General features: G+C 72.9%; 36 protein-coding genes. 15 read left to right on the top strand and 21 right to left on the bottom strand.

Annotated elements, in window-relative coordinates:
* Positions 1-43: 43 nt before the first annotated feature.
* Positions 44-2,494 (bottom strand): DNA helicase PcrA, encoded by a 2,451-nt coding sequence (gene pcrA / locus ACFQ79_RS25480; RefSeq protein ID WP_383587312.1) that lies wholly within the window; start codon positions 2,492-2,494, stop codon positions 44-46.
* Between the two features lie 146 nt (positions 2,495-2,640).
* Positions 2,641-2,994: a hypothetical protein gene (locus tag ACFQ79_RS25475; protein ID WP_383587309.1), complete on the bottom strand. Its 354-nt coding sequence runs from the start codon at positions 2,992-2,994 to the stop codon at positions 2,641-2,643.
* Between the two features lie 342 nt (positions 2,995-3,336).
* Here ACFQ79_RS25475 and ACFQ79_RS25470 point away from each other — a divergent pair, with 342 nt between their 5' ends.
* Complete coding sequence (locus ACFQ79_RS25470) at positions 3,337-4,455, top strand: NlpC/P60 family protein (RefSeq protein WP_383587306.1); 1,119 nt, start codon at positions 3,337-3,339, stop codon at positions 4,453-4,455.
* On the opposite strand, the gene ACFQ79_RS25465 is transcribed toward ACFQ79_RS25470, so the two are convergent.
* Positions 4,456-5,169, bottom strand: coding sequence for a response regulator transcription factor (locus ACFQ79_RS25465; protein WP_209496414.1), 714 nt, complete (start codon positions 5,167-5,169; stop codon positions 4,456-4,458). It abuts the gene before it with no gap.
* Positions 5,166-6,428, bottom strand: coding sequence for a PspC domain-containing protein (locus ACFQ79_RS25460; RefSeq protein WP_383587303.1), 1,263 nt, complete (start codon positions 6,426-6,428; stop codon positions 5,166-5,168). Before ACFQ79_RS25460 ends, ACFQ79_RS25465 begins: the two co-directional genes overlap by 4 nt.
* 156 nt (positions 6,429-6,584) lie before the next feature.
* On the opposite strand from ACFQ79_RS25460, the gene ACFQ79_RS25455 reads away from it, so the two are divergent.
* Together ACFQ79_RS25455 and ACFQ79_RS25450 are read left to right on the top strand one after the other, a co-directional pair.
* A complete protein-coding gene (locus ACFQ79_RS25455) occupies positions 6,585-7,931 on the top strand; it encodes a PspC domain-containing protein (protein ID WP_383587299.1) in 1,347 nt (448 codons plus the stop codon).
* Positions 7,918-8,178 (top strand): hypothetical protein, encoded by a 261-nt coding sequence (locus tag ACFQ79_RS25450; protein WP_073910442.1) that lies wholly within the window; start codon positions 7,918-7,920, stop codon positions 8,176-8,178. The genes ACFQ79_RS25455 and ACFQ79_RS25450 overlap by 14 nt, the downstream gene beginning before the upstream one ends.
* Here the strand turns inward: ACFQ79_RS25450 and ACFQ79_RS25445 are convergent.
* From ACFQ79_RS25445 to guaA, 4 genes are all read right to left on the bottom strand, one after another.
* Positions 8,088-8,687 carry a DoxX family protein gene (locus ACFQ79_RS25445; protein ID WP_383587296.1) on the bottom strand — a complete coding sequence of 200 codons (600 nt, stop codon included), beginning with the start codon at positions 8,685-8,687 and terminating at the stop codon, positions 8,088-8,090. The genes ACFQ79_RS25450 and ACFQ79_RS25445 overlap by 91 nt on opposite strands.
* 93 nt (positions 8,688-8,780) lie before the next feature.
* Positions 8,781-10,013, bottom strand: coding sequence for a hypothetical protein (locus tag ACFQ79_RS25440; RefSeq protein ID WP_383587293.1), 1,233 nt, complete (start codon positions 10,011-10,013; stop codon positions 8,781-8,783).
* 177 nt (positions 10,014-10,190) lie between these two features.
* On the bottom strand, positions 10,191-10,979 hold the full coding sequence (locus ACFQ79_RS25435; RefSeq protein ID WP_383587290.1) for a class II aldolase/adducin family protein: 789 nt from the start codon (positions 10,977-10,979) through the stop codon (positions 10,191-10,193).
* 137 nt (positions 10,980-11,116) lie between these two features.
* Complete coding sequence (gene guaA / locus ACFQ79_RS25430; protein WP_383587287.1) at positions 11,117-12,709, bottom strand: glutamine-hydrolyzing GMP synthase; 1,593 nt, start codon at positions 12,707-12,709, stop codon at positions 11,117-11,119.
* Positions 12,710-13,031: 322 nt separating this feature from the next.
* Here guaA and ACFQ79_RS25425 point away from each other — a divergent pair, with 322 nt between their 5' ends.
* Positions 13,032-13,325, top strand: a complete 294-nt coding sequence (locus tag ACFQ79_RS25425) for a chorismate mutase (RefSeq protein ID WP_383587284.1) — start codon at positions 13,032-13,034, stop codon at positions 13,323-13,325.
* A 635-nt stretch (positions 13,326-13,960) separates the two neighbouring features.
* Here ACFQ79_RS25425 and ACFQ79_RS25420 read toward each other — a convergent pair.
* The 6 genes from ACFQ79_RS25420 to ACFQ79_RS25395 form a co-directional block, all read right to left on the bottom strand.
* Positions 13,961-15,772 carry a GMC oxidoreductase gene (locus tag ACFQ79_RS25420; RefSeq protein ID WP_383587281.1) on the bottom strand — a complete coding sequence of 604 codons (1,812 nt, stop codon included), beginning with the start codon at positions 15,770-15,772 and terminating at the stop codon, positions 13,961-13,963.
* A 53-nt stretch (positions 15,773-15,825) separates the two neighbouring features.
* Complete coding sequence (locus ACFQ79_RS25415; RefSeq protein WP_383587279.1) at positions 15,826-17,490, bottom strand: succinic semialdehyde dehydrogenase; 1,665 nt, start codon at positions 17,488-17,490, stop codon at positions 15,826-15,828.
* Positions 17,491-17,643: 153 nt separating this feature from the next.
* The gene (locus ACFQ79_RS25410; protein ID WP_383587276.1) at positions 17,644-19,512 is read right to left on the bottom strand and encodes a protein kinase; all 1,869 of its coding nucleotides are present in this window, start codon (positions 19,510-19,512) and stop codon (positions 17,644-17,646) included.
* 136 nt (positions 19,513-19,648) lie between these two features.
* Entirely contained in the window at positions 19,649-22,906 is a 3,258-nt protein-coding gene (locus ACFQ79_RS25405) for a protein kinase (RefSeq protein ID WP_383587273.1), read from the bottom strand.
* 159 nt (positions 22,907-23,065) lie between these two features.
* Complete coding sequence (locus ACFQ79_RS25400; protein ID WP_383587270.1) at positions 23,066-25,492, bottom strand: serine/threonine-protein kinase; 2,427 nt, start codon at positions 25,490-25,492, stop codon at positions 23,066-23,068.
* 185 nt (positions 25,493-25,677) lie between these two features.
* The gene (locus ACFQ79_RS25395) at positions 25,678-27,384 is read right to left on the bottom strand and encodes a glycerol-3-phosphate dehydrogenase/oxidase (protein WP_383587268.1); all 1,707 of its coding nucleotides are present in this window, start codon (positions 27,382-27,384) and stop codon (positions 25,678-25,680) included.
* A 272-nt stretch (positions 27,385-27,656) separates the two neighbouring features.
* Between ACFQ79_RS25395 and ACFQ79_RS25390 the strand changes: the two genes are divergently transcribed.
* Together ACFQ79_RS25390 and ACFQ79_RS25385 are read left to right on the top strand one after the other, a co-directional pair.
* Positions 27,657-28,898, top strand: a complete 1,242-nt coding sequence (locus ACFQ79_RS25390; protein ID WP_383587265.1) for a nucleotide sugar dehydrogenase — start codon at positions 27,657-27,659, stop codon at positions 28,896-28,898.
* A gap of 114 nt (positions 28,899-29,012) precedes the next feature.
* The gene (locus ACFQ79_RS25385) at positions 29,013-29,501 is read left to right on the top strand and encodes a hypothetical protein (RefSeq protein ID WP_383587262.1); all 489 of its coding nucleotides are present in this window, start codon (positions 29,013-29,015) and stop codon (positions 29,499-29,501) included.
* A 71-nt stretch (positions 29,502-29,572) separates the two neighbouring features.
* Here ACFQ79_RS25385 and ACFQ79_RS25380 read toward each other — a convergent pair whose 3' ends face one another.
* From ACFQ79_RS25380 to ACFQ79_RS25365, 4 genes are all read right to left on the bottom strand, one after another.
* Positions 29,573-30,697, bottom strand: a complete 1,125-nt coding sequence (locus tag ACFQ79_RS25380) for a GuaB3 family IMP dehydrogenase-related protein (RefSeq protein WP_030318553.1) — start codon at positions 30,695-30,697, stop codon at positions 29,573-29,575.
* A gap of 106 nt (positions 30,698-30,803) precedes the next feature.
* Positions 30,804-32,306, bottom strand: a complete 1,503-nt coding sequence (gene guaB, locus ACFQ79_RS25375; protein ID WP_383587259.1) for an IMP dehydrogenase — start codon at positions 32,304-32,306, stop codon at positions 30,804-30,806.
* A 168-nt stretch (positions 32,307-32,474) separates the two neighbouring features.
* Entirely contained in the window at positions 32,475-33,077 is a 603-nt protein-coding gene (locus tag ACFQ79_RS25370; RefSeq protein ID WP_030318557.1) for a sigma-70 family RNA polymerase sigma factor, read from the bottom strand.
* A gap of 243 nt (positions 33,078-33,320) precedes the next feature.
* Positions 33,321-33,932: a response regulator transcription factor gene (locus tag ACFQ79_RS25365; RefSeq protein ID WP_003948568.1), complete on the bottom strand. Its 612-nt coding sequence runs from the start codon at positions 33,930-33,932 to the stop codon at positions 33,321-33,323.
* A gap of 433 nt (positions 33,933-34,365) precedes the next feature.
* Here ACFQ79_RS25365 and ACFQ79_RS25360 point away from each other — a divergent pair, with 433 nt between their 5' ends.
* The gene (locus ACFQ79_RS25360; protein WP_383587256.1) at positions 34,366-34,755 is read left to right on the top strand and encodes a WhiB family transcriptional regulator; all 390 of its coding nucleotides are present in this window, start codon (positions 34,366-34,368) and stop codon (positions 34,753-34,755) included.
* A 109-nt stretch (positions 34,756-34,864) separates the two neighbouring features.
* Here ACFQ79_RS25360 and ACFQ79_RS25355 read toward each other — a convergent pair whose 3' ends face one another.
* A complete protein-coding gene (locus ACFQ79_RS25355) occupies positions 34,865-35,782 on the bottom strand; it encodes a LysR family transcriptional regulator (RefSeq protein ID WP_383587253.1) in 918 nt (305 codons plus the stop codon).
* Between the two features lie 81 nt (positions 35,783-35,863).
* On the opposite strand from ACFQ79_RS25355, the gene ACFQ79_RS25350 reads away from it, so the two are divergent.
* Both ACFQ79_RS25350 and ACFQ79_RS25345 read left to right on the top strand, forming a co-directional pair.
* A complete protein-coding gene (locus tag ACFQ79_RS25350; protein WP_383587249.1) occupies positions 35,864-36,538 on the top strand; it encodes an MOSC domain-containing protein in 675 nt (224 codons plus the stop codon).
* 61 nt (positions 36,539-36,599) lie between these two features.
* Entirely contained in the window at positions 36,600-37,373 is a 774-nt protein-coding gene (locus tag ACFQ79_RS25345; RefSeq protein WP_187623396.1) for an SDR family oxidoreductase, read from the top strand.
* A gap of 131 nt (positions 37,374-37,504) precedes the next feature.
* Here the strand turns inward: ACFQ79_RS25345 and ACFQ79_RS25340 are convergent, their stop codons facing one another.
* Positions 37,505-39,343 carry a DUF2264 domain-containing protein gene (locus ACFQ79_RS25340; protein WP_383587245.1) on the bottom strand — a complete coding sequence of 613 codons (1,839 nt, stop codon included), beginning with the start codon at positions 39,341-39,343 and terminating at the stop codon, positions 37,505-37,507.
* A gap of 208 nt (positions 39,344-39,551) precedes the next feature.
* Here ACFQ79_RS25340 and ACFQ79_RS25335 point away from each other — a divergent pair, with 208 nt between their 5' ends.
* The 5 genes from ACFQ79_RS25335 (at position 39,552) to ACFQ79_RS25315 (ending at position 44,900) form a co-directional block, all read left to right on the top strand.
* The gene (locus tag ACFQ79_RS25335; RefSeq protein WP_383587242.1) at positions 39,552-40,649 is read left to right on the top strand and encodes a substrate-binding domain-containing protein; all 1,098 of its coding nucleotides are present in this window, start codon (positions 39,552-39,554) and stop codon (positions 40,647-40,649) included.
* Between the two features lie 124 nt (positions 40,650-40,773).
* Entirely contained in the window at positions 40,774-42,102 is a 1,329-nt protein-coding gene (locus tag ACFQ79_RS25330) for an ABC transporter substrate-binding protein (RefSeq protein WP_383587239.1), read from the top strand.
* A 4-nt stretch (positions 42,103-42,106) separates the two neighbouring features.
* Positions 42,107-43,006 (top strand): carbohydrate ABC transporter permease, encoded by a 900-nt coding sequence (locus tag ACFQ79_RS25325; RefSeq protein ID WP_383587235.1) that lies wholly within the window; start codon positions 42,107-42,109, stop codon positions 43,004-43,006.
* Positions 43,003-43,860: a carbohydrate ABC transporter permease gene (locus ACFQ79_RS25320; protein WP_383587232.1), complete on the top strand. Its 858-nt coding sequence runs from the start codon at positions 43,003-43,005 to the stop codon at positions 43,858-43,860. The genes ACFQ79_RS25325 and ACFQ79_RS25320 overlap by 4 nt, the downstream gene beginning before the upstream one ends.
* Before the next feature lie 17 nt (positions 43,861-43,877).
* The gene (locus tag ACFQ79_RS25315; RefSeq protein ID WP_383587229.1) at positions 43,878-44,900 is read left to right on the top strand and encodes a hydroxyacid dehydrogenase; all 1,023 of its coding nucleotides are present in this window, start codon (positions 43,878-43,880) and stop codon (positions 44,898-44,900) included.
* On the opposite strand, the gene ACFQ79_RS25310 is transcribed toward ACFQ79_RS25315, so the two are convergent.
* The gene (locus ACFQ79_RS25310; RefSeq protein ID WP_383587226.1) at positions 44,877-48,338 is read right to left on the bottom strand and encodes a hypothetical protein; all 3,462 of its coding nucleotides are present in this window, start codon (positions 48,336-48,338) and stop codon (positions 44,877-44,879) included. The two genes, ACFQ79_RS25315 and ACFQ79_RS25310, sit on opposite strands and share 24 nt — an antisense overlap.
* Positions 48,339-48,384: 46 nt before the next feature.
* On the opposite strand from ACFQ79_RS25310, the gene ACFQ79_RS25305 reads away from it, so the two are divergent.
* Positions 48,385-49,083 (top strand): ester cyclase, encoded by a 699-nt coding sequence (locus ACFQ79_RS25305; RefSeq protein WP_209496388.1) that lies wholly within the window; start codon positions 48,385-48,387, stop codon positions 49,081-49,083.
* Positions 49,084-49,133: the final 50 nt, after the last annotated feature.

Below are 49,133 nucleotides of genomic sequence, written 5' to 3'. Positions count from 1 at the left end.
GGCCTCATCGGCCGGGGCCCGCTCGCGTACGGCGTCTCCGCCGCTACAGCTTCTCGACCGGCGCGTACCGCAGCAGCAGCCGCTTCGGCTTCTCGTCGCCGAAGTCGATCGTCGCCTGGGCGTCCGCGCCCGCTCCCGTCACCGTCATGACCGTGCCGAGGCCGAACTGGTCGTGCGTGACCCGGTCGCCGACCTGGAGGGAGATCACCGGCTTCTCCCCCGCCCGCCGGGTCGCGAAGCCCGATGGGCCGGAGCGCGAACGGGAGGAGGAGAGCGAGGAGGTGATCCCCGAGGTCGGCCCGGCGGGCTTCGCCATCGGACCGGTCCGCTTCCACTCCAGGTACGCGGGCGGGATCTCCTCCAGGAAGCGCGAGGCCGGGTTGTACGAGGGCTGGCCCCAGGCGCTGCGCATCGACGAGCGCGTCAGGTAGAGCCGCTCCCGCGCGCGCGTGATGCCCACGTACGCGAGGCGCCGCTCCTCCTCCAGTTCCTTCGCCTGGCCGAGGGCGCGCATGTGCGGGAAGACGCCGTCCTCCATGCCCGTCAGGAACACGACGGGGAACTCGAGGCCCTTGGCGGTGTGCAGGGTCATCAGGGTGATGACGCCCCGGCCCTCCTCGTCCTCGTCCGGGATCTGGTCGGAGTCGGCGACGAGCGCGACCTTCTCCAGGAACTCGGCGAGGGTCGCGGGCTCCTCGCCGCGCTCCTGCTCGAACTCCAGGGCCACGGCGGCGAGTTCCTGGAGGTTCTCGATCCGGGTCTCGTCCTGCGGGTCGGTCGAGGCCTGGAGTTCGGCGAGGTAGCCCGTGCGCTCCAGGACGGCCTCCAGGACGACGGCGGGGCCGGCGCCGGACTCGACGACGGTGCGCAGCTCGTCCATCAGCGCGTTGAACCGCTTGACGGCGTTCGCCGAGCGGGCCGCCATGCCGTACGCCTCGTCGACGCGCTTGAGGGCCTGCGGGAAGGTGATCTTCTCGCGCAGCGAGAGGGCGTCGATCATCGCCTCGGCGCGCTCGCCGATGCCCCGCTTGGGGACGTTGAGGATGCGGCGCAGCGGGACGTTGTCCTCGGGGTTGGCGAGGACGCGCAGGTAGGCGAGGACGTCCCGGACCTCCTTGCGCTCGTAGAAGCGCACGCCGCCGACGACCTTGTAGGGCAGCCCGACGCGGATGAAGATCTCCTCGAAGACACGCGACTGGGCGTTGGTCCGGTAGAAGACGGCGACGTCTCCGGCCTTGGCCTCGCCCGCGTCGGTGAGCCGGTCGATCTCGTCGGCGACGAACTGGGCCTCGTCGTGCTCGGTGTCGGCGACGTAGCCCGTGATCTGCGAGCCCGCGCCGGCGTTCGTCCAGAGGTTCTTGGGGCGGCGGGACTCGTTGCGCTCGATGACGGCGTTCGCGGCGGAGAGGATCGTCTGCGTGGAGCGGTAGTTCTGCTCCAGGAGGATCGTCGTCGCGTCCGGGTAGTCCTCCTCGAACTGGAGGATGTTGCGGATGGTGGCGCCGCGGAAGGCGTAGATCGACTGGTCGGCGTCGCCCACGACGCACAGCTCGGCGGGGCCGAGGTCCTCGTAGCCGGTGCCGACGAGCTCCCGCACGAGGGTGTACTGGGCGTGGTTGGTGTCCTGGTACTCGTCGACGAGGACGTGCCGGAAGCGGCGGCGGTAGTGCTCGGCGACGTCCGGGAACGCCTGGAGCAGATGGACCGTCGTCATGATGATGTCGTCGAAGTCCAGGGCGTTGGCCTCGCGCAGCCGCGCCTGGTACATCCGGTAGGCCTCGGCGAGCGTCTTCTCGAAGCCGTCGACGGCCTGGTCGGCGAAGGTCTCCTCGTCGATCAGCTCGTTCTTGAGGTTCGAGATCTTGGCGCTGAAGGACTTCGGCGGGAACTTCTTCGGGTCGAGGTCCAGGTCGCGGCAGACCAGGGACATCAGGCGCTTGGAGTCGGCGGCGTCGTAGATCGAGAAGGAGGAGGTGAAGCCGAGCCTCTTCGACTCGCGGCGCAGGATGCGGACGCAGGCGCTGTGGAAGGTCATCACCCACATGGCGTTGGCGCGCGGTCCGACGAGCTGCTCGACGCGCTCCTTCATCTCGCCGGCGGCCTTGTTCGTGAAGGTGATCGCCAGTATCTGGCCGGGGTGCACGTGCCGCGTGCCCAGCAGGTGGGCGATGCGGTGGGTGAGCACCCGGGTCTTGCCGGAGCCGGCTCCGGCGACGATGAGCAGCGGGGTGTCCGTGTGGACGACGGCGGCGCGCTGCTGCTCGTTCAGCCCGTCCAGGAGCGCGGCGGTGTCCACGACGGGGCGGGGGGCGCCGTCGCGGTAGTGGGTGTCCCGGGCGGGCGGGGGCACGTCGAAGTGCTCCCCGAAGAGGTCGTGCGGGACGTCCTCCCCGGCCGGGGAGCCGTGCTCGTGGTCCTCGGGGTGGGGCGGGGGCTCCTCCGAGGAGTGGTTCTGGAGGCCGGCCAGGAAGCTGTCGTCAAAGAGGCTGCTCATCGCCTCACGAGTCTAGGACGCCCCACCGACATCCGGGCCCGCCTTCGGGAGCCGCCTTCCTCTCCGGCCTGCGGTACCGGTCACACCCGCGCGGTCGGCGGCTCTCCGGAGGGCTCCGGTCACGTTCCCGGGTCAGGCCCCCGGGGTCACGTCCAGAGGGTCGCGATGAAGATGTTCGCCATGGTCAGACCGCCGACGGCGGCGAAGAGGCCCTTCTCGACCCGCTCCTCGTCGCGCTTGACGTAGACGAGGGCGAGGATCACGACGAGGATCCCGAGCTTGATGCCGATCTTCAGGTTGTCGACGCTCTGGTCGTCCGCCTGGTTGAGGCCGACCAGCGCGACGCCGGTGACGAGCATGGTCAGGGCGCCGTGCAGCATCGCGGGGCTGAAGCGGGCCGTACCGGCCCCCATCGCCTTCATCTGGGTGAGGAATCCGCCGAGGAGGGCGGCGATACCGATGATGTGCAGGGCGACGAAGACATTGATGAGTACGTCCATGCGCCGGAGCCTAACCGGGCCCTAGCACCGCCTTCCGGCCGGGTCCACCCGGTCCGTCGCTTCGGTCGGACGGCCGCCGGAATGCCCCTCGGCCCGGCACCCCGGGCGAAAGGCTTCGGTCGCCGACCGCCAAGTGTCGCCAATAGCGGTCATCCCGCCGCCCGGGCGTGACCCCAGGTTTAGCGTCCTTCACCAGGTGGCCGGCTCCCCACCACCGCCGGCGATCCGGCGGTTGTCGGTCACCCCCGCCGAGAAAACCCGGCGGCGGTCCGTCTCCCCTGTGCGGCCCGCCGTCGGCCCGGCGGGCCCGTCTCCCCCAGGCAGAGGATGTGACCCGCCCTCGTGGCAGCACACCGAAAACCCAAGCAGTCCCCCCTCGGTGGTCAGGCGGGCCGCACCGCCGCCACCCTCGCCCTCGCCTCCGCCGCGACCGCGACGCTCTTCGAGGGGTCCGGGCACGCCGAACCCCGTCCGACCACCGCCCAGGTCAAGGAGAAGGTCGACCGGCTGTACGAGGAGGCCGAGGTCGCGACCGAGCGGTACAACGGGGCGAAGGAGAAGGCCGACGAGGCCCGCGCCGCGTTCGAGCGGCTGCGCGACGAGGCCGCCCGCAGGACCCAGCGGCTCAACACCGCGCGGGACGGGCTCGGGGCCATGGCCGCCGCCCAGTACCAGTCCGGGGGCCTCGACCCCGCCGTCCAGCTCGCCCTCACCTCGAACCCCGACCAGTACCTGGAGCGGGCCGCGCTCGCCGAGCGGGCCGGGGAGCGTCAGGCGGCCGCCGTCAGCGCCGTACGCCGCGAGCTCGCCGCCGTCCGGCAGCTGCGCGCCGAGTCGACGGGCCACCTGGACGCACTGCGCGCGCACGAGACGGAGCTGCGGCGCCAGAAGGCGGCCGTCCTCGGCAGGCTCCAGGCGGCACGGACCGTGCTCGCCCGGCTGACCGCGGAGGAACGCGCCCGGTACGAGGCCGCCGAAGCGGGCCGCGACGGCTCCGGCACCTCGGCCGGGAACAGCGGCACCGGGGGTACGGGCACGGCGACCGCCGCCCCCGCCACCGCGCGCGCCGACCGCTCCTCGGGCGGCGACCGCGCCCCGGTGACCGCGCCGAACGGCCGGGCCGCCGAGGCCGTCTCCTTCGCCCGCGCCCAGCTCGGCAAGCCGTACGTGTGGGGGGCGACGGGCCCCTCGGCGTACGACTGCTCGGGCCTCACCCAGGCGGCCTGGCGCGCGGCCGGCGTCTCGCTGCCGCGCACCACGTACACCCAGATCAACGCGGGCCGGCGCGTCTCACGGTCCCAGCTCGCCCCCGGTGACCTGATCTTCTTCTACTCCGGGATCAGCCACGTCGGGCTCTACATCGGCGGCGGCCAGATGATCCACGCCCCCCGCCCCGGCGCACCCGTCAGGGTCGCCCCCATCGACGAGATGCCCTTCGCGGGAGCGACCCGGGTCGGCTGATCAGACCAGGCGCCGGGCGGTGGCCCAGCGGGTCAGCTCATGGCGGTTGGACAGCTGGAGCTTGCGCAGCACCGCCGAGACGTGCGACTCGACCGTCTTCACCGAGATGTAGAGCTGCTTGGCGATCTCCTTGTACGCGTAGCCGCGGGCGATCAGCCGCAGCACCTCCCGCTCCCGCTGGGTCAGCCGGTCCATGTCCTCGTCCACCGGCGGCGCGTCCGTCGACGCGAAGGCGTCCAGGACGAATCCGGCGAGCCGGGGCGAGAAGACGGCGTCGCCCTCCTGGACCCGGAAGATCGAGTCGACCAGGTCGGTCCCGGTGATCGTCTTGGTGACATAGCCGCGGGCACCGCCCCGGATCACTCCGATGACGTCCTCGGCCGCGTCCGAGACGGACAGGGCGAGGAAGCGCACCGGGTCCTCCGCCGCGCTCATCAGGCTCGCGCAGCGCCGCAGCACCTCGACCCCGCCGCCGCCCGGAAGGTGCACGTCGAGGAGGACGACCTCGGGGCGGGTCGCCGTGATGACGGTGACCGCCTGGTCGACGTCGGCGGCCTCGCCGACCACCTCGACGCCGGTGACGTCGGTGCGGCCGATCTCGGCCTGCACTCCGGTCCGGAACATCCGGTGGTCGTCGACGAGCACCACCCGCACCCGGCGCTCCGTGCCCGCCCCCGCCTCGGTTCCGGTCGCTTCCCCGGTCTCGTCGCTCATCCGTCCGCCCTCTCCATCTCAAGCTCCACTTCGGTGCCCCCGCCCGGCACGGACCGCAGCCGGGCCGTGCCGCCGTTGCGCTGCATCCGGCCGATGATCGATTCTCGTACGCCCATCCTGTCCTCGGGGACCGCGTCCAGGTCGAATCCCGGCCCCCGATCCCGCACCGAGACGAACACCGTGCGGCCCTCGACCTCCGCGTACACCTGCACGGCCCCGCCCTCGCCACCGTACTTCGCGGCGTTGACCATCGCCTCGCGCGCGGCCTGCATCTGCGCGACCAGGCCTTCGTCGAGCGGGCAGTCGCCGACGACGACCACCTCGATCGGGACCCCGTGCTTGTCCTCGATCTCGGCCGCCGCCTTCTTGACCGCCTCGGCGAGGGTCTCGGGCTCCTCGTCCCGGCCGGTGCCCTCGGGCTTGTAGAGCCAGTTCCGCAGCTCGCGCTCCTGGGCGCGGGCGAGCCGGCGGACCTCGCCCGCGTCCTCGGCGTTGCGCTGGATCAGGGTGAGGGTGTGCAGCACGGAGTCGTGGACGTGGGCCGCGACCTCGGCGCGCTCCTGGGCGCGGATGCGCATGGTCCGCTCCTCCGTGAGGTCCTGCGACATCCGGACCAGCCAGGGGCCGGAGAGCAGGGCTATGCCGGTGAGGACGGCGACGGCGGCGGTGAGGGCCGTACCGAGCTGGGCGACCGAGCCGCGGACCACCACGAACACGGCGAGGCCGGTGCCGACCAGGGCGACGCCGACGAGACCGCGGGCGAGCTGGAGGGCGCGCGTGCGGCGGCCGGGGTCGGTCCAGCTGGCCCGGCGGGCGTTGTCCGCCTGGCGCCAGACCAGGGCGACGCCGCCGCCGACGAGGAGCAGGGGCCAGACGTACCGGCCGGACTCGCCGTCGACGCTGATGTTCCCGATGAGGAGCGCGGCGCCGATCGCGAGCACGATGAGGGCGAAGACCTGCCCCCGGTCGGGCTTGCGCAGCCTGCGGCGCCCGTCGGGGGTGGTCTCGAAGACGGGACGCGGGGCGGTCCGGCCGCCGACGCCGAGCGGGACGACGATCCAGAAGGCCGCGTAGATCAGGAGCCCGAGGCCGTCCAGGAAGCACATGACCACGAACGCCATGCGGACCCAGACCACCGGCAGCCCGAGGTGGCCGGCCAGGCCGCGCGCGACACCGCCGAGCCATCGCCCGTCGGCGCTCCGGTAGAGCCTGCGCACGGGCGGTTCGTCGGTCTCGGTGACACGAGCGGCTGCGGACATGCACCGATCGTCACACGTTCGGCCCGCCCTGGACATCAGGGTCGGCCCTGAGATCGTCCCTGGTACCGCCTCGGGGGCGGCGGGGCGCCGAATATCAGGGTCGGGCCAGGGTCGGCCCCGGTGCCGCTGGGCGTCACGGGCCGTCACCATGGACGCATGACGAGTTCGATGCCTTCGCAGCACGAGGCCACGCCGCCGGCGGAGGCCGTCTCCGCCCCTCCTCTGCGGCGCTCGCGCGGCAGCAAGGTCGTGGGCGGTGTCTGCGGCGGCCTCGGCCGGTACTTCGACCTGGACCCGGTGATCTTCCGGGTGGTGGTCGGTGTGCTCGCGGTGCCGGGCGGTCTCGGGCTGATCTTCTACGGCTTCGCGTGGCTGCTGATCCCGCTCGACGGCGAGGAGGAGAACGACGGGCGCAGGCTGCTGACCGGCCGCGTCTCCGGGGGCACGCTGGCCGCCGTGCTGATGGCGCTGGTGGGCTGCGGGGTCTTCCTGTCGATGCTGCACAGCGGGTCGATGCTGGGCTCGGCCCTCCTGGTGGCGTTCGCGCTGTCGTCGGCGGCGGTCTGGTCGCGGCACCGGCAGGCCGGCGCGGTGGAGGCGGAGGGACGGGCGGACGCGGCGACGGCCTCCCGGCCGGTCGCCGAGGCCCCGCCCGAGACCAAGGCCCCGCCGCTCGTCGAGTTCCCCTCGTGGTGGCGGGACCCGATCGTCAAGGACGGCTCGACGGGCAAGGTGGCCGTCGGCTACCTGTGGGGGCCGCAGGGCATCGTGGACCAGGACGGTCGGGTGGACGGCGAGGTGCCGAAGCCGGGCGGCCGGTGGAACGCCGGCTCCGCCGCTCCCGGACGGCCGAAGCCCTCGATCCGGCGGAGCCCGTTCTCCATCGGGGGTCTCGTCTATCTGCTCGCCATGGTCGCGGCCGTGGTCGGCACCTCTCTCACCTGGGAGAGCGAGCCGCTGGGCACGAGCCTGCAGACCGGTCTGGTCGCCGCGCTCGCGGTGTTCGGCCTCGGTCTGGTCGTCAGCAGCTTCCTGGGCAGGACCGGCTTCGGCACGGTCTTCCTCACCGTGGTCACGGCGGGCCTGCTCGCGCTGACCACGGCGGTGCCCGGCCAGATCACCACGGAGTGGATCCGCGAGACGTGGAAGCCGGCGTCGGTCACCGCCGTACAGCCGCGCTACGAGCTGGGGACGGGGGTCGGCACGCTCGATCTGTCAGCCCTCGCGGTCCCGGCGGGCACGACCGTGTCGTCGTCGATCGAGGTCGGCGCGGGGCAGCTCAAGGTGATCGTCCCGAAGAACGCGGTCGTGAAGCTCCACGCCCAGGTGGGACTCGGCGATCTGCAGCTGCCGGGCGAGCCGGCGAACGACATCGACATCTCGCCGGACCGGGACGTGACCCGGACCCTGAACCCGCCGGCCGGGACCACCCCGGCAGGCACCCTCGACCTCTCCCTCAAGGTCGCCGTCGGACAGGTGGAGGTCACCCGTGCTGCTTCATGAGTTCCGCCCCGGCAGGATGATCGCCGGCCTCACCGCCCTCGCCCTGGCCGGGCTCTACGCGGGCGACGCCACCGGGGCCTGGACGACCCCGTGGTACGTCGTGTTCCCGGTCCTCTTCGGCGGCCTGGGCACGGCCGGCCTGGTGACCTGGATCGTCTACCGCGTCCGGCGCCGCTCGGCGAGGAGCCGGTCGAGCGACAGCACCGACGCCCCGGCCAGCACCAGCGGCAGCCAGGCCATCAGATAGGCGAGGTCGTTGCCCAGGTAGTACGGGTTCACCTGCCAGCTGACGGTCAGCCAGAGGCTCAGCGAGATCAGGGCGCCGCCGAGCGCCGCCACACGGGCGAAGAGACCCACCAGGGTCCCGATGCCGACGGCGAGCTCCCCGAAGGCGATGGCGTACCCGAAGCCGGCGGGATTCTCGAGGGCGAGGTCGACCAGGGCGGGGATGGCCGAGCTGTCGCGGACGCCGGTCATCATCTCGCCGATGGAGCCCGTGCCGGAGTCGGCGAAGAAGGCGGAGTCGGTGAGCTTGTCGAACGCGGCGTAGACGAAGGTGACGCCGAGGAAGACCCGGAGCGGCAGAAGGGCGTAACGGGAGCCGAGCGCCTTCCACCGGTCGAGCGCGCCGGCCACGCCGGTACGGCCCGCGCCGTCCGTCCCGCCCGCGCCCCGGGTGCCGTCCGGGCCGCTGGTAGCGCCCGCGTCACCGGTCCCGTCGGCCGCGCCGTCCGCCCGGTCCGCGTGTCCCGTCATCGTCGGTCACCTCTCCTCGCCCCGTACGACTGTTCGCGGAACGATTCTCCTCGCCCGGCCCGTGAAGGGATACGGGAAGGAGGGCCGGAGGGATCAATCCACGACGTCGATCGTGACCCGGTTGGTCTCGACGCCCGCCGCCGTCACGACCGAGACCTCCACCCGGCCCGGCTCCACGTCCGCCGGGAGGGGGACGGTCAGGGCGGCGTCGGTCGGGTTGGCGAAACCGCCCGGGACCGGGACCAGCGGCACATGGGCGTGGACCGGGCCGATACGGACGACCAGACGGGTCAGCGGGTCGGGAGCGCCCGCCCCGGGCGGGACGAAGCCGCAGCCGCGGATCTCGATGTCGTCACCCGTGCGGATCGGGGCGTCGAGGTCGCCGGCCTCCCGGGACCTGACCACGGAGTGGATCGTGGGGCGGACGCCCTCGGTGCACTTCGCGGCGAGGTGCCAGACGGCCGAGACGCCGACGAGGAGCACCAGGGACCAGGGCACACCGGGGAGCCCGGCCGGGTCGTGGGCGAGGGCGACGGCCGCCAGGACCAGGACGGAACCGGAGACGAGGACGTACTGGACGTCGGCGAGCGCGGCCCGGCCGGCGTCGTCGCACAGCAGGTCGGCGGCGCGCGGCCGGTCGGCGCGCACCTTCTGCAGGCGGCGGGACGCGATCCCCGCCGCGACGACGAGCCGGGCGGTCACCGTGACGGCCGACACCAGGGCGAGGACGGTCAGCAGACCGGCGCCCCGGGCAAGGCCGAAGGCGCTCGCGCCCGGTGCCCGGAAGGCCAGGAAGACCAGGGCGTATCCGAGGAGGAGGAGCCAGGCCGCGGCGACGGCGCGTGAGGTGGAGAGCCGGTTGTCCTCGCCGATCAGCGGGGCGAGCAGTCCGCCGCGGGAGCGGTGGGCGTGGGCGGCGGCGCTGAGGAGGACGGCGAGGACCACGGCGGTGCAGAGACCGGCCGTCCGGGCGCCGGTCCAGCCGCCGCCCACGGCGGTGAGGGCCTGGCCGAGGAGCAGGACGACGACGGCGCCCCAGACTGCGGCGAGCCCCCCGCGCCGGACCCGGTCGAACCAGGCCACTCCGGCCTCCCGGCCGTGCGCGGCCACCGCGCGGGCGGACTGGGCGAGCTCGTCGGAGACCCACTGGCGGGCGGCGACCGGGGAGTGGGCGACGGCCGCGGGGACGCCGTGACCGGCGGCGAGTTCGTCGCGCCGGGCGAGGAAGGCGGCGACGGCACGCCGGTGGCCGGTCTGTCCGCAGTGGGCGCAGCCCGCGCAGGCCGTCGCGTGCTCGCCGTACCGTCTCGCCTCTTGAACCGCCACGGTGCTCACTTCCCGAGCTCACTTCACGACACGTACCGGTGCGTCCCGGAGGGTCAACCAGCCGTTGATTTCAGGGAATTGTGTCGTACCGGCGGCTCCCGCACCTGCCGCGTGCGCCCCGCCGGAGGGTGATTGCCGCGCCATCGCATTGACGTACAGAAGGGTGAAGCGATGGTGTTACGACAGGAGTTCGGGCTCCGTGCGGCTGATCCTGCGCCAGAGCGGCTGGTAGTTGATCCAGGCGACGAGGTCGCTGCCGAGCTGTTCGCGGGTCGCGACGGCCTCGCGGTGGTCGATCAGGACCGGTTTCCCGGCCGCCCGGGCGGCCAGCTGCACCTGGGCGCAGCGCTCCAGGGCGATGAACCACCAGGCGGCCGCGTCGACGGAGGCGCCGACGGTGAGCAGTCCGTGGTTGCGGAGCACGATCGCCTTGAACGAACCGAGCGCGAGGGCGATCCGGCGCCCCTCCTCGGGGTCCACGGTGACGCCGGTGTAGGCGTCGTACAGGGCGTGGTCCTGGTAGAAGGCGCAGGCCTCCTGGGTGATCGGGTCGAGGAGTTCGCCGAGCGAGGCGAGGGCCCGGCCGTGGAGGGAGTGGGTGTGGGCGACGGCCACGGCGTCGGGCCGGGCCCGGTGGACCTGGGCGTGGACGGTGAACGCGGCCTGGTTGACGTGCTGCCCGCCCCGGACGACCTGCCCGTCGCCGTTGACCAGGATGAGGTCGCTCGCGGCGATCTCCTCGAACGGCGCCCCGAAGGGGTTCACCCAGTAGCAGTCGGGGAGTTCGGGGTCGCGGGCGCTGATGTGGCCCGAGACGCCCTCCTCGTAACCCAACCGCCCGAAGACCCGGAGCGCGCCGGCGAGCCGCTGTCTGCGGTGGGTGCGTTCCTCCTCGGCCGTCGCGTGGACGGGCGGCATGGCGAAGTGGAGCCGGTCGACGGGGACGGGGTCGGGTATCACGCTCATGCGCCGGAAGGTAACGCCCGGCTGGTCAAGTCACCAGAGTCCGGACGCCATGGAAAGACGCCTTCGCGAGGGGCCGGACACGACGGAGCCGCCGCCCCGAGTGGCGGGGCGACGGCTTCACACACCTACGGGAGGGACTACTCCCACTCGATGGTGCCCGGGGGCTTGCTCGTGATGTCGAGGACGACGCGGTTCACGTCGGCGACCTCGTTGGTGATGCGGGTCGAGATCTTGGCCAGCACGTCGTACGGCAGGCGCGACCAGTCGGCCGTCATCGCGTCCTCGGAGGAGACGGGACGCAGCACGATCGGGTGACCGTAGGTGCGGCCGTCGCCCTGGACGCCCACGGAGCGGACGTCGGCGAGCAGGACGACCGGGCACTGCCAGATCTCGCGGTCGAGACCGGCCGCGGTGAGCTCCTCGCGGGCGATGGCGTCGGCCTCGCGCAGCAGGTCCAGGCGCTCCTTGGTGACCTCGCCGACGATGCGGATGCCGAGGCCGGGGCCGGGGAAGGGCTGGCGCTGGACGATCTCCTCCGGCAGGCCGAGCTCCTGGCCGACCATGCGGACCTCGTCCTTGAAGAGCTGCCGCAGCGGCTCGACGAGCTCGAACTCGATGTCGTCGGGGAGGCCGCCCACGTTGTGGTGGGACTTGATGTTGGCGGTGCCGGTGCCGCCGCCGGACTCGACGATGTCCGGGTAGAGGGTGCCCTGGACGAGGAAGGCGACCTCGGGGCCCTCTTCCTGGAGGATCTCCAGCTGCGCCTGCTCGAAGACCCGGATGAACTCGCGGCCGATGATCTTCCGCTTGGTCTCGGGGTCGGAGACGCCGGCGAGGGCGGTGAGGAAGCGCTCCTGCGCGTCGACGACCTTGAGGTTGACGCCGGTGGAGGCGACGAAGTCCTTCTCGACCTGCTCGGTCTCGCCCTTGCGCATGAGGCCGTGGTCGACGTACACGCAGGTGAGCTGCGAGCCGATGGCCTTCTGCACGAGCGCGGCGGCCACGGCGGAGTCGACGCCGCCGGAGAGGCCGCAGACGGCGCGCTTGTCGCCGACCTGGGCGCGGATGGCCGCGACCTGCTCCTCGATCACGTTGCCCGTGGTCCAGCTGGGCTCGATGCCGGCGCCGCGGTAGAGGAAGTGCTCCAGGATCTGCTGGCCGTGCGTGGAGTGCAGCACCTCGGGGTGGTACTGGACGCCGTAGAGCTTCTTCTCGTCGTTCTCGAAGGCGGCGACCGGCACGACGTCCGTGGACGCGGTGACGGCGAAGCCCTCGGGGGCGGCGGAGCAGGCGTCGCCGTGCGACATCCACACGGACTGCTCGACCGGGGTGCCCTCGAAGAGGGTGGAGCCGGCCTTGGAGACGTGCAGCTGGGTCCGGCCGTACTCGCGGGCGCCGGTGTTGTCGACGGTGCCACCGAGGGTCGTCGCCATCAGCTGGAAGCCGTAGCACATGCCGAAGACGGGGACACCCGCCTCGAAGATCGCACGGTCGAGGCGCGGGGCGCCCTCGGCGTACACGGAGGACGGGCCGCCGGAGAGGATGATCGCCTTCGGGTTCTTGGCCAGCATCTCGGCCACCGGCATGGTGGACGGGACGATCTCGCTGTAGACCCGGGCCTCACGGACGCGGCGGGCGATGAGCTGGGCGTACTGGGCGCCGAAGTCGACAACGAGGACTACGTCCGGGTTGGTGACGTCGGGCGCGGCAGCGGGGGTCGCTGATGACACTACGGCGGCCTTCCGGCGGTAGGAGGAGGGTCCCCCGAAGGGGGGTGCTATTTGTCGATTCTACCGGCGCGCCGGTGGCGCTTTTCGTCTCACCATCCGAACCCGGGTTGGTCCCGGTCCGGCGCATGGGTCCATACTGTCGCCATGCGCAAGCTCACGACCTTCGTCTTTATCTATGGCAACCGGCCCACCGGCTGCCATGGTCGTGCTGCTTGAGCAACTGACAAGCGACTTCCCAGGCGCCCCGGGCTGACAGCCCGGGGCGTTCTGTCGTTCCCGGGCCGGTTCGCCCCGAGGCATCCGACACCCCAGGAGCCCCGCCATGACGACGAACACCGCCACCCCCGAGAAGACCGGCGCCCGCACCGACGAGGCGGCGACGCTGATCGGCGGTGCCCGTGAGCGCATCGACGCGCTCGACGACCGGATCATCGGTCTCATCCAGGAACGGATGGCCGTCTCGGCCGTCATCCAGGAGGCGCGGATCTCCTCCGGCGGCCGCCGGGTGAACCTGGCCCGCGAGATGGAGGTCCTCGGCCACTACAGGGACGCCCTCGGCAAGCCGGGCACGACGCTGGCGATGACGGTGCTGGAGCTGTGCCGGGGCCGCATCTGATCACGGGCGCCGCACCGGGTGCGTCCCCGGATCTGAGTTCGGACCCGCTCTCACCCGTACGGCGCGTGACCGGCTCCGGCCCGGCTTCGTTGGTCCGGGTGTCCGTGCCAGCCAGGGGCGGGCCCGTAAGAAACCACGCGTGGCTTCGCTGGGGCGTGTGGCGTACCTCCGGTACGTCGTGGGACCTCGCACCAGCGCTTGTGACCGGACAGCAGGGGACAGCAGCCCGGTCACCCAGAAGGAGCGGTCGGCCCCGGGGACGCTCGGGGCCGGCCGCAACCGGCTCTTCCGGTCGCGGCCCCCGCGACCGCCTGCACAGTGCGAACCCCTCGGAACCCTCTCCCACGCGGCGCAACCCCCCGGCGCCGCCCCGTTCGGCACCGCCGCTGCCCTGACACCGGTGCCGACCCCAAGGGCCCCGTGCCGCGACCGGAATCGCGCCACGGGGCCCTTGTCCGTACCCACCCCTCCGACGTGACGCGCGTCACACGAAGATCCTGTGCAACCGCTACAACCATCCCCACCGGTCACGGGTCATCTATGCAGCAACACCAAAGCTGGTAGGGGCGCTGCACTCGGAGGGGGGTGCAGCGCCCCTTACCTGTGTCCACCACAGGGCCGGCCCGCCGCGTCGGTCACGACGCCTTGGGCGGGACCACCGGCATCCCCAGGAACGGCAGCCGCAGCGCGCCGAAGGCCTCCGCCGGGACGGCGGGCGACTTGGGCTCCACCGCCGCGATCCGTACGTACGCCTCGCCCTGGCGCGGCCGCGGGTCCTCCTCGCCCTTGTTCGGCCAGAAGGACATCGCCCGCTCCGCCTGCGCGGTGATCGTCAGCGACGGGTTCACGCCGAGGTTCGCGGAGACGGCCGCGCCGTCGACGACGGAGATCCCCGGGTGCCCGAAGAGCCGGTGGTACGGGTCGATGACACCGGACTCGGCGTCCGCGCCGATCGGACAGCCGCCGAGGAAGTGCGCGGTCAGCGGGGTGCCCATCAGCTCGCCGACGTTGGAGCCGGCGAAGCCGTTGATCTCCTCGGCGAGGAGGGAGGCGGCCTTGGTCGCCGCCTCGATCTGCGTCGGATTCGGGGCCCCGTGGCCCTGGCGGGCGGTGAGCAGGCCCTTCCCGACGCCGCCCGGCTTGCGGTAGGTGGTCAGCGAGTTGTCCAGGGACTGCATGACGAGGCCGATGATGGTCCGCTCCGACCAGCGCCGGTTGGACAGCGAGCGGGCCGCGAGTGCGGGGTGCTTGACGATCTCGAGCAGCCACCTGCGGACCCGGTGCGCGCCGTAGGGCACCTGGAGGATCGTCAGCGCGCCCATCGAGTTGGAGCCCTTGCCGTACCGGACGGGCTCGATGTGGGTGTTCTCGTCGGGGTGGATCGAGGAGGTGATGGCGACGCCGCGGGTGAAGTCGGCCCTCTCCTTGCCGTGCTTCTTCCGGTAGCGCCGGTCGGTGGTCTGCGAGCCGACGAGGCCCTCGGAGTTGGTACGGGTCAGCTCGCCGAGCCGGGCCGAGACGTGGGGCAGCAGGCCGGTGTCCTTCATCCGGTGCAGCAGGGTCTGGGTGCCGTACGTGCCTGCGGCGATGACGACCTTGCGGGCGGTGAAGGTACGGCCCCTGCCCTTCCTCCGGTTGTCGGAGGGGAGGGTCTTGACGGCGTAGCCGCCCCGCGAGTCCTCGGTGACCGCGACGACCGAGGTCATGGGGTGGACGGCGGCGCCCGCCTTCTCGGCGAGGTGGAGGTAGTTCTCGTTGAGGGTGTTCTTGGCGCCGTGCCGGCAGCCGGTCATGCACTCGCCGCACTCGGTGCAGGCCTTGCGGGAGGGTCCGGCCCCGCCGAAGAACGGGTCGGGCACCTCGCCGCCCGGCTTCGCCTTCGCCGTCCCGTCGCCGTCCTGTCCGTCCCCGAAGAACACCCCGACGGGCGCCATGTGGAAGGTGTCGCCGATGCCCATGCTCTGCGCGGTCGCCTTGAGGTGGACGTCCGACGGGGTCATGGTCGGGTTGATCCGGACGCCGAGCATGCGCTTGGCCTGGTCGTAGTAGGGGCTCAGCTCCTCGCGCCAGTCCGTGATGTCCTTCCACTGCGGGTCGTCGAAGAACGGGGCGAGCGGCTCGTAGAGGGTGTTGGCGTAGTTCAGGGAGCCGCCGCCGACACCGGCGCCCGCGAGCACCATCACGTTGCCCAGCAGATGGATCCGCTGGATGCCGTAGAGGCCGAGGGCCGGGGCCCACAGGAAGTTCTTCACGTCCCAGGAGTTCTTCGGCAGGGTCGCGCGGGTGAAGCGGCGCCCGGCCTCCAGGACGCCGACCCGGTAGCCCTTCTCGGTGAGGCGGAGCGCGGTGACCGAGCCGCCGAAGCCGGAGCCGACGACGAGGACGTCGTAGTCGTACGCCTCGTCCTCCGCCTGCTCCTGATTTTGGGAAGGGGGTACCGCGGTCATGGCTCTCCTCGTACGAAAAGGGGACAGTCGGGATGGGGAGGCGCGGCGCCGGCTCAGCGCAGGCGCAGGGCCTTCATCGCCTTCAGGGACACGCTCATGAACGCGGCGTACTTCTCGTCGTCCATCCCGAAGGAGGGCGCGAGCGGGATCAGCCGCTGCTGGGCGACGGTCTGGGCCTCGGTGTACTTGAGGATGCCCTCGGAGCCGTGGCGGCGGCCGAGCCCGGAGTCCTTCATGCCGCCCATCGGGGACTGCACGCTGCCGTAGGCGGGGGCGTACCCCTCGTTGATGTTGACGGTGCCGGTGCGCAGCCGGGCCGCGACCGCGTGGCCACGCCGCGAGTCCTTCGTCCAGACGGAGGAGTTCAGGCCGTACGGGGTGGCGTTGGCGAGGTCGACGACCTCGTCCTCGTCGCGGAAGCGGTAGATCGAGACGACCGGACCGAAGGTCTCCTCGCCGCAGACCGCCATCGGGGCCTCGACGCCGTCGAGGATGGTCGGCTCGAAGAAGAGGGGGCCGATGTCGGGGCGGGCGACGCCGCCGGCGACGAGCGTGGCGCCCTTGGCGACGGCCTCCTCGACGTGCTTCGTGACGGTCTCCAGCTGGCGGTCGCCGACGAGCGAGCCCATGTCGGCGCCGTACGCGAGGGAGCTGCCGAGCCGCATGGCCTTGGTGCGCGCGGCGAAGCGCTCCAGGAAGACGTCGGCGATCGACTCGTGCACGTAGAGGCGCTCGATGGAGATGCAGAGCTGTCCGGCGGAGGAGAAGCAGGCGCGGACGGCTCCGGCGGCGGCCTTCTCGATGTCGGCGTCCTTCAGGACGAGCATCGCGTTCTTGCCGCCGAGTTCGAGGGAGACGCCGACGAGCCGGGCGGCGGCGCCCTGGGCGACCTCGCGGCCGGTACGGGTGGAGCCGGTGAAGGAGACGTAGTCGGCGTGCTTGACGACCTCGGGGCCGACGACCGGGCCGTCGCCGAGGACGACCTGGAAGACCTCGGCGGGCAGTCCGGCCTCGATGAGCAGGTCACGGGCCCAGAGCGCGGTGAGCGCGGTCTCCGTGTCGGGCTTCATGACGACGGCGTTGCCCGAGACGAAGGCGGGGAGCGCGTCGCCGACGGAGAGTTCGAGCGGGTAGTTCCAGGGGGCGATCTGGCCGACGACACCGCGCGGCTGGCGCAGCTCGGTGACCTTGGTGAGGGTCGGCACGACGCCGGTGTGGCGGCGGGGCTTCAGGTAGGAGGAGGCCTTGCGTCCGTAGTGGCGGGCGGCGACGGCGACCGCCTGAACCTCCTCGTGGGCGTGCAGGCGCGCCTTGCCCGTCTCCAGCTGGATGAGGTCGAGAACCTCGGACTGGCGCTGGAGGACGAGGTCGTGGAAGCGCAGGAGGACGGCGGCGCGGGCCCGGACCGGGGTGGCGGCCCAGGCGGCCTGGGCGCCACGCGCGCGCGTGAAGGCCTCGGCGACGTCCTCGGGGGTGGACTCGGGCAGGTCCGCCAGCTTCGCCCCGGTGAACGGGGTGTGGTTGGCGGTCCGGCCGGAGCCGACGACGCCGCGCGTCAGCCGGGCGACCACCTCGGGCGTCACGACGTCTTCGGCCGTGCGGGCGCCGGCGGGCGCGGGCGCGACCGGGTTGGTCGCCCCGGCGGGCGCGGCGGCTCCGGCCTGCGCGGCGGGGACGTCGGGAACCGAGGGGGCGGCGGGGGCCTGCGAGTCCGTCATGGGCCCGAGCGTAGGCGCCGTTCCGCCCTTTGGGTACCCGTCGGTAACGCGTTTTCACCGGGTGCGCACATCACGCCAGCGATCACTGGCACATAAGCCCTGATCAGGGGCTTATGGCTGTGGAGAGGCCCGTGCCGGAGATTCTCACCGGCTTCAGTCGCCCGGGGCCCGCCAATGCTGGAGGACGACGTCGAACTGCTCGCGGGTGGTCTCCCAGCTGGACTCCGGGGACGACATGTAGATCGCGTACTCCGTGCCGTCGTCGGCGTAGTACATGAGGTCGATCGCGTGCCGCGGCCCGGGGAAGTCCCGCTTCTCCGTCCAGGTGAACTCCCACAGGCTGGACCGGACCTGGTCGCGATAGGTGGTCTGGCCGAGCTTGACCCGGGTGTACTCCATCCGCTTCGCGACGATGCGCTCCAGGTCGAGCGCGTGCATGTACGGGTTCTCGAAGTCGGGGCTGGAGTCGATGTTGATCCGGATGCGGTGGTTGCCGTTGTCCGGCGTGTAGTCGATGTTGTCGCCCTCCGTCTGCCGCTTCCAGCCCTTCGGCACGACGATGCTGAAGCCCTCGCGGTCGTCGACGCGGTGCCAGCCCTCCGGGATGTCGCTCGGGGTGGCCCGGGTGGTGGTGGGGGCGGGGGCGGGGCCGGTGGTCGTGGTCCGTCCGGTGTCGCCCCGGTCGCCGCCCGCGTAGTTCATGGCGGCGAAGACCGCGCCGCCCGCGACGAGGCCGGCGAGCAGCGCGGCCAGGACGGCGGTACGCCAGCTCCTGCCGCGGCCCGAGCCGGAGGCGGTGGGGCCGCCGGACGGCGGCACGATGGTGGGCGGGGAGGACTGCCCGTGGGGTCCCTGAGATCCCTGCCGCGAGTGGGGCCCGTGGGGCTGCTGAGAGGGCTGGGGCGAGCGGGACTGCTGGGCCTGGCTGAACGGGTGAGGCTGGCCGGACTGATGAGGCAGGTTGGACTGGTGAGGCTGGTTGGACTGGTGGGGCGGCTGGGCCGGGTGGGGCCATGGGGCGGTGCCGGACGGGGTCGTCGCCCGGGCCGTGCCCGTCGGCCCGGGGCCGCCGGACTCCTCCCCCGGCGTGACGGGTTCGTGGCCGGAGACGGAACCGTCCCCGGTCGGGTCCAGGTCCTCCCTCGCCACCCGCTGGGTCGGCACGTAGGCCTGCGCCGCCGCCGGGGTACGCCCCTCCATCGCGTCGAGCAGCATCCGCCCGGCCTCGTCGGCCTGCGGCCGCTGCGCCGGGTCCTTGCGCAGCAGGGCCACGATGACCGGGGCCAGCGGACCCGCCTTCTCCGGGTACGGGGGCTCCTCGGCCACCACGGCCTGCATGGTGCTGATCGGCGAGGTGCGGCGGAACGGCGAGGTGCCCTCCACCGCCGTGTACAGGGTGGCGCCGAGCGACCAGAGGTCGGAGGCGGGACCGGGGTCGCCGCCCCGGACCCGCTCGGGCGCCAGATAGTCGATGGAGCCGACGAGTTCACCCGTCCGGGTGATCGTCGCGTCGCCCTCGATCGCCGCGATCCCGAAGTCGGTGATCAGGACGCTCCCGTCACGGGCGAGCAGGACGTTGCCCGGCTTGACGTCCCGGTGCAGCACCCCGGCCGCGTGCGCGGCGCGCAGCGCGCCGAGGACGTGCAGACCGATCCTGGCCGCCTCGTGCGGGTCGATCGTGCCCTTCTCCTTGGCGGCGTCGGCGAGCGAGGGCCCGTCGACGTACTGCATCACGATCCACGGCCGGTCGTCGTGCTCCAGGACGTCGTGGACGGTCACCACACCCGGGTGCGTGATCCGCGCGGCGGCCCGCGCCTCCTTCTGCGTACGGGCGTGCAGCACGAGACGGTCGGCCTCGGCCACGAACCGGCCGGCCGTCAACTCCTTCACCGCCACGACGCGGTGCAGCACCTCGTCGTGCGCGCGCCAGACCTTGCCCATGCCGCCGCGTCCGATGGACTCGCCCAGCCGGTAGCGACCGGCGAGAAGCAGCCCCGCGCCTGTGCTCTGAGAATGTTCCACTTGCCCCCGCCCGTTCCTTCGGATGCCAGGTTACGGAGGGGGGTACGGGTCGCGGAACCTCGGGGCCGCCATAGGAACAGCACTGTGACCGGGGGCCGATGGGCATTCCGGGCACCCCCTCCCGACACGGTCCCGCTCAGCGGCCCGGACGGAACGCCTTCGTGGCCTCGTCGAAGATCTCGGAGACCTTCTTGCTCCGGTCCTCCGGGCCGATGACCTGCACGACGTGGTACCGGCCTCCGGCGATCAGGGCGAGATTGCGGACGAACACCTGACGGCCCGTGCTGTCCAGCCACCAGTAACTGCCCGTGGCCGTCGCCGTCGTACCGATGTCGACCCGGCGCGTGTCGTCCGACCGCGACCAGCTCGACCCCCGGAACGGCTCCAGTTCGCGCTCCTTGGAGTTCTGGTACTCCAGCGGATCGGAGCCGTTGTCACCCACGCTGTCCCGGCCGGGAACCACGATCATCGTGAAGTCGCCGCTGGTGTAGCGCACTTGCCCGGCGTCGTTGATCGGGCTGCGCCGCCACCCGTTCGGCACCCCGATCCGGAACCCCTCGGGGTCCTGCCGCAGCGTGTACCCGGCGGCGAGGGCCGGAGCCGAGGGGTCGGCGGCGGGCGGGGTGGTGCGCGGGGTGGCCGGCGGTCCGCTGGTCGGCGGGGCCGTGGTCGGCCCCTTCGTGGCGGACGGAGGGCTCGCGGGTGCGGTCGTACCCGGGGTCCGGCCGGCCGTGGGAGCGGTCGGCGCGGTGGGCTGCTCCCCGTCGCCGGACATGAAGAGGACGGCGTACGCGACGGCGCCGCCGAGCAGCAGGAGGACGAGGAGCAGGAGCGTACGGCCGAGGGCCTGCGGGGAGCCCGGGGGCCGCGAGGCCGGCGGTCGGCCGCCACGGGGCGCCCTGGTCGCGCGGGGTGCGCGGGGCGCTCTGGACGCGCGCTGGGGAATCTCCTCGTGGAACGACTCCTGGAAGTCCTCCCGGTACTCCTCGCGGAAGTCCCCCCGGACGTCGTCCCGCACGGGCGCCGGCCCGTACTCGTGCGCGGGGAGGTCGTCGTGACGGGCGTGCGCCTGGGCCGGGGGACGCGGGTCCTTGCCCCGCTTGTGGCGGTGCCGGCCCGCTCCCGCTCCCCCGCGCCGACGGCGCACGAGCTCGCCGCGCCGGCGCACGATCGGCAGCCGCTTCTCGTCGAAGGACGGCAGCGGTACGACTCCGACACCGGCCTCCGGCTCCGGAGCCGAGCGCACCAGGGAGCGCAGCCAGCCGCGCAGCTCCTCGAAGTCGGGGCGCTCGGTGGGGTCCTGGCGCAGCAGGGACTCCACGACCGGGCGCAGCGGGCCGCACTCCTCGGCGAAGGCGGGCGGCTCGGCGCAGACCAGCTGGACGAGCTCGGCTGCACTGTCCTCGGGGTAGGGGGCGTGGCCCTGAACGGCCCGGTAGAGGAGCGCACCGAGCGCCCACAGGTCGGTGGCGGGGCCGATCGGCGGGGCGAGGCGCCAGTTCTCGTGGACGGGGCCGGCCTGCTCGGGTGCCCAGCGCTCGGTGACGGCGCCGACGACCGCGATCCGGGTCTGCCGGGCCCGCTCGGCGGCGAGCCGGGTGGTCGGGCCGCGGTCCGCCTGGGCCTGGGCCGGGATCCTGGCCGGCTCCAGGGCCGCCTCCCCCCGGGCGCCGGCGGGGACCGGGAGCCGTGCGGGGTCCGGAGTGGCGGCCGTGTAGCCCGCGGGCAGGGCCGGACGACCCGAACCCGGCAGCACGGGGCCCCGGCCGGGGCCCGAACCACCACCGGCCGGGATCGGCGGGGAGCCGTCCCGCGAGGCGTGCGGGCCGTCGCTCCAGTTGCCTGCCAGCATCACGCGCGGCGGCGGACCCGGCTGCGGACCCGCGCCGTACGGCCCGTCGCCGTCGTCCTCGTCGTCCTCGTCGTCGTCCGCCACCCGCGCCCACCACTGCGGCTCGGGCGCGCCCGCCGCCTGGGCGGTCGGCGCCGGGGGCGGCTCGGGCGGGTCCACCGGCGCCGGGCGCTGCGCGGGCAGGGCACCGGTCTCGCCGAGCTTGGCGGCGGCGCGCGCACCGGCGCGGTAGGCGGCGATGGCCCCGGCGCGGGCGGCCCGCACGTCGGCGGTGGGCGGCACGGGCGCGGGCTGCGTCTCGGCGGCGGGCCCCGCGGGCAGCGCCCGGCCGTAGGGGTCGGTGCCGTAGCCACCGGGGGCGGTTCCGTAGGGGGACGGGGACTCGGCGTCGTCCGGGCCGGATTCGGCCGTGTACGCGTCGGGTTCGGTGGCGTACGAGCCGGACTCGGGGAGGACGTACGGGGAGGGTTCGGTCAGGTACGCCCCGGACTCGGGGACGGCGTACGCGTCGGGTTCGGTGGTGTACCTCCCGGACTCGGGGAGGTGCGCCTCGTCGCCGCGGCCGTACCCATGGCCGGACACGTGGCCGTACCCGTAGCCGTAGCCGTCGTCCGGCCCCTGCCGCTCGGCCGGCTCCTCGGCCGGCCCGTCGAGCAGCTCGTCGGCCAGGTCGTCGGCGGGCTCCTCGGCCGGCCCCTCGAACTCGTCCGTCCCGTACGGGACGTGCCCGTCGCCCTCCTCGTAGACCTCCGCCTCGTACAGCTCGGAGCCGTACTCCTCCGTGCCGTACCCCTCGGCGCCGTACTCCTCGGTGCCGTACTCCTCGGAGCCGTACCCCTCGGAGCCGTACCCCTCGGAGCCGTACTCCTCGGTGTCGTGCCCCCCGTCGCCGTACTCCTCCTCCGCCGGCGCCTGCCACGCCGTCGCGTCCGGATCCGGCTCCGGCACGGGTGCGTACCCGCAGAGCGCCTCCTCCGCTGCGCCCACCGCGAGGCCCGTGAGGACCACCCGGCCGTCGTCACAGACGAGCACGGTCCGGGCGGTGATGTTCCGGTGCACCCAGCCGTGGGCGTGGAGCGCGCGCAGTGCGGTGAGGACGTCGGCGCCGATCTCGGCCGCGCGGTAGGGGTTGAGCGGCCGCTCGGCGAGGAGCGCGGCCAGCGGCCGGGCCGCGATGCGTTCGCTCACTATCCAGAGCGAACCGGCCTCCGCGAAGACGTCGAAGACCTGGTCGAGCAGGGGATGGTCGGGGATCTGCGCGGCGGCCTGGGCCGCCTCGATCGCCCGGCGGACGACGGGCTCGGCCGGGCGGCGGGTGGCCCGCCCCGCGGCGCCGTAGGGGCCGGCCGGGCCGCCCTCGCCGTCGAGCACCTCGGCGTCGACGAACTCCGGCAGCGGCACCTGGCGGACCAGGACCTCCTGACCGCTGAACGTGTCGAAGGCCCGCGTCCCGGCCGGGTCGTACGCGTCCGCGTCCGTGTCCGCCGGCGGCAGCGGCAGGCGGTAGCGGTCCGCGAGCACCCTTCCCGCGTAGTCGTCCACGACGCCTCCCCACGCGCGCACGCTGTCCCCCGTGGACCCGCGGACCCCTCGGGATCGGGCGGGATCACGCGAGTCCGACAATTCCGGTCCGGCAGCGTGCAGTTATCGGCTCTGTTCGGCTGCGTACGGTCCTCGAACTCTCACGATACGTGCCGTCGGTCAGTCCTTGGGGCTGAACGTGGCGAACGCCGTGTCACGCAGCGTCTTGCACTCCGCGCCGTTCCACTCCTCCGCCTTGCAGCTGACCATGATGGAGTAGCCGTGCGTGGCGTCCACCTTGAAGCCGCGGTTGAGCACATGGACGCGCATCCCCTGCTGGGTGCGCTCGAACTCCCAGTCCGCGACCGTCGGGTAGCCCTTGTAGGAGACCGTCCGGATGCCGAAGTGCTTGTAGTTCTTGCTGGTGGCGGCCACGCCGATCTTGCCGAGCTCCCAGGCGGCCGCCGCGTTGTCCTTCGGGCTGGAGTTGAAGTCGACCTGGATGCGCGGGAAGCCGCCGCTCTCGCTGAATATCCCGCCACCGCTGTAGCCCGGTATCGAGCGGACCTCGAACGAGGCGGGCATCGCCATGGAGAAGTGGAAGCGGTCGTTGGTGACGAGGGTGTAGCCCGCGGGCAGCTGCGCGCCCGTGCCGCCGGGCTTGCCGGTCGGCGTGGTGCCGCTGCCGTTCGACCCGCCGGACCCGTCCGTGGAGCCCGTGGAGCCCGTCGTGCCGGTGCCGCCGGTCGATCCGTTGGAGCCGGTGTCACCGGGCTGCGCGCCGCCCTGCTGGCCGGCGCCGCCGGGCGACTGGCCCTTGTCGCCGCCCGATCCGCCGGAACCGTCGGAGCCGTCACCGCCGGCGGAGGCGCCGGCCGAGGCCGTGGTGCCCCCGCTGTCCTTGCCCTGGTTGCCCTCGTCGCCGCCGCCCCTGAGGGAGACCGCGAGGATCGTCCCAAGCAGGGCGAGCACGGCGACCGCGGCGATGATCACCAGCGTGCGGCGCGGTACGACGTCGGTCAGCGACGCACGGGCCGGGGTCGGCCTGCCACCGCTCGGCCGCGTCGCGGAGGCGGCCCCCGCCGCCGTCCTGGCGGCCGGCGTCGACGACGCCTTCGGGTCCGCCTTCACGGAGGCCGCCGCGTTCCGTACGGAGTTCAGCGCACCCCGCATCCGGTCGGCGGGTGCCTCGGGCGCCTTGCCCCGGTCGGCCGCCGGGGCCACCGGAGGCTGGTCGGGGCGCGGCGGCAGCGGGACGACCCGGGTGACCTCGGGGGAGACCGGGGGCACCGGATCGGGCGCGTCGAGCACCGCGCGGAGCAGGACCCGGGCGCGGGCGTCGTCGAGCCGCTGGGCCGGGTCCTTGGCGAGGAGGCCGTAGATGACCTTCTCCAGCTCGGGCCCGGCGTTCTTCGGCGGGTCGACGGGCTCGGTCATCACCGCGGTGAGGGTGGCGATGGCGGAGCCCTTGTCGTAGGGCGGGCTGCCCTCGACCGCCGCGTAGATGAGTCCGCCCAGCGACCACATGTCGGCGGCGGGGCCGGGCTTGTGGCCGCGGGCCCGCTCGGGCGAGATGTACGAGGGGGCGCCGACGAGCATGCCGGTGGAGGTGATCGAGGGGTCGCCCTCGACCTGGGCGATGCCGAAGTCGGTGAGGACGACCCGGCCGTCCTCGGCGATCAGCACGTTGGACGGCTTCACGTCGCGGTGCAGGATGCCCTCGCGGTGGGCCGAACGCAGCACGTCGAGGATGGCGAGGCCGACCTCGGCGGCGCGCCGGGGCGTGAGCGTGCCGTCCTCGCGGACGGCGTCCGCGAGGGACTTGCCCTCGATGAGCTCCATGACGATCCACGGACGGTCGTCCTCGTCGACGACGTCGTAGACGGTCACGGCGCCGTTGTTGCGGATCCGGGCGATGGCCTTCGCCTCGCGCAGGGTCCGGGTGATGAGGCGACGCTTCTCGTCGTCGTCGATGCTGGTGGGGAAGCGGAGTTCCTTGACGGCGACGGTCCGGCCGAGGGTCTCGTCGACCGCGCGCCACACCGTGCCCATGCCGCCGCGCCCGAGGACCCCGCCGAGCCGGTAGCGGCCGGCGAGGAGCCGGCCCTCGTTGACCGAGGCCTTGCGCCCCCGGTCGCCACCGGTTCCGCGCGCGGAACTCCGGGCCGGGGGACGGTCGCTCTCCCCGTCGCCGTCGCCCGCGCCGAACCCGGCCCGTCCGGTCGACGGCTCGGTTCCCCGCAGCCGCCCGCCGGACGCGCCCTGAACGTCCTTCACGTCCGGACCGCCCGGGGCGTCCTGAACGTCCTTCACGTCCCCGGCACCCGAGTCCTTCGCGCCCGCCCGGTCCGTGGACCTCGCGGGCTTCACCAGATCCGCCGGCACCGCGGAGTCCGCAGGCGCCGCGGTGGACGCCGCCGGTGTCCCGGCTTGCTCCGCACCCCGCTCGACCTGCGCGTTCCTCGCGTCCTGTGTGTCCTTCGCGTCGTCCCGCTCCGGCTCACGCGCGGCCGGGACCGCCCCTCGGTCGCCGTCGGTCGCGGCCCCCGCGGCGGCGTCCCGCCCGGGGTCCTTCGCCGTGTCCCGCGACTGCTCCGCCTCCGACATGCGTCCCCTCTGCGATCCCTGATCTTCGCCGCGTCTGCCGCTTCCCGCGCGATGCGGTAACCCGCCCTGGAAGAGAGGCCATTGTCCCTCACCTCCGGACGGGCGGCGCCCCCGGGTCCGTACTCCGGGATGACGACGCCCCCGCACACCCCCCAGGTTCCCACCCGCGCGTCCCGGACGTCCTGTCAGATCGGCACGATGTCCGGCGCCCCGAGCCGGGCGGCGTCCGCCGTCAGGTCGTCGGGCTGCCGCTGCGACTCCCGCTCGGCCTCGACCCGCTTCTCGTAGTGCTCGATCTCCTTCTCGATCTGGTGCTCGTCCCAGCCGAGGACGGGCGCCATCAGTTCCGCGCACTCGCGGGCGCTGAGCGTGCCCCGGTCGAAGGTCTCGATGGAGATTCTGGTGCGCCGGGTGAGGACGTCGTCGAGATGCCGGGCACCCTCGTGGGAGGCGGCGTAGACGATCTCGGCGCGCAGGTAGTCGTCGGCGGCCGGGAGCGGTTCGGCGAGGGTGGGGTCCTCGGCGATCAGGTCGAGGATCTGCTCCGTCAGGGAGCCGTACCGGTTGAGGAGATGCTCGACCCGGACGACGTGGAGGCCGGTGCGCGCGGCGATCCTGGCCCGCGCGTTCCACAGGGCCCGGTAGCCCTCGGCACCGAGCAGCGGGATGTCCTCGGTGACGCAGGGGGCGACCCGCTGGTCGAGGCCGTGCACGGCCTCGTCGACGGCGTCCTTGGCCATGACGCGGTACGTCGTGTACTTGCCGCCGGCCACCACGACCAGGCCGGGCACGGGGTGGGCGACGGTGTGCTCGCGGGAGAGCTTGCTCGTGGCGTCCGACTCGCCGGCGAGCAGGGGGCGCAGGCCCGCGTAGACCCCTTCGACGTCGTCCCGGGTGAGCGGGGTGGCGAGCACGGTGTTCACATGCTCCAGGAGGTAGTCGATGTCGGCGCTGGACGCGGCGGGATGGGCCTTGTCGAGGTCCCATTCGGTGTCGGTGGTGCCGACGATCCAGTGCCGGCCCCAGGGGATCACGAAGAGCACGGACTTCTCGGTGCGCAGGATCAGCCCGGTGGACGAGTGGATGCGGTCCTTGGGGACGACGAGGTGGATGCCCTTGGAGGCACGGACGTGGAACTGGCCGCGCTCGCCGATGAGGGCCTGGGTGTCGTCGGTCCACACCCCCGTGGCGTTGACGATCTGCTTGGCCCGGATCTCGTACTCCGCACCGGCCTCGACGTCCTGGACGCGGGCGCCGACGACCCGCTCGCCCTCGCGCAGGAAGCCGATGACGCGGGCCCGGCTCGCGGCCAGGGCGCCGTAGGACGCGGCGGTGCGCACGAGGGTGGTGACGAAGCGGGCGTCGTCCATCTGGGCGTCGTAGTACTGGAGGGCGCCGACGAGGGCGTCCTTCCTGAGGCAGGGGGCGACCCGCAGGGCGCCGCTCCGGGAGAGGTGCCGGTGGACGGGCAGGCCGCGGCCGTGCCCGGAGGAGAGGGACATCGCGTCGTACAGCGCGACGCCGGAGCCCGCGTAGAACCGCTCCCAGCCCTTGTGCTGGAGGGGGTAGAGGAAGGGGACCGGCTTCACCAGGTGGGGTGCCAGCCGCTCCAGGAGCAGTCCGCGCTCCTTGAGGGCCTCCCGGACCAGGGCGAAGTCCAGCATCTCCAGGTACCGCAGGCCGCCGTGGATGAGCTTGCTGGACCGGCTCGAGGTGCCCGAGGCCCAGTCGCGGGCCTCGACGATGCCGGTGGAGAGTCCTCTCGTGACGGCGTCGAGGGCCGTCCCGGCGCCGACCACTCCGGCGCCGACCACCAGCACGTCCAGCTCGCGCTCGGCCATGGCCGCGAGCGCCTCGGCGCGCTCGGCGGGTCCCAGTGTCGCTGTCCTCACGGCTTGCCTCCCGTCGTCCCCCGTCGTTCCCCGTCGTTCCAGCACGCGAACCGGGCCCTGTGGTCCGGCTCACAGCTCGATTCTGTCCCTCCCCGGCGACTTCAGCCACCGCCTCGCCACCGACCTGTGGATAACACTCGGCGACCTTCGACCCCACAATGCGGCATATCGGTCATATTTACGCCTAGTCTGACATTGCGCTCGACCCGTTCTGTCCACCGGGCTTGCGCGTCGCGTTCCCTCCGGCTATCGGGAAGGACGGCCCGCCCCCCATGCCCGCTGATCTCGCCGTCATCGGCCTCGGCCACCACGGACTCCCCCTGGCCCAGGCCGCCGCCGCCGCAGGCATCGACACCATCGGCTACGACACCGATCCCCGCCCCGTCGCCGAACTCGCCGCAGGCCGCTCCCCGGTCGACGGCTCCCTCACGGTCCCGGAGATCCGCCGGATGCTCTCGGGGAGCTTCCGGCCGACCGCCAACCCCGCCGAACTCGGCCGGGTGCGCACCGCCGTCCTCTGCGCCCCGACCCCCCTGGGCCCCGATCACACCCTCGACCTCACCGCCGTCACCGACGCGGCCCGCGCGCTCGCCGCCCGGCTGCGCCCGCACACCACCGTCCTCCTCGAATCCCCGGTCCCGCCCGGCACCACCGAGGGCCTGCTCCGGGACCTCCTCGAAGAGGGCTCCGGCCTGCGCGCCGGACGCGACTTCCACCTCGCGTACTCCCCCGGCCGCCTCGACCCCGGCAGCCGTACGCACGGCTTCGCCGGCACCCCCAAGGTCATCGGCGGCCTCACCCCGGCCTGCACCGAGGCGGCGGCCGCCTTCTACGGCCGGCTCACCGACAAGGTGGTACGCGCGCGTGGCCCCCGCGAGGCGGAGACGGTCAAGCTCCTGGAGACCAACTTCCGGCACGTCAACATCGCCCTGGTCAACGAGATGGCGGTGCTCTGCCACGAACTCGGCGTCGACCTGTGGGACGTCATCCGCTGCGCCGAGACCAAGCCCTTCGGCTTCCAGGCCTTCCGCCCGGGCCCCGGGGTCGGCGGCCACGGCGTCCCCGTCGACACCGTCGGCGCCCACCGCCCGCTCCGCCTCGTCGAACTCGCCGGCCAGGTCAACGAGCGCATGCCGCAGTACGTGGTCCAGCGCGCCGCCACCCTCCTCAACGAGCACGGCAAATCGGCCCGCGGCGCCCGGGTCCTGCTGCTCGGCATCACGTACAAGCCCGACCTGCCGGACCGCCAGGGCTCCCCCGCCGACGAGATCGCCCGCCGCCTGATGGACCTGGGCGCGGCCGTCAGCTACCACGACCCGCACGTCGCCGACTGGCGCGTCCGCGAGCTCCCCGTCCCCCGCGCGGACTCCCTCTACGAGGCCGCCGCCCATGCCGACCTGACGATCCTGCTCCAGCACCACCGCACGTACGACCTCCAAGGGCTCGCGGTGAAGGCCCAGCTCCTCCTCGACACCCGCGGCGCCACCCCCACGGGCACGGCCCACCGTCTCTGACCTGCACAGCCACCGGCAAAACTGTTGTGCCCCTGTCATAGGCGGGTGCTAATCTCCGGGCCTCTCGTATGCACGTACGCGCGTGCTGCTTCCGTCCCTGGGGGGATCCGCACCATGAGCCAGCCCGTTCCGCCGCCCGGCAACCCGTTCGCCGGGGGCGCCGCGCCCGAGCAGTACCCGGTCGCGCCGCCGCCGGCGCCCGCCCGCGACAACGTCGCCCTCGGCCTGGTCGCCGCACTCGTCGCCGCCCTCGTCTCGGCCGGCGTGTACGGCGCCGTCATCGGCGGCACCGAGCGCCAGATCGGCTGGGCCGCCGTCGGCGTCGGCTTCCTCACCGGCCTCGCCGCCGGCAAGGTCGGCGGCCGCAACCCCGTCCTGCCGGTCGCGAGCGCGGTGCTCGCCCTCGGCGCGGTCTACCTCGGCCAGCTCCTGGGCATCGCGATCCTCCTCTCCAAGGAGCTGGACGTCTCCGCGACGGAGCTCTTCCTCCAGGAGTTCGGCCTGCTCACCGAGGGCTGGAACGCGACCAAGGACGGACTGACCTTCCTGTTCTTCGGCATCGCCGCCTTCGCCGCGTTCTCCGGCGCCAAGAAGGCCTCGTAGCCGTCGCACCTACGAGGAGGGGCCCCGCACCACCCGGTGCGGGGCCCCTCCTCGTACGTACGGAACAGACGTCAGCGCTTGTGCTGGGAGTCCGCGACCGTGACCTCGACGCGCTGGAACTCCTTGAGCTCGCTGTAGCCCGTGGTGGCCATCGCGCGGCGCAGGGCGCCGAAGAAGTTCATCGAGCCGTCCGGGATGTGCGACGGGCCCGCGAGGATCTCCTCGGTGGTGCCGACGACGCCCAGGTCGACCAGCTTGCCGCGCGGCACGTCCTCGTGGACGGCCTCCATGCCCCAGTGGTGGCCCTTGCCGGGCGCGTCCGTGGCGCGGGCCAGCGGGGAGCCCATCATGACCGCGTCGGCGCCGCAGGCGATCGCCTTCGGCAGGTCGCCGGACCAGCCGACCCCGCCGTCCGCGATGACGTGCACGTACCGGCCGCCGGACTCGTCCATGTAGTCCCGGCGGGCCGCGGCCACGTCGGCGACCGCGGTCGCCATCGGGACCTGGATGCCGAACACGTTGCGCGTGGTGTGCGCCGCGCCGCCGCCGAAGCCGACGAGGACACCCGCCGCGCCGGTGCGCATCAGGTGCAGGGCCGCGGTGTACGTGGCGCAGCCGCCGACGATGACCGGGACGTCGAGCTCGTAGATGAACTGCTTCAGGTTCAGCGGCTCGGACGCGCCGGACACGTGCTCGGCGGAGACCGTGGTGCCGCGGATGACGAAGATGTCCACGCCGGCGTCGACGACGGCCTTGGAGAACTGCGCGGTCCGCTGCGGGGAGAGCGCGGCGGCGGTGACGACACCGGAGTCGCGCACCTCCTTGATGCGCTGCCCGATCAGCTCTTCCTTGATCGGGGCCGCGTAGATCTCCTGCAGACGGCGGGTCGCGGTCGCCTCGTCCAGCTCGGCGATCTCGTCGAGCAGCGGCTGCGGGTCCTCGTACCGGGTCCAGAGACCCTCCAGGTTCAGGACGCCCAGGCCGCCCAGCTCGCCGATGCGGATCGCGGTCTGCGGCGACACGACCGAGTCCATGGGGGCGGCCAGGAAGGGGAGCTCGAAGCGGTAGGCGTCGATCTGCCAGGCGATCGAGACCTCCTTCGGGTCCCGGGTGCGCCGGCTCGGAACGACGGCGATGTCGTCGAACGCGTACGCCCTGCGGCCGCGCTTGCCGCGCCCGATCTCGATCTCAGTCACGATGTGTGGCCTTTCCCTCTACGTCTGCGCCTACCAGTATCCCCGACACAAGCGTGAGGGGCGGCTCCGGCCACATGCCGGAACCGCCCCCACGCGTCGCGCTGTGTTACTTCCTGCTGTAGTTCGGCGCCTCGACCGTCATCTGGATGTCGTGCGGGTGGCTCTCCTTGAGGCCCGCGGACGTGATCCGGACGAAGCGGCCCTTCGACTCCATCTCCTCGATGGTGGCCGCGCCCACGTAGCCCATGGTCTGGCGCAGACCGCCGACGAGCTGGTGCAGGACGTTGGCCAGGGGGCCGCGGTAGGGCACCTGGCCCTCGATGCCCTCGGGCACGAGCTTGTCGTCCGAGGCGACCTCGGCCTGGAAGTAGCGGTCCTTGGAGTAGGACCGGCCCTGGCCGCGGGACTGCATCGCGCCGAGCGAGCCCATGCCGCGGTACGACTTGAACTGCTTGCCGTTGATGAACTGCAGCTCGCCCGGGGACTCCTCGCACCCGGCGAGCAGGCTGCCCAGCATGACCGTGTCGGCACCGGCGGCCAGCGCCTTGCCGATGTCTCCGGAGTACTGGAGACCGCCGTCGCCGATGACCGGGACGCCGGCGGCGCGGGCGGCGAGCGCCGCCTCGTAGATGGCGGTGACCTGCGGGACACCGATGCCGGCGACCACACGCGTGGTGCAGATGGAGCCCGGGCCGACGCCGACCTTGACGCCGTCGACACCGGCGTCGATCAGGGCCTGCGCGCCGTCACGCGTCGCGACGTTGCCGCCGATGACGTCGACGCCGACGCTGGACTTGATCTTCGCCATCCAGTTGAGGGCGTTGCTGTTGTGGCCGTGGGAGGTGTCGACGATCAGGAAGTCGACACCGGCCTCGGCGAGGCCCTGGGCGCGCTCGAGCGCCTCGGGGCTGGCGCCGACGGCCGCGCCGACGAGCAGGCGGCCTTCCTTGTCCTTCGCGGCGTGCGGGTACTTCTCCGCCTTGACGAAGTCCTTGACGGTGATGAGGCCCTTGAGGATGCCCGCCTCGTCGACCAGCGGCAGCTTCTCGATCTTGTGGCGGCGGAGCAGCTCCATGGCGTCCACGCCGGAGATGCCGACCTTGCCGGTGACCAGCGGCATCGGGGTCATGACCTCGCGCACCTGGCGGCTGCGGTCCGACTCGAACGCCATGTCGCGGTTGGTGACGATGCCGAGGAGCTTGCCCGACGGGTCGGTGACCGGGACGCCGCTGATGCGGAACTTGGCGCAGAGCGCGTCGGCCTCGGCGAGCGTCGCGTCCGGGTGCACGGTGATCGGGTCGGTCACCATGCCGGACTCGGAGCGCTTCACGAGGTCGACCTGGTTGACCTGGTCCTCGATGGACAGGTTGCGGTGCAGCACGCCCACGCCGCCCTGCCGCGCCATGGCGATGGCCATGCGGGACTCGGTGACCTTGTCCATCGCCGCCGAGAGCAGCGGGATGTTCACGCGGACGTTGCGGGAGATGCGGGACGAGGTGTCGACCGCGTTCGGGAGGACCTCGGACGCGCCCGGCAGCAGCAGCACGTCGTCGTAGGTCAGCCCGAGTGTCGCGAATTTCTCGGGCACTCCGTCGACGTTTGCAGTCATGACACCTTCCCCAAATGGCCTTGATCGGTGCGGATGTCCATGCTAACGGGCTGAAGCGGTGTCTCATTCCACGATCAAGATCAGCCGCAAGCTTTGGACCTTCGCACGTGTACGAAAGGGACGACTGGCACCAGCGAGTCTTACTGGTCGGCCACTCTCGCCCTGTGTCTACTGCTCGGCCAGCGCCCTGAGCCGGCTGAGCGCGCGATGCTGCGCGACCCGGACGGCCCCCGGGGACATGCCGAGCATCTGCCCGGTCTCCTCGGCGGTCAGTCCGACCGCGACGCGGAGCACGAGCAGTTCGCGCTGGTTCTCCGGGAGGTTGGCGAGCAGCTTCTTGGCCCACTCGGCGTCGTCGCTGAGGAGCGCGCGCTCCTCCGGGCCGAGGGAGTCGTCGGGCCGCTCGGGCATCTCGTCGGAGGGGACGGCCGTGGACCCCGGGTGCCGCATGGCGGCCCGCTGGAGGTCGGCGACCTTGTGTCCGGCGATGGCGAAGACGAAGGCCTCGAAGGGCCTGCCCGTGTCCTTGTAGCGCGGCAGCGCCATCAGGACGGCGACGCAGACCTCCTGGGCCAGGTCCTCGACGAAGTGCCGGGCGTCGCCGGGCAGCCGGTTGAGACGGGTGCGGCAGTACCGCAGCGCGAGCGGATGCACCCGTGCGAGCAGGTCGTGCGTCGCCTGGGCGTCGCCCTCGACCGCACGGTGCACGAGCGCGCCGATCTCCCCCTGCCCGGCAGGCATGGGGGAACCCACGGTCTCGTCGTCGCGCATCGCTCCATGGTGCCCCGACGCCTCGGCGTTCGTGGCACCGCGTCCGTAGTTGTGCACCGAAGCGTTATGAGCAGGTGCGCCGGAACTCATCTCCCGCGCCCTCCCCTCCCGCTCGATCGACTCGTCCCCGAGGAACTCCACATCTCAAGGATGCGTCATCGCGCGGGGAAGTGACACAAGCCTGCCCCGTCCACCCCACGACGAACGCGGGCGAGGACGGGGAGGTGGCCGGTGACCTGCGATTCAGCGGACCAGGCCCCAGCGGAATCCGAGGGCGACCGCGTGCGCCCGGTCCGAGGCGCCCAGCTTCTTGAAGAGCCGCCGGGCGTGGGTCTTGACCGTGTCCTCGGAGAGGAAGAGCTCGCGCCCGATCTCGGCGTTGGACCGGCCGTGGCTCATGCCCTCGAGGACCTGGATCTCGCGCGCGGTGAGGGTGGGCGCGGCGCCCATCTCGGCCGAACGGAGCCGACGCGGGGCGAGCCGCCAGGTCGGGTCGGCCAGCGCCTGGGTGACCGTGGCCCGCAGTTCGGCGCGCGAGGCGTCCTTGTGCAGATAGCCGCGGGCACCCGCGGCGACCGCGAGCGCGACGCCGTCGAGGTCCTCGGCGACCGTGAGCATGATGATGCGGGCGCCGGGGTCCGCGGAGAGCAGCCGGCGGACGGTCTCCACGCCGCCCAGACCGGGCATGCGTACGTCCATCAGAATCAGGTCCGAGCGGTCCGCGCCCCAGCGGCGGAGGACTTCCTCGCCGTTGGCCGCGGTGGTCACGCGCTCGACACCGGGCACGGTCGCGACCGCGCGGCGGAGCGCCTCTCGGGCAAGCGGGGAGTCGTCGCAGACGAGGACGGATGTCATGCCTGACCTCCGCGGCTCTCGCAGCTGTAGCGCGTCACCTTGAGCCTCCAGGGCTGTACGTAATCGTCACCTGTGCGATTGACGCTCTCGGACACCTGCCCGATCGCTTGTTCCTTCAACCGCCACCGCACTCTCAACGACGGTCACTCGAAAGAGTTACGGGTCGGACGGCACCCTTCGGCACTCTACGTGAGGAGTCGTACGCGGAGGAGAGCGACGCGGCCCATCTGCCCAACATCGAAAGCTATGCCCCATTTAGCGGGATTTCTTCCCTTTTCGCGGTGTCTGTGGCTAGATTCGCAATGAGTCATATTTACATCTACTTAGACAGTAGGTGTACCGACCCGGACCCACGGGGCCCCGAGGAGCCCCGGCGATCAGCCATCCACCCGCCCACCTATCCGTTCGACACGGTTTCAAGGGGACAAGCGCAATGGCAGATTTCTCCCGCCTTCCCGGACCCAACGCCGATCTGTGGGACTGGCAACTGCTCGCGGCCTGCCGCGGCGTCGACAGCTCCCTGTTCTTCCACCCCGAGGGAGAGCGCGGCGCGGCACGGAGTGCGCGTGAGAACTCGGCGAAAGAGGTCTGCATGCGGTGCCCGGTACGCGCGGAGTGCGCGGCACACGCACTCGCCGTGCGGGAGCCCTACGGCGTATGGGGCGGCCTCACCGAGGACGAACGCGAAGAGCTCATGGGACGCGCGCGCAATCGCCTGATCACGACGGCGCCGACGACCGCGTCGGTCGCGTCCGCGGCTTCCGTGACATCCATGACGACATCGGCGACGGCAGCAGGCCGGCCGATTGTGGAGCGCATGTGAAGGAACGTTTCCTCAACTAAGCACCCGACCTGAGCACCATCGAAGCGGAGCATCACCGACCGCAGCATCACCGACCGGAGCCGCGCACACGCGCGCGCGAGGCGGCGTCCTACGCGCGCGTGGCGGCCCGGGTCAGTTCGTCGAGCGTGGCGGCGACGGCCGGCACCTTCGCCAGGTCGGGCAGCGTCAGGGCCACGATCTCCCGCTCCACGGCGGGCTCCACCGCCACGGTCCGCGCCCCCCTTGGCCGTACGGACTCGATGGCCAGCTCGGGCAGCACGGCCACGCCGAGACCGGCGCCGACCAGGCCCACCACGGCCGGGTAGTCGTCGGTGGCGAAGTCGATGCGGGGGGTGAAGCCCGCCTCCTCGCACACGTCCACGAGCTGACGGCGGCAGCGCGGGCAGCCCGCGATCCACGACTCCTCGGCCAGCTCGGCCATGCCCACGGACCCCGCCCCGGCGAGCCGGTGCCCTTCGGGGACCAGGCCCACCAGGCGGTCGGCCAGGATCGGGCGGACGACCAGGTCGTCCCACTCGGCCTGCCCGTCGGCCTGCCGGCCGGGGGTCCCGCCGCCGTACCGGAAGGCGAGGGCCACGTCGCAGTCGCCCTCGCGGAGCATCTCGATCGAGCGCGGCGGTTCGGCCTCGACGAGCGAGACCCGGGTGCCGGGGTGCGCGGCCCGCAGCGCGGCGAGCGCGGTGGGGACGAGCGTGGAGCTGCCGCTGGGGAAGGAGACCAGCCGGACCCGGCCCGCGCGGAGCCCGGCGATCGCGGCGACCTCCTCCTCCGCGGCGGTGAGCCCGGCGAGGATGCCGGAGGCGTGGCGGACCAGGACCTCGCCGGCCTCGGTGAGGCGCATCTCGCGGCCCGTGCGGATCAGCAGCGGCGTGCCCGCGGAGCCCTCGAGGGCCTTCATCTGCTGGCTGACGGCGGGCTGGGTGCAGCCCAGTTCGCGCGCGGCGGCCGAGAAGGAGCCGGTGGCGGCGACGGCGCGCAGGACGCGGAGGTGACGGGCCTCGATCATGAGTTCCAGCATAAGCGAATCTTGGGTGAAGTCCCACTTTTCAGCTTCCGGCTTTGAGGCGGGTGCCCGTAAAGTGCCCACATGACCTTGCTGAGTGTGAATGTGGGCCGCGCCAAGGCCGTGGACTACACCGAGGCCGCGTCCGGCCTGACCGCCATCGACAAGCGGCCCGTCGAGGGCCCGGTCCGGATCGAGGCGCCCGGGGCGCCCGGCGTGGGCAAGAGCGGACTCGCCGGGGACACGGTCTGCGACCTGCGCTTCCACGGCGGCGACGACCGGGCCGCGTACGCCTTCGCCCGCGAGGACCTGGACCGGTGGGAGCACGAGCTCGGCCGTCCGCTCGCCAACGGCTCCTTCGGCGAGAACCTCACGACCCGTGACCTCGACGTGAACGGCGCCCTGATCGGCGAGCGCTGGCGGATCGGCGAGGAGGTCGTCCTGGAGGTCACCGGCGGCCGCATCCCCTGCCGTACGTTCGCGGGCTTCCTCGAGGAGAAGGGCTGGGTCAAGCGGTTCACGCGGTCCGAGGCCGGTCCCGGCGCGCTGCTGCGGGTGATCGTGCCGGGCGAGATCCGCGCCGGCGACCCGATCACGGTCGTCCACCGGCCCGACCACGACATCACCGTCGCCCTGCTCCACCGCGCCGCGACCACCGAACGCACCCTGCTTCCCCGCACGTTGGCCGCCGCCGAGTGGATGGAGTCCGGACTCCTCGCGCTCGCACGCCAGTACGCGGAGAAGTACGCGCGCGCGTAGCCCGCGTCTGCTCGGCGGTACGCGGACAAGAGCGTCTCCGCCGTGGCACTACCGTGCCCGTATGACGACTGCACTGATTACGGGCGCCACCGCGGGCATCGGGGCCGCTTTCGCACGGAGGCTCGCCGCGGACGGCCACGATGTCGTGCTCGTGGCCCGGGACATGAAGCGGCTCCGGGAGCAGGCGACCGAGCTGCACGACCGCCACGGCATCGAGGCCGAGGTGCTCGCGGCGGACCTCGCCGAGGAGAAGGGCATCGCCGCCGTCGAGGCCCGGCTCTCGGACCCGAAGCAGCCGGTGGACATGCTCGTGAACAACGCCGGCTTCGGCAACAAGGGCCGCTTCCTCGAGGTGTCCATGGCCGACGAGCTGAAGATGCTCACGGTGCACTGCGAGGCGGTGCTGCGGCTGACCTCGGCGGCCGCCGCCTCGATGAAGGAGCGCCGGCGGGGCTCCGTGGTCAACGTCGCCTCGGTGGCGGCCTTCGTGCCCCGCGGCACCTACGGGGCGTCGAAGGCCTGGGTCGTGCAGTTCACCCAGGGCGCGGCGCGGGACCTGGCGGGCAGCGGGGTGCGTCTGATGGCGCTCTGCCCCGGCTTCGTACGGACCGAGTTCCACGAGCGGGCCGGCATGGGGACGGACAACATCCCGGGCTGGATGTGGCTCGACGCGGACAAGCTGGTGACGGCGGCGCTCGCGGACCTGGACCGGGGGAAGTCGCTGTCGATCCCCGACCCCCGCTACAAGGCGCTCATGGGTGTGGTGAAGCTGGCGCCGCGCGGGCTGCTCGGCGGGGTCTCCTCCAAGGCGGGCAGGAAGTACGGGCCGAAGTAGCCCGCACGCCCAGCCCCGAACTCCCCACCCCGCACGCCCCGCCCCGCACACACAGCCCCGCACACACAGCCCCACTCACCCGGCCCCGCACACACAGCCCCGCTCACCCGGCCCCGCACACACAGCCCCGCTCACCCGGCCAGTGCGTCGAGGTCCAGTCGGCTGGTGGTGCCGTCCTGCCAGGTCACGTGGAGGGCGTGGCCGGTGACCCGGACGGCCGCGAGCTCCGCGACGGGCGCCGGGGCGGGTTCGGCGGTGAGCGAGGCGAGCGCGACGAAGAGGGTGGCCGGGCCGCTCGTGGCGCCGTGCAGGGCGAGGGTGCGGCTGCCGGGCCCCTGGAGGGTCTCCCCGGTGGGGAGTTCGGTGGGGAGTGCGATGGCGGTGCCGGCGGCTCCGTGGTCCACGGGGTAGCCGTGGACCGGGTGCAGCTGCGCGTGCGGCCCCTCGGGGGTGGTGGCCCAGCCCGTCTGCCGTACGGGCGTCCCCTCCGGGGCTCCGAGGACGAGGTGGGCGCGGATCTCGGCGCGGCCGTGGGCCAGGGTCGCGGAGACGACCCGGACGCCGGGGTGCGGGGTGTGCCGGGAGGCGGCCCAGCCGGGGCCGGTGCCGGCGGGTGCGGCGGGTCCCCGGGTGGTCGGTAGCCCCTCGACGAGCAGCGCGAAGTGGTTGTCGGCGGGGGCCGGTCCGGTGGTGGGTCCCGTTCGGGTCGCGTACGCCTGGCGGGCGTAACCGGGGTCGTCCTCGCCGGCCTCGGCGCTGTGCACATGGTTGCTGCCGTGGTTGTGGAGGCGTACGAGTCCGTCGGCGGCGGTGGTCTGGACGAGCAGCCCGGCCGGGGCGAAGGGGCGGACGGTGTCGGCGCGTTCGGCCGGCAGGGGCTCCTCGCGGTCGGCCCAGGCGGGGTGACCGGCGGGCAGGAGGAGGCCGAGGAAGCCCTTGGACGCCCAGTACGGGGAGCCGGGGCCGGAGTACTCCTGGACCAGGGGCGCGTACGGGCCGTGCCATCCGAGCGTGAGGAGCCCGTCCGGGCCGGTGGCGCCGTGGTCGAGGAAGTACCGCAGGGTGCCGGAGGCGAGACGCCGGGTGGCACCCGGGGTGAGCGGGGTGTGCCCGGTGAGGGTGCCGAGCCAGGGGGCGGCGGCCGCGGCGAAGCGGTAGATCAGGGAGCGCCCGTACGGGACGGGGGCGCCGTTGGCGTCGAAGAGGTGGACGTAGTCGTCGAGATGGGCGCGCAGGCGGGGCCCGTACCGGTCGAGGAGCTCCCGGTCCCCGGCGAGGTGGGCGTGGAGGACCGGGTAGAAGTGCAGGGCCCAGGCGTTGTAGTGGTCGAAGGCGCGGTTGTCGCCGTCGCTGTACCAGCCGTCGCCGAGGTACCAGTCCTCGATCCGGGCGAGGGAGCGGTCGACGGTGGCGGCGGCCCGGTCGGTGTCGACGCCGGCGTCCTGGAGGAAGCCGGCGACGGTGAGGCCGAAGAGCCACCAGTTGTTGTCGACCGGCGAGGGGCCGAGGGCGGGGCGGAGCCAGTCGACGACCTGCTCGCGGGTGCGCTCGCCGAGCCGGTCCCAGAGCCAGGGGCGGGTGAGGCGGAGGCCGAGGGCGACGGAGGCCGCCTCGACGATCGCCTGGCGGGTGTCGGTGGTGAGGGGCCAGGAGTCCTCGTCCGCGCGGCCCGGCTTCGCCGTTCCGGCGGCGAGTCCTTCCGCGTACCGGTCGAGGTGCCCGTGCGGGTCCTCGCCCCGCGCGCCCGCGACCCGGAGCGCCGCGAGGAGGAAGGTGCGGGCCCAGCCCTCCAGGCCGTCGGAGCGGGCTCCGGACCAGCTGGGCCGGGGGCCCGGCAGATCGATCAGTCCGTGCCGCGGGGAGGCGAACGGGCGGACCGCCAGGAGGAGCCGGTCGGCCGTGGCCTCCCAGTGGGCACGGGTCCAGCCGGTGTACGGGCTGAGCTCACGGTTCTCGGGCGGCGTGGGCATGATGCTCCCTGTGGCTCCCCGGGGCTTGCCCGGGAACGTTCCCGGGCTCCGCGCGGTGACGACTGCGTCGCCGGGAATCCTGGACAGACTCCGATCGAACGTCAAGAGAGTCAGAGCGAATGATCGAAATTTCTTCCGTTCGATCATTCAGGGGCCGTGCGTGATCTAAGGTCGGGGAACCACCACCACCGCGAGGGGGAACTGCGCCGTGCGCGAGAGTGCTGCCGAACGACACGACCGACTGCTGGCCCTGGTGCGCGAGCGCGGCACCGCCCGCGTCGCCGAACTGGCCGAGCGGCTCGGGGTCTCCCCCGTCACCGCCCGCAGGGACGTCGAACTCCTGGCGGGCCGGGGCCTGCTCGACCGGGTGCACGGCCAGGTGTCCTGGCCCGAGCGGCGGGGCGCCCCGGGTGGCGGACGGACCGGCGAGGGCCTGGTGCTCGGCCTGCTCGCCCCCTCCGCCACGTACTACTTCGCCGAGGTCATCCGCGGTGCGCACGAGGCGGCCGCCCGCGCCGGCGCCCGGCTCGTCCTGCGCGTCTCGGACTACCGGCCCGAGGAGGACCGGGCCCGCACCGAGGGGCTGCTCGCGGCCGGCGCCGAGGGCGTCCTCGTCGCACCGGGCTGGCGGGGGCCCGAGGATCAGCGCGCGTACGGGGACTGGCTGGCCGAACTCCCCGTGCCGGCCGTGCTCCTGGAGCGCCGGGCCGAACCCGGCAGCCCGCTGGACGGCCTCGACCGGGTCGCATCCGACCACTCCCACGGCGTCCTGCTCGCCCTGCGCCACCTGCTCGCCCTCGGCCACGCGACCCCGCTGCTCGTGGCGCGGCGGGACTCCCCGACCGCGCTCGCGGTGCGCGCCGGGTACGCCGAGGCGCTGGGCACCCTGGGCCTCGCGGAGCCCCGGCCGGTCATCGACTCCGTACCGGCCGAGGCGGATCCGGCGGGCTTCGAGCGGGCGGTACGGGCGCTGCACGAGGCGGTCGAGTCGGGCCTGGCGGGCGCGGCCCTGGTGCACAACGACGTGGACGCGATCGAGATCGTGCAGCGCCTCGCCGAACTGGGCGTACGGGTGCCGCAGGACCTGGCCCTGATCGCGTACGACGACGAGGTCGCCGCACTGGCCGACACCCCGCTGACAGCGGTGGCGCCGCCGAAGCGGCAGGTCGGGCGGCACGCCACGGAACTCCTGGTGGAGCGGCTGACGGAGGGCGCGGACGAGGACGCGGCGCGGCGTCATCTGGGGCTGCTGCCGAGGCTGCGGGTCCGGGACTCGTGCGGGGCGCGCACGACGTCCTCCGGCTGAGCGCCGACCGACGCACGTCTGATCTTTTTTCGATCAATCAATCTTTCGCTCTTGACTTCGGTCATGAACGGTCACAGGATCACGGCCACAACCTCCCCCGCCGCCGCCCTTCAGGAGTCGTGCCGTGACCCGCAGTTGGAGCAGAACGTCCCGTGTCATAGCCGGCACCGCCACCGCCCTCGCCGTACTCACGGCCTGCGGCGGCAGCGGTGACGACACAGCGAACAGCACGGCGAACAAGCCGAACGGGCCCGTGACCATCACCTTCTGGGGCTGGGCCAAGGGCTCCAAGGACGTCGTCGACGCCTTCAACGCCTCCCACACCGACATCCAGGTGAAGTTCGAGGAGATCCCCTCCGGCACCGCCGGCGGCTACGCCAAGATCTCCAACGCCGTGAAGGCCGGCAACGCCCCCGACCTCGTCTCCATCGAGTACTCCTCGCTCCCCGAGTTCGTGAGCTCCGGCGCCCTCCAGGACATCGGCGGCCAGTTCACCGAGGCCGACCGCGCCAAGCTGCTCCCGCAGACCGTCGAACTCACCACCCTCGGCGGCAAGTCCTGGGCCGTCCCCTTCGACGCCGCCCCGCAGGCCTTCTTCTACCGCAAGGACCTCTTCGCGAAGTACAAGGTCGAGGTCCCCACCACCTGGGACGCGTTCAGGAAGGCCGCCGAGCAGGTCAAGAAGGCCGACGCCAAGGCCCGTATCGCCACCTTCTTCCCCGACGACCCGACCACCTTCGAGGCGATGGCCTGGCAGGCCGGCGCCCAGTGGTTCAAGGCCGAGAACGACACCTGGAAGATCGACACCACCGACGCGGCCACCACCAAGGTCGCCGGCTACTGGCAGGGCCTCCTCGACGCCGGGCTCGTCCACAAGAACGCCTCCTTCAGCCCCGAGTGGACCGGCTCCCTCAAGAACGGCACCACCATCGGCTACCTCGGCGCCTCCTGGGGCGCCGGCGTCCTCAAGGGCACCCTGCCCGAGCAGGACGGCAAGTGGGGCGTCGCCCCGATGCCCAGCTGGGACGGCAAGCCCGCCAGCGGCATGCTCGGCGGCACCTCCTTCGCCGTGACCAAGGACAGCAAGCAGCAGGCCGCGGCCGTCACCTTCGCCGAGTGGATGTCCACCACCGAGGCCGGCGTGAAGGCCCGGATCGCCTCCGGCACCTCCTCCGCCTTCCCCGCCGCCACCGCACTGCGCCCCGTCGCCAAGAAGGCCTTCGACGCGAGCTACTACGGCGGCCAGGACATCTACGCCCTCTTCGAGGCCGCGGGTGCCTCCATCAGCCCGAAGTGGGCCTGGGGCCCGACCACCGGCACCACCAACACCACCATCAAGGACCACTTCGGCAAGATCGCCCAGGGCGGCCCCGGCATCACCGACGCCGTCAAGGCCGGTCACGACGCCACCGTCGCCGAACTCACCAAGCGCGGCCTGAAGGTCGAGGGCTGACCGGATGAAGGCCCGCACCCGCGCCGCCACGATCCTGCTGACCCCCTTCTTCCTGCTGTTCACCGCGGTGATGGTGGTGCCGATCGGATACGCGGTCTGGCTCAGCCTCTTCACCGAGAAGCAGTCCGGACTGGGCTTCGGCGGCACCGAGACCGTCTTCACCGGCCTCGACAACTACACCGCGGCGCTGGGTGACCGGGCCTTCCGCGAGGGCTTCGGCGTCCTGCTCGGATACTGCCTGCTCTACATCCCGCTGCTGCTCGCCGGGGCCCTCGGCCTCGCCCTCCTGCTCGACTCGGCGCTCGCCCGCGCCCGCCGCTTCTTCCAGCTCGCGCTGTTCCTGCCGCACGCCGTCCCCGGCATCATCGCCGCACTGATCTGGGTCTACCTCTACACACCCCAGCTCAGCCCGGTCGTCCAGGCCATGGAGGCCGGAGGCATCGGCTTCGACTTCTTCTCCCCCGAAGGCGCCCTGCCCTCCATCGTCAACATCGCGCTGTGGGAGTGGCTCGGCTACAACATGGTCATCTTCTACGCGGCCCTCCAGGCCATCGACCGCTCCGTCCTCGAAGCGGCCACCGTCGACGGGGCCGGCGCCTGGCGCATCGCCTTCTCCGTCAAGATCCCGCTCGTCAAGGCCTCGCTCGCCATGGTCGCCCTCTTCACGATCATCGGCTCCCTCCAGCTCTTCACCGAGCCGCTGATCCTCAACAAGGGCACGGGCTCCGCCGTCACCTCCACCTGGACGCCGAACATGTACGCCTACACCGCGGCCTTCGACCGCAACGACTACGGACTCGCCGCGGCCGCGTCCGTACTCCTCGCCCTGACGGCGGCACTGCTGTCCTTCGCGGTGACGCGGATGACGGGCCGCCGCAAGGCCGGGAAGGAGCGCACGGCATGAACGGCCGACCCCGCACCGGCTCCGTCTGGCTCTCCAAGGCGGCCGTCAACGGCGCCCTCGTCCTCGCCGTCGTCTACATGCTCTTCCCGCTGGTCTGGCTGCTGACCGCCGCCACCAAGGACGCCGGCGGTCTCCTCGCCGGAAACGCCCTCTCCTTCGAGGGCTTCGACCTGGGCGGCAACCTCACCCGGCTCGCCGAGTACAACGACGGCATCTACTTCCACTGGTACGCCAACAGCCTGCTGTACGCCGGACTCGGCGCCCTCGCCTGCTCGTTCGTCAGCGTCGCCGCCGGATACGCCTTCCACGTCTACGACTTCCGGGGCAAGGAGAAGCTCTTCGGCCTCGTACTCCTGGGCGTGCTGGTCCCCACCACCGCGCTCGCCCTGCCGATGTACCTCCTCGCCAGCGAGGTCGGCATCGTCAACACCTACTGGGCCGTCCTGATCCCCGTCCTCGTCAACCCCTTCGGCGTCTACCTCTCCCGGGTCTTCTGCGCGGGCTACATCCCCGACGAGGCCCTGGAGGCGGCCCGGATCGACGGGGCGGGCGAGCTGCGCGCCTTCTGGTCCATCGGTCTGCGCATGGTCATGCCCGGCTTCGTGACCGTCTTCCTCTTCCAGTTCACCGCCGTCTGGAACAACTTCTTCCTCCCCCTGGTGATGCTCTCGGACCAGAAGCTCTTCCCCCTGAGCCTCGGCCTGTACGCGTGGAACAGCAATGCCCACGGAGAACCCGACTTCTACCCCCTCGTCGTCACCGGATCCCTGCTCGCCGTCGTCCCCCTCGTCGTCGCCTTCGTCTCCCTCCAGCGCCACTGGAAGGCCGGTCTGACGGCCGGCAGCGTCAAGTGAGGAGCTCAGGTACCACGATGCACCCGACCACCGACAACCGCCCCGCACTGCTGCTCGCGATGGGCGAGGGCGTGGCCGACCGCCTCCTCACCGACACCCACCGCACCCGCCTCGGCACGCTCACCCGCACGGACCCGCACCTGGTCGCCCACGACCTGACGTCCCGTGACCCGCGGATCACCACCGCGCTCGCCGAGGCCGAGATCCTCCTCACCTGCTGGGGAGCGACCCCGCTGACCGCCGACGTCCTGGACCGCGCACCGCGCCTGCGGGCGGTCGTCCACGCGGCCGGCTCGGTCAAGCACCACATCACCGAGGCCTGCTGGGACCGCGGGCTGCGCGTCACCTCGGCCGCCGCGGCCAACGCGCTGCCGGTCGCCGAGTACACGCTCGCCGCGATCCTCTTCGCCGGGAAACGGGTCCTCGGCTCGGCCCAGCGGTACGCCGAACTCCGCGCCGGCCACGCCTGGCTCACCGAGTCCGCGACCTGGGGCAACTACCGCCGCACCGTCGGCATCGTCGGCGCCTCCCGGATCGGCCGCCGGGTGATCGACCTGCTGCGCCCCTTCGACATCGAGATCCTCCTGTACGACCCGTACGTCGACGTCCCGCCCCCCGGCGTGGAACTGGTGGCCGACCTCGACGACCTGTGCGCCCGCAGCACCGTCGTCTCGGTCCACGCCCCCCAGCTCCCGTCCACGACCCACATGATCGGCGCGCCCCAACTGGCGGCGATGCGCGACGGGACGACCCTGATCAACACCTCCCGGGGCTCCCTGCTCGACGAGCGGGCCCTCCTCCCCCACCTGACCTCGGGCCGCCTCCACGCGACCCTGGACGTCACGGACCCGGAACTCCCGCCCCCGGACTCCCCGCTCTACACCCTCCCGAACGTCCTGCTGACCCCGCACGTGGCGGGCTCCCTGGGCAACGAACTCCACCGCATGACGGACCAGGCGCTCGACGAGGTGGGACGGTACGTCCGGGACGAACCGTTCGCGGAGGAGATCAGGGCCTCAGACCTCCAGCGCTCGGCGTAGCCGGTCCGCCTCCGCGAGGATCAGGGGCACGGCCTCGGGCTCGTGGCGCAGGACGGCGGGCAGCGCCTCGTACCAGGGCCCCACGTGCAGGGCGAGCGCGGTGATCTCGCGGGCGCGGACGGGGTCGGGGTGCGTCCGGGCCAGGACCGCGTAGGCCCCGGCCCGGGCCAGGCCGACGCGCGCGAGCCCGTCGAGCACGGCCTCGGCCCGCCCCTGCTCACCGGCACGGGCCAAGGCCTCCGCGAGGTCGAGCCTGAGCTCGGCGGTCTCCTCGGTCAGCTCCACGGTCGCCTCGGCCACCAGCGACTCCGCTTCGTCGTGCCGACCGGCCGCGACATACGCCCGCGCCACGAACGACGCCTCGCGGCGCCCGTCGGCGAACCGCAGGTACGAGGACGCCTCGGCCAGCAGCTCCGCGGCCTCCTCCGACCGGCCCAGGAGCGTCTGCGCCCGCACCACGGCGGCCAGCGGCACCGCCGTGTAGCGCAGGGTCCCGCGCGCGGCGGCCACCGCACGGCCCAGCTCCAGGGCCGCCTCGTCGTCCCGGCCCTCCCCGTGCAGGGCCCGGGCGCGCGCCGCCCGCCCCTCCACCTCCTCGGCCGGGACCCCGGTCTCCGGCGCGGGCAGCCGGGGGCGCGGGACGCCGTCGCCGCTCAGCCGCACACAGCCGCGTTGCACGGTCGGCCTTCCGAACTCCCGCAGCAGCTCGTCGGGCCCCCCGGCCGCCCGGGCGCGGGCGATCAGCCCGTCCAGGTACTCCCGCTGATTGACCCGCGCTCCCCGGGACTGCCGCTCGGCCTCCTCGAAACGGCCCGTCGCGAGGAGGGCCCGGACGACCCGGAGAAGCCGCGGCTCGCGGTCCGTCCCCGCCTCCAGACCGTCCGTCAGGAGCCGGGCGGGCGCGAGGTGCCCGGCCAGGGCCAGCGCCTCCGCCACGGCGGCGAGGACAGGGGCGACGTCCTGGTGCCGGGGCGCGCGGCTCACCTCCTCCACGCGGCCGAGGAGTTCGGCGGCCCGCTCCCGGTGACCCGCCGCGGTGAGGGCACGGACGAGGCACACCTTCAGACCCGCCCCCTGCGGATCGGCCACGTCCGGCTCGCTCGAGGCGAGCGCCTCGGCCTCCTCGACGTTCCCCGTCCGGACGAGGGCGCCGATGGCCGCCCGTACGGCGCGGGGACGGCTGAACCGGTCGGTCAGCGCCGCGAGAACGGGACGGAGCCTGTCGACCGCGTCCACCTCGGCCCATGCCTCGACGAGTGCGGCGCGGGCGTGGCTCCGGCTGCTCTCCGAGACGAGCAGGGCGAGGAGCCCTTCGGCCCGTTCCGGGTCCCCCTGCTGCGCCAGCGTCTTGACCAGGGCGAGGCGCATCGCCTCACCGTGCCGCGAGGTCCCGGGCTCGACGGCGAGCGCCTCGGCCCGCTCGACGGCTCCGGCGGCCACGAGAGCGGTGATCAGCTCGGCGGCGAGCTCGCTCCCGCCGGCGGGGGCCTCGTCCGCCACGACGGCGAGCGCTTCCCGAACGAGCCGGTCGGACCGGGCCGGTGCACGCGGATCGAGGACGTCGGCGGTACCGAGGGGCGTGGACGCGTCGCGCGGGCTCGACGCGGCGGCGGTGCCGAGGGCCTCGGCGATCCGCAGCAGCCCCAGTGCCTTCCCGAATCCCCGCTCCGACCGGGCGAGGGCCAGGGCCTCGGGCGCGCGGGACGATGCGGCGAGGGCGCCGCAGACGATCGCGTGGCCGAGGGCGCGGGTCCGGTCCTCCCTCACCTCGCGCACCGCCCCCAGGGCGCGCCGGAACTCGCCCTTGCCGCACCGGAAGGCCACCAGGGCCAGCAGCGGACGGCGGCGCAGGATCGCCCCCGACAGCGCGTTCATGGCCCCCTCCGCCCGGTCCGCGGCGCCGACGGCGAGCCAGGAGTCGCCGACGGCCCAGAGCGCGAAGGGACGTTCCTGGCTCTGGTGTTCGGCGCGGGCCAGGGAGTCGGCCTCGTCCAGGAGGGCGTGGGCCGGTTCCCGCAGGCCGTCGGCGTGCAGCAGCTCGGCGAGTGCGCACAGGGCCCGGATCCGGTTCGGCGGTGCGAGTCCGCGCGCGAGCGCCAGCGCGCGGTCCCGCTCGCCGAGCTCGGCCCAGGCGACGGGCAGGCCGGCGGGGACCTGACCGTTGCGGTCCCGCAGCGCGGCCCGCCGCAGGGCGAGCCGCAGCAGCGCGGTGAGCAGGCCGGGACGGTCGCCCCGCGCGAGCACCGCCTCGCCCGCCGCCTCGATCTCGGCGAGCGCCGCCCCGTCGCCGCCCGTCGCGGCGAGCAGCCGGTCGTGGCGCACCGCGTCGAGTGCGCAGTCCACCATCCCGTCCGGGTCTCCGGCCGCTCGCAGCATGGTGAACCAGCCGTGCAGCAGGTACGCCGGCGTGTCCGCCGGCCAGCCCCGGGCCCGCCGGCTCTCCGCCCAGCCGCGCAGGACCCCGCGCCATCGCTCCTGCTCACGCGGGCCCAGCATGTCCCGCGCCTGGACGACCAGTTCCTCGTGGGCGAGGAGATAGCCCTCGCCGCGGAGCGCGAACGTGCGCCCGGGTCCGGTGCGCAGCAGGTCCCGCACCCGGTAGGGCACGTCTCCGGTCAGCTCCGCGAGGTCGTCCGCCGTCAGGCCGCCTCCCGAGGCGGTGACCAGCCCCAGCAGCTCGTACGGGAGGCCGCCCGCCGCCAGGAGGTGCTTGAGCTCGCGCTCCGCCTCCGCCCTGATCGCGCGGGCCCGCGGGGAGGGAGGAAGGATCCGTACGACCTCGGGGTCCCTCAGGGGATGGTCCGGCCGCACGTCCGCCGGGAGCGGCGGGTTCAGCCGGCCGGAGACGACGACGTGCCCGGAGGCGGGCAGCAGGCTCGCGATCGAGCGGGCCTCCGGGCCCGTCGTCACGCCCCGGTCCTCGTCCAGGCCGTCGACCAGCAGGACCAGCCGCTCGCCGCGCGCGGCGCAGGCCCGGGCGGCCTCGCCGTACAGGCGGAACAGGTGGGCCTCCTTGGTGGCGGCGGTCAGATGGGCCGGGATCCCCTCGCCGGCCAGCTCCGCGAGCTGTTCCAGGACCACGTCGACGAACGCGACGACGTCGTTCTGCGAGCCGAGGCGGGCGGTGATGAAGAAGGGGACGATCCGCACGCCGGCCGGCGGGTTGAGCGCGAACCAGGCCATGAGCGCCGTCTTCCCGGCCCAGGCGTCCGCCCGCCACCACCGGTACCCGTCCCCCGTACGACAGAAGGCGGCAAGCTCGGCCAACTCGTCCTCACGGCCGAGGAGTTCAGGCGGGGCGATGCGCCGGACCTGCTCCCGGTACGCCGAGCGGACCGTCGCCCCCGTACCGAATCCGACCCGGTTGCCGTCGCCGATCACGACGACGCCCGCCTCGTTGTCGACCGTGACCGACCGTTCTCCCCCTGCCCGTTCCATGCGCCCAACCTAGACTGGAGAGATCCCACCTGGGTCGGGAGGCGTCATGACGTTCACGCAGATCATCGACTTCAAGACCAGCCGGATCGACGACATGAGCCGGCTCATGGACCGGTGGATCGAGCAGACCAAGGGCAAGCGGACCGCCACGCACAGCGTTCTCGGGAAGGACCGGGCCGATTCCTCGCATCTCGTGGAGATCGTGGAGTTCCCGTCCTACGACGTGGCCATGCGGAACTCGCAGCTTCCCGAGACCGACCGGATCTTCCGGGAGATGGTCGCGCTCTGTGACGAGATGCCGACGTTCACGGACCTCGACGTGGTCCGGGACGAGGCGATGTACAAGAACAACGCCCGGCGGCTCATGGAGATGTTCTCCGACCAGCCGGAGCTGGCTCTGCTCGACGAGCTGCTGGCCGAGGGGTACCACGACCACGATCCGACCAACGAGCAGGACGTCATCGGCATGGACGCCGTCCGGCGCGAGGTGGAGATGTGGCGGGGCGGCTTCGACTTCGCGTTCACCGTCGACGACCAGATCGCCGAGGGCGACCGGGTCTGCACCCGCTGGACGTGGCGGGGCAGCCACACCGGGGACTTCATGGGGCTTCAGCCGACCGGCATGGACGTGAGCATGACCGGCACGGTGATCCACCGCTTCCGGGACGACGGGAAGATCGTCGAGGGCTGGTGGCAGTACGACCTGCTCGGGCTCATGGGACAGCTCGGCGCCGTGGAGGGGTGAGCCGGGCGGCGACCGCGGGGCCCGGCGCCCCCGCGACGACGACACAGCGA

The organism is Streptomyces sp. NPDC056480, from assembly GCF_042795405.1.
Lineage (GTDB): Bacteria > Actinomycetota > Actinomycetes > Streptomycetales > Streptomycetaceae > Streptomyces.
This window is presented reverse-complemented; position numbering and strand designations above follow the sequence as displayed.

Coding starts and splice junctions, on each gene's coding strand:
- pcrA (WP_383587312.1), bottom strand. CDS start 2,494: ATGAGCAGCCTCTTTGACGACAGCTTCCTGGCCGGCCTCCAGAACCAC.
- ACFQ79_RS25475 (WP_383587309.1), bottom strand. CDS start 2,994: ATGGACGTACTCATCAATGTCTTCGTCGCCCTGCACATCATCGGTATC.
- ACFQ79_RS25465 (WP_209496414.1), bottom strand. CDS start 5,169: ATGAGCGACGAGACCGGGGAAGCGACCGGAACCGAGGCGGGGGCGGGC.
- ACFQ79_RS25460 (WP_383587303.1), bottom strand. CDS start 6,428: ATGTCCGCAGCCGCTCGTGTCACCGAGACCGACGAACCGCCCGTGCGC.
- ACFQ79_RS25455 (WP_383587299.1), top strand. CDS start 6,585: ATGACGAGTTCGATGCCTTCGCAGCACGAGGCCACGCCGCCGGCGGAG.
- ACFQ79_RS25445 (WP_383587296.1), bottom strand. CDS start 8,687: ATGACGGGACACGCGGACCGGGCGGACGGCGCGGCCGACGGGACCGGT.
- ACFQ79_RS25435 (WP_383587290.1), bottom strand. CDS start 10,979: ATGAGCGTGATACCCGACCCCGTCCCCGTCGACCGGCTCCACTTCGCC.
- ACFQ79_RS25425 (WP_383587284.1), top strand. CDS start 13,032: ATGACGACGAACACCGCCACCCCCGAGAAGACCGGCGCCCGCACCGAC.
- ACFQ79_RS25420 (WP_383587281.1), bottom strand. CDS start 15,772: ATGACCGCGGTACCCCCTTCCCAAAATCAGGAGCAGGCGGAGGACGAG.
- ACFQ79_RS25415 (WP_383587279.1), bottom strand. CDS start 17,490: ATGACGGACTCGCAGGCCCCCGCCGCCCCCTCGGTTCCCGACGTCCCC.
- ACFQ79_RS25400 (WP_383587270.1), bottom strand. CDS start 25,492: ATGTCGGAGGCGGAGCAGTCGCGGGACACGGCGAAGGACCCCGGGCGG.
- ACFQ79_RS25390 (WP_383587265.1), top strand. CDS start 27,657: ATGCCCGCTGATCTCGCCGTCATCGGCCTCGGCCACCACGGACTCCCC.
- ACFQ79_RS25385 (WP_383587262.1), top strand. CDS start 29,013: ATGAGCCAGCCCGTTCCGCCGCCCGGCAACCCGTTCGCCGGGGGCGCC.
- guaB (WP_383587259.1), bottom strand. CDS start 32,306: ATGACTGCAAACGTCGACGGAGTGCCCGAGAAATTCGCGACACTCGGG.
- ACFQ79_RS25370 (WP_030318557.1), bottom strand. CDS start 33,077: ATGCGCGACGACGAGACCGTGGGTTCCCCCATGCCTGCCGGGCAGGGG.
- ACFQ79_RS25365 (WP_003948568.1), bottom strand. CDS start 33,932: ATGACATCCGTCCTCGTCTGCGACGACTCCCCGCTTGCCCGAGAGGCG.
- ACFQ79_RS25360 (WP_383587256.1), top strand. CDS start 34,366: ATGGCAGATTTCTCCCGCCTTCCCGGACCCAACGCCGATCTGTGGGAC.
- ACFQ79_RS25355 (WP_383587253.1), bottom strand. CDS start 35,782: ATGATCGAGGCCCGTCACCTCCGCGTCCTGCGCGCCGTCGCCGCCACC.
- ACFQ79_RS25350 (WP_383587249.1), top strand. CDS start 35,864: ATGACCTTGCTGAGTGTGAATGTGGGCCGCGCCAAGGCCGTGGACTAC.
- ACFQ79_RS25345 (WP_187623396.1), top strand. CDS start 36,600: ATGACGACTGCACTGATTACGGGCGCCACCGCGGGCATCGGGGCCGCT.
- ACFQ79_RS25340 (WP_383587245.1), bottom strand. CDS start 39,343: ATGCCCACGCCGCCCGAGAACCGTGAGCTCAGCCCGTACACCGGCTGG.
- ACFQ79_RS25325 (WP_383587235.1), top strand. CDS start 42,107: ATGAAGGCCCGCACCCGCGCCGCCACGATCCTGCTGACCCCCTTCTTC.
- ACFQ79_RS25320 (WP_383587232.1), top strand. CDS start 43,003: ATGAACGGCCGACCCCGCACCGGCTCCGTCTGGCTCTCCAAGGCGGCC.
- ACFQ79_RS25315 (WP_383587229.1), top strand. CDS start 43,878: ATGCACCCGACCACCGACAACCGCCCCGCACTGCTGCTCGCGATGGGC.
- ACFQ79_RS25310 (WP_383587226.1), bottom strand. CDS start 48,338: ATGGAACGGGCAGGGGGAGAACGGTCGGTCACGGTCGACAACGAGGCG.
- ACFQ79_RS25305 (WP_209496388.1), top strand. CDS start 48,385: ATGACGTTCACGCAGATCATCGACTTCAAGACCAGCCGGATCGACGAC.